This is a genomic window from Streptomyces melanosporofaciens, assembly GCF_900105695.1.
In the GTDB taxonomy this organism is placed as follows: Bacteria; Actinomycetota; Actinomycetes; order Streptomycetales; family Streptomycetaceae; genus Streptomyces; species Streptomyces antimycoticus.
This window is the reverse complement of the sequence record NZ_FNST01000002.1, coordinates 8754700-8812370: the sequence shown is the minus strand read 5'-3', so window position 1 is coordinate 8812370 and position 57671 is coordinate 8754700. Positions and strand designations below refer to the sequence as shown.

The 57671-nt window shown below is 71.9% G+C and carries 40 protein-coding genes and 5 pseudogenes (2 of these 45 only partly in view); 20 read left to right on the top strand and 25 right to left on the bottom strand.

The window, feature by feature from the left end; genetic code table 11:
- Nucleotides 1–606 carry the 3' portion of an alpha/beta fold hydrolase gene (locus BLV72_RS40300; protein WP_093468668.1) on the top strand. Its footprint begins 204 nt before the window's first position, so 606 of the gene's 810 nt are visible here — the last part of the coding sequence; its start codon lies beyond the left edge, outside the window; its stop codon occupies nucleotides 604–606.
- 90 nt (nucleotides 607–696) lie between these two features.
- On the opposite strand, the gene BLV72_RS40295 is transcribed toward BLV72_RS40300, so the two are convergent.
- Entirely contained in the window at nucleotides 697–1215 is a 519-nt protein-coding gene (locus BLV72_RS40295) for a lytic polysaccharide monooxygenase auxiliary activity family 9 protein (RefSeq protein WP_093468666.1), read from the bottom strand.
- A 327-nt stretch (nucleotides 1216–1542) separates the two neighbouring features.
- Entirely contained in the window at nucleotides 1543–4302 is a 2760-nt protein-coding gene (locus BLV72_RS40290; protein WP_093468665.1) for an FAD/NAD(P)-binding protein, read from the bottom strand.
- A gap of 210 nt (nucleotides 4303–4512) precedes the next feature.
- Between BLV72_RS40290 and BLV72_RS40285 the strand changes: the two genes are divergently transcribed.
- Nucleotides 4513–4977 (top strand): RrF2 family transcriptional regulator, encoded by a 465-nt coding sequence (locus BLV72_RS40285; protein WP_014058908.1) that lies wholly within the window; start codon nucleotides 4513–4515, stop codon nucleotides 4975–4977.
- 353 nt (nucleotides 4978–5330) lie between these two features.
- Entirely contained in the window at nucleotides 5331–5996 is a 666-nt protein-coding gene (locus BLV72_RS40280; protein ID WP_093468663.1) for a maleylpyruvate isomerase N-terminal domain-containing protein, read from the top strand.
- A gap of 214 nt (nucleotides 5997–6210) precedes the next feature.
- On the opposite strand, the gene BLV72_RS40275 is transcribed toward BLV72_RS40280, so the two are convergent.
- Nucleotides 6211–10107, bottom strand: coding sequence for a CHAT domain-containing protein (locus BLV72_RS40275; protein WP_093468662.1), 3897 nt, complete (start codon nucleotides 10105–10107; stop codon nucleotides 6211–6213).
- A 112-nt stretch (nucleotides 10108–10219) separates the two neighbouring features.
- Nucleotides 10220–10660, bottom strand: a complete 441-nt coding sequence (locus BLV72_RS40270; protein WP_014058911.1) for a PPOX class F420-dependent oxidoreductase — start codon at nucleotides 10658–10660, stop codon at nucleotides 10220–10222.
- 152 nt (nucleotides 10661–10812) lie between these two features.
- Between BLV72_RS40270 and BLV72_RS40265 the strand changes: the two are divergent.
- Both BLV72_RS40265 and BLV72_RS40260 read left to right on the top strand, forming a co-directional pair.
- A pseudogene (locus tag BLV72_RS40265) lies at nucleotides 10813–11810 on the top strand (MsnO8 family LLM class oxidoreductase).
- 273 nt (nucleotides 11811–12083) lie between these two features.
- Nucleotides 12084–13451: a sulfatase family protein gene (locus BLV72_RS40260; RefSeq protein WP_244321254.1), complete on the top strand. Its 1368-nt coding sequence runs from the start codon at nucleotides 12084–12086 to the stop codon at nucleotides 13449–13451.
- A 27-nt stretch (nucleotides 13452–13478) separates the two neighbouring features.
- On the opposite strand, the gene BLV72_RS40255 is transcribed toward BLV72_RS40260, so the two are convergent.
- Entirely contained in the window at nucleotides 13479–14051 is a 573-nt protein-coding gene (locus BLV72_RS40255) for a YceI family protein (RefSeq protein WP_093468658.1), read from the bottom strand.
- Nucleotides 14052–14208: 157 nt separating this feature from the next.
- Entirely contained in the window at nucleotides 14209–16227 is a 2019-nt protein-coding gene (locus tag BLV72_RS40250) for an aconitate hydratase (RefSeq protein ID WP_093468657.1), read from the bottom strand.
- Nucleotides 16228–16444: 217 nt separating this feature from the next.
- Here BLV72_RS40250 and BLV72_RS40245 point away from each other — a divergent pair, with 217 nt between their 5' ends.
- Complete coding sequence (locus tag BLV72_RS40245) at nucleotides 16445–17791, top strand: family 43 glycosylhydrolase (protein WP_093470830.1); 1347 nt, start codon at nucleotides 16445–16447, stop codon at nucleotides 17789–17791.
- On the opposite strand, the gene BLV72_RS40240 is transcribed toward BLV72_RS40245, so the two are convergent.
- The 4 genes from BLV72_RS40240 to BLV72_RS40225 are packed head-to-tail and all read right to left on the bottom strand — an operon-like array spanning nucleotide 17752 to nucleotide 20626.
- The gene (locus BLV72_RS40240; protein WP_093468655.1) at nucleotides 17752–18249 is read right to left on the bottom strand and encodes a UTRA domain-containing protein; all 498 of its coding nucleotides are present in this window, start codon (nucleotides 18247–18249) and stop codon (nucleotides 17752–17754) included. The genes BLV72_RS40245 and BLV72_RS40240 overlap by 40 nt on opposite strands.
- On the bottom strand, nucleotides 18246–19187 hold the full coding sequence (gene ppk2 / locus BLV72_RS40235) for a polyphosphate kinase 2 (RefSeq protein WP_208905890.1): 942 nt from the start codon (nucleotides 19185–19187) through the stop codon (nucleotides 18246–18248). The genes BLV72_RS40240 and ppk2 overlap by 4 nt, the downstream gene beginning before the upstream one ends.
- Nucleotides 19188–19207: 20 nt before the next feature.
- On the bottom strand, nucleotides 19208–19441 hold the full coding sequence (locus tag BLV72_RS40230) for a hypothetical protein (RefSeq protein ID WP_093468654.1): 234 nt from the start codon (nucleotides 19439–19441) through the stop codon (nucleotides 19208–19210).
- 30 nt (nucleotides 19442–19471) lie between these two features.
- Nucleotides 19472–20626 carry an inorganic phosphate transporter gene (locus BLV72_RS40225; RefSeq protein WP_093468652.1) on the bottom strand — a complete coding sequence of 385 codons (1155 nt, stop codon included), beginning with the start codon at nucleotides 20624–20626 and terminating at the stop codon, nucleotides 19472–19474.
- A 243-nt stretch (nucleotides 20627–20869) separates the two neighbouring features.
- Between BLV72_RS40225 and BLV72_RS40220 the strand changes: the two genes are divergently transcribed.
- Entirely contained in the window at nucleotides 20870–21880 is a 1011-nt protein-coding gene (locus BLV72_RS40220) for an alpha/beta fold hydrolase (RefSeq protein WP_093468651.1), read from the top strand.
- 5 nt (nucleotides 21881–21885) lie between these two features.
- On the opposite strand, the pseudogene BLV72_RS40215 reads toward BLV72_RS40220, so the two are convergent.
- From BLV72_RS40215 to BLV72_RS40195, 5 genes and pseudogenes are all read right to left on the bottom strand, one after another.
- Nucleotides 21886–22240, bottom strand: a pseudogene (locus BLV72_RS40215) (response regulator transcription factor).
- Nucleotides 22237–23529 (bottom strand): sensor histidine kinase, encoded by a 1293-nt coding sequence (locus BLV72_RS40210; RefSeq protein ID WP_244321253.1) that lies wholly within the window; start codon nucleotides 23527–23529, stop codon nucleotides 22237–22239. The pseudogene BLV72_RS40215 and the gene BLV72_RS40210 overlap by 4 nt, the downstream one beginning before the upstream one ends.
- Nucleotides 23530–23577: 48 nt before the next feature.
- Nucleotides 23578–24393 carry an ABC transporter permease gene (locus BLV72_RS40205; RefSeq protein ID WP_093468649.1) on the bottom strand — a complete coding sequence of 272 codons (816 nt, stop codon included), beginning with the start codon at nucleotides 24391–24393 and terminating at the stop codon, nucleotides 23578–23580.
- Entirely contained in the window at nucleotides 24390–25316 is a 927-nt protein-coding gene (locus BLV72_RS40200; RefSeq protein ID WP_093468648.1) for an ABC transporter ATP-binding protein, read from the bottom strand. The genes BLV72_RS40205 and BLV72_RS40200 overlap by 4 nt, the downstream gene beginning before the upstream one ends.
- 105 nt (nucleotides 25317–25421) lie before the next feature.
- The gene (locus tag BLV72_RS40195) at nucleotides 25422–26735 is read right to left on the bottom strand and encodes an aspartate aminotransferase family protein (RefSeq protein WP_093468646.1); all 1314 of its coding nucleotides are present in this window, start codon (nucleotides 26733–26735) and stop codon (nucleotides 25422–25424) included.
- 110 nt (nucleotides 26736–26845) lie between these two features.
- On the opposite strand from BLV72_RS40195, the gene BLV72_RS40190 reads away from it, so the two are divergent.
- Nucleotides 26846–27793 (top strand): LysR family transcriptional regulator, encoded by a 948-nt coding sequence (locus BLV72_RS40190; RefSeq protein WP_093468644.1) that lies wholly within the window; start codon nucleotides 26846–26848, stop codon nucleotides 27791–27793.
- Between the two features lie 133 nt (nucleotides 27794–27926).
- On the top strand, nucleotides 27927–28658 hold the full coding sequence (locus BLV72_RS40185; RefSeq protein WP_093468643.1) for a dienelactone hydrolase family protein: 732 nt from the start codon (nucleotides 27927–27929) through the stop codon (nucleotides 28656–28658).
- A gap of 50 nt (nucleotides 28659–28708) precedes the next feature.
- On the opposite strand, the gene BLV72_RS40180 is transcribed toward BLV72_RS40185, so the two are convergent.
- Complete coding sequence (locus tag BLV72_RS40180) at nucleotides 28709–30064, bottom strand: glutamine synthetase family protein (RefSeq protein ID WP_093468641.1); 1356 nt, start codon at nucleotides 30062–30064, stop codon at nucleotides 28709–28711.
- 195 nt (nucleotides 30065–30259) lie between these two features.
- Between BLV72_RS40180 and BLV72_RS40175 the strand changes: the two genes are divergently transcribed.
- The 6 genes from BLV72_RS40175 (at nucleotide 30260) to BLV72_RS40150 (ending at nucleotide 36509) form a co-directional block, all read left to right on the top strand.
- Entirely contained in the window at nucleotides 30260–30835 is a 576-nt protein-coding gene (locus BLV72_RS40175) for a MarR family winged helix-turn-helix transcriptional regulator (RefSeq protein ID WP_093468640.1), read from the top strand.
- A 106-nt stretch (nucleotides 30836–30941) separates the two neighbouring features.
- Complete coding sequence (locus BLV72_RS40170; RefSeq protein ID WP_093468638.1) at nucleotides 30942–32453, top strand: aldehyde dehydrogenase; 1512 nt, start codon at nucleotides 30942–30944, stop codon at nucleotides 32451–32453.
- Entirely contained in the window at nucleotides 32446–33381 is a 936-nt protein-coding gene (locus BLV72_RS40165; RefSeq protein ID WP_093468637.1) for a 3,4-dihydroxyphenylacetate 2,3-dioxygenase, read from the top strand. The genes BLV72_RS40170 and BLV72_RS40165 overlap by 8 nt, the downstream gene beginning before the upstream one ends.
- 11 nt (nucleotides 33382–33392) lie before the next feature.
- Nucleotides 33393–34241, top strand: a complete 849-nt coding sequence (locus BLV72_RS40160) for a fumarylacetoacetate hydrolase family protein (protein ID WP_093468635.1) — start codon at nucleotides 33393–33395, stop codon at nucleotides 34239–34241.
- 60 nt (nucleotides 34242–34301) lie between these two features.
- On the top strand, nucleotides 34302–35663 hold the full coding sequence (locus BLV72_RS40155) for a pyridoxal phosphate-dependent decarboxylase family protein (RefSeq protein ID WP_093468634.1): 1362 nt from the start codon (nucleotides 34302–34304) through the stop codon (nucleotides 35661–35663).
- 39 nt (nucleotides 35664–35702) lie between these two features.
- Nucleotides 35703–36509: an acetoacetate decarboxylase family protein gene (locus BLV72_RS40150; RefSeq protein ID WP_093468632.1), complete on the top strand. Its 807-nt coding sequence runs from the start codon at nucleotides 35703–35705 to the stop codon at nucleotides 36507–36509.
- Nucleotides 36510–36601: 92 nt separating this feature from the next.
- Here BLV72_RS40150 and BLV72_RS40145 read toward each other — a convergent pair whose 3' ends face one another.
- The 8 genes and pseudogenes from BLV72_RS40145 to BLV72_RS40110 form a co-directional block, all read right to left on the bottom strand.
- Nucleotides 36602–38989 carry a glycoside hydrolase family 95 protein gene (locus BLV72_RS40145; RefSeq protein WP_425288559.1) on the bottom strand — a complete coding sequence of 796 codons (2388 nt, stop codon included), beginning with the start codon at nucleotides 38987–38989 and terminating at the stop codon, nucleotides 36602–36604.
- Nucleotides 38990–39126: 137 nt separating this feature from the next.
- Nucleotides 39127–39867 (bottom strand): annotated as a pseudogene (locus BLV72_RS40140) (ThuA domain-containing protein); the annotation flags it as partial.
- Between the two features lie 236 nt (nucleotides 39868–40103).
- A complete protein-coding gene (locus tag BLV72_RS40135; protein ID WP_093468629.1) occupies nucleotides 40104–42347 on the bottom strand; it encodes an ROK family protein in 2244 nt (747 codons plus the stop codon).
- On the bottom strand, nucleotides 42344–45454 hold the full coding sequence (locus tag BLV72_RS40130; protein WP_093468627.1) for an alpha-mannosidase: 3111 nt from the start codon (nucleotides 45452–45454) through the stop codon (nucleotides 42344–42346). Before BLV72_RS40130 ends, BLV72_RS40135 begins: the two co-directional genes overlap by 4 nt.
- A gap of 325 nt (nucleotides 45455–45779) precedes the next feature.
- Nucleotides 45780–48238 (bottom strand): annotated as a pseudogene (locus BLV72_RS40125) (PQQ-dependent sugar dehydrogenase).
- A 123-nt stretch (nucleotides 48239–48361) separates the two neighbouring features.
- Entirely contained in the window at nucleotides 48362–49513 is a 1152-nt protein-coding gene (locus BLV72_RS40120; RefSeq protein ID WP_093468626.1) for a Gfo/Idh/MocA family protein, read from the bottom strand.
- A 61-nt stretch (nucleotides 49514–49574) separates the two neighbouring features.
- A complete protein-coding gene (locus BLV72_RS40115; RefSeq protein WP_093468624.1) occupies nucleotides 49575–50861 on the bottom strand; it encodes an enolase C-terminal domain-like protein in 1287 nt (428 codons plus the stop codon).
- Nucleotides 50862–50982: 121 nt separating this feature from the next.
- On the bottom strand, nucleotides 50983–51777 hold the full coding sequence (locus BLV72_RS40110; RefSeq protein ID WP_093468623.1) for an IclR family transcriptional regulator: 795 nt from the start codon (nucleotides 51775–51777) through the stop codon (nucleotides 50983–50985).
- A 152-nt stretch (nucleotides 51778–51929) separates the two neighbouring features.
- Between BLV72_RS40110 and BLV72_RS40105 the strand changes: the two genes are divergently transcribed.
- Genes BLV72_RS40105 through BLV72_RS40085 form a run of 5 tightly spaced genes read left to right on the top strand, consistent with a single transcriptional unit; the run spans nucleotide 51930 to nucleotide 57219 of the window.
- A complete protein-coding gene (locus tag BLV72_RS40105) occupies nucleotides 51930–53345 on the top strand; it encodes an ABC transporter substrate-binding protein (RefSeq protein WP_093468621.1) in 1416 nt (471 codons plus the stop codon).
- Nucleotides 53342–54325, top strand: a complete 984-nt coding sequence (locus BLV72_RS40100) for a carbohydrate ABC transporter permease (RefSeq protein WP_244321252.1) — start codon at nucleotides 53342–53344, stop codon at nucleotides 54323–54325. The genes BLV72_RS40105 and BLV72_RS40100 overlap by 4 nt, the downstream gene beginning before the upstream one ends.
- Complete coding sequence (locus BLV72_RS40095) at nucleotides 54322–55209, top strand: carbohydrate ABC transporter permease (RefSeq protein WP_093468620.1); 888 nt, start codon at nucleotides 54322–54324, stop codon at nucleotides 55207–55209. Before BLV72_RS40100 ends, BLV72_RS40095 begins: the two co-directional genes overlap by 4 nt.
- The gene (locus BLV72_RS40090) at nucleotides 55206–56096 is read left to right on the top strand and encodes an NAD-dependent epimerase/dehydratase family protein (protein ID WP_093468618.1); all 891 of its coding nucleotides are present in this window, start codon (nucleotides 55206–55208) and stop codon (nucleotides 56094–56096) included. The genes BLV72_RS40095 and BLV72_RS40090 overlap by 4 nt, the downstream gene beginning before the upstream one ends.
- A 1-nt stretch (nucleotide 56097) precedes the next feature.
- A complete protein-coding gene (locus BLV72_RS40085) occupies nucleotides 56098–57219 on the top strand; it encodes a glycoside hydrolase family 99 protein (RefSeq protein ID WP_093468617.1) in 1122 nt (373 codons plus the stop codon).
- A gap of 46 nt (nucleotides 57220–57265) precedes the next feature.
- On the opposite strand, the pseudogene BLV72_RS40080 reads toward BLV72_RS40085, so the two are convergent.
- Nucleotides 57266–57671: pseudogene (locus BLV72_RS40080) on the bottom strand (glycoside hydrolase family 99 protein); its annotated part runs 836 nt beyond the window's last position; the annotation flags it as partial.

Genomic DNA, 57671 nt, shown 5'->3' with positions numbered 1-57671 from the left:
CGCCCCGACTGGCTGACCGACGTCACCACCCTGGCCCGGGTCTACGCGCAGCTGCTCGACGCACTCGATCTACGGGACGTGGCCGTCGTCGGCAACTCCATCGGCGGCTGGATCGCCGCCGAACTGGCGGCCCTGGGCAGCGACCGGATCAGCAGCGTCACCCTCGTCAACGCGGTCGGAATCCACGTCCCCGGCCACCCGATCGCCGACACCTTCGGCCTGACGCCCATCGAGCTGTCCCGTCTCTCCTTCCACGACCCCTCGAAGTTCCGCTTCGACCCCAGCGCGCTCTCCGAGGCGCAGCGCGCGGTCATGGCCACCAACCGCGCCACCCTCCAGATGTATGCGGGCCCGCATGCCATGGCCGATCCCACTCTGGCCGAGCGCCTGGCCAAGGTTGCCCACCCGACTCTGGTGGCATGGGGCGCGAGCGACCAGATCGTGGACGCCGACTACGGACGCGCGTACGCGCAGGCGGTCCCGGACGCGGAGTTCCGCCTGCTGCCCGGCACCGGCCATCTGCCCCAGTCCGAGACGCCCGGGCAACTGCTGCCGGTGGTCTGGGACTTCGCCGATGCCCACGCCACCAGCAGGCCGCGCTCCTGAGCCGCCCGCCCCGCCTCTGCGAACACGCCGTGCGCACGGCGAAGGCCGGCCGCCTCGGCGACGACCGGCCCGACGTTCAGTGGCGTACGTTCAGCCGCCGACGTTCACATCGATGCAGGCGTAGAAGGCGTTGGAGGTGTCCGAGATGTTCCAGACCGCGAGAACCTTCTGCTTGCCCTTCAGACCGCCGAAGTCGACCTGGTGGGTGACGGTCTCGCCCGGCTGCGCCCCGCCGTCGTCGATCTCCGCAATCTTCTGACCGCCGACGAAGTACTGCCAGGTGTTGGTCGCGTGACGCGCGGTCAGTTTCCAGGTGAAGCTCGCCTTGGACGGGACCGGCGTGACGGCCCAGCCCTTGCTGTCGTCGTCGAGTTCGGCGAACCGCGAATTGCCACCGCTGCAGCTCGTCAGGCCCTTGGGACCTTCGACGCTCTGCGGCTCGTACTTGATGTCACCGCAGGCCACGGTTCCGGCGGCGCACTGTGCCTGACGGCTCGGCGGGTTCGAGATGTAGCCGTGCGCGCTTGCCTCGCCCGCCGGGAGGCTCAGCGCGATCAGGGGCGCTATACCCGCGCCGACGAGGACGGACACCCTGCGTTTCATGTTCATGCCAACTCCTTAGCGGCGAGGGCGCCACGCCGGACGGGAAGCCCTTACCGAAGGTCAGGATGTGGGGGGATGTGGGGGGTGGCTATGACGGAACGCTCCATGGACCGCAAAGGCGGCCATGAGACCGCTCCGCACTAGGTCTAGACCATACCGTCTGTCCGTTCACGGTCAAGACGTCGAACGGATGTGGTCTGGTCCACTGTCATCCCCGCCGGCGTCACCGCCCTCACCAGCGGGGTCCGCGCCGCGGCGCCCGGCGGTCAGGACACGACGACAGCAGGGCGCGAGAGCGGCCAGAACATGAAGAAGCCCGGGACGGACGGGAGTTCAGGACGAGAGGGCGGTCAGCCGTCGCCGGTCGTGGGGTGAGGAACGGCGGTCCAGCCGCTCTTCCAGGCGACCCCGGGCCGCGTCGCAACGCCCTGCGGACACCAGCGCGAACAACAGTGTCTCCTCGACGATCTCGCGCTGCGCCGCGCTGCCACCGACACCGGGGAGCCGTGGCAGCAGCCGCTCCAAACCGCGTGCCGCCTCGGTCCAGCGCTCTTCGAGGATGTCCTCGAACGCCGTGCACAGCGGGGCGATGACACTCCGCTGCACCTCATCGGCGCGCAGGGCGTGGACCCGCAGCCGCCGCAGCCCCGGCAGGTCGCCCGCGGCGGTGAGGGCGATGGCGGCGTGCAGGGCGACGAACGCGGTGGCCGGACGCTCCAGGACATCCACGGGAGCCGTGTCCAGGACGTCGCCGATCGGGAACGGCCCCCGCCACGCGCCCGCCAGCCGGGCTCGCCACAGCAGCGAACCGGAGTCGACCAGGGCGCGGACCCCGTCCACCTTCCCGGGGGACAGTTGCTCCGCCCACCGGCGGCGGACCGCCACCGTGTCCTCGAGGGCGAGTTCGTGCAGGGCGGCGTGCCAGGAGAAGTGGGCGCGGTGGGTACCGCCCCGGCCCTGGTGGGCCAGCCATCGCTGGAGTCGCTCACGGCCCGCCTCGTGGTCGCCGCGCTCATAGTGCACATGGGCCAGAGCGTGCATCGCGTGCCCGGAGGCGGGTTCGGCGGCCAGGGCCTGCTCGGCCAGGGCTCCGGCCTCGTCGTAACGCCCCTCCTCCTGGCGCATGAAGGCGAGCAGGGACGTGTGGAACCAGCTCTCCCCGTGCGCCGGGACGGTCCGCTCGACCACGCGCAGCGCGGTGGAGCCGTCGAGGTCACGCAGACCGGAGAAGGCGATGGTGGGCACCGCGACGGCGAGCGCCAGCGCATCGCCCGGGTACTCCTCCAGGTGGCGCAGGAGGGCGGCGTCGCCGTCCGCGGGCGTGCGCAGGACACGGCGGGAGACGACGTCCACGAAGGAGCGCTCGTAGTCGTCGGCCCGTTCGCGCACCGCGCGCCGGGCATCGGCCAGGGCCCGGGAGACATCCACGTCGGCCCCGCACTCATGGCCGATGAGCGCGAGCGCGGCATGGCCGAGGGCGAATCCGGGGTCGAGCGCCACGGAGCGGCGGAGCGCCTGCGGGGCCCCGGCCCGGACCTTCAGCAGCCGGTCCACCCCGAGGCGGTAGGGGGTGGCGGCGGCCGCGTGCGTACTGAGGGGGAAACCGGAGGCGTCCGTGGGCCGACGTGTCCGGCGCCGGGCGGGGCCGCCACCGGCGGGGAGGGCGGGGGCCGTCCACGGGTCGAGGACGGCCTCGGCGACGGTGGCGGCCTGTGCGCGGATCTCCGGGATGGCGGTCGTCTCCCACAACTCGCCACGACGGGGAGCGCCGAGGGTCCACAGCGGGCGGGTGGTGTTGCCGTCGGCGCCGTGCAACCGTCCGTCGTCGGTGGCGACGCCCATGCTCAGCGGGCCGGGCATCGCGGCGCCCTGGTCGAGCAGGCTCCGCCACAGCGGGTCGGCCGTGTCCGACAGCCGCAGGCCCGGCCCCGTACAGTCCACCACCCAGCCCACGGGCAGTGTTCGCGGGCCGTCGCCGGTGGTGAGGGAGACCGTCAGGGAGCCGTCGGGCCGCGCCGCCGCGGAAGCGAGCCGCCCCTGGTACATCCGCATCCGCCGGGTGCGGCGCATGCGCCCCACCGCCTCCGCGGTGGCCGGGGGCATACGGTGGCGATGGGTGTTCCACAAGGAGCCGTACTGTGCCACGAACTCGGCCCGCTCCTCGGTGGACATCGACGCCCAGATCTCCGCCGTGACCGGGCGCAGCCCGTCCACCGCGGGCCGCCAGTCGCCGTGGGTCTGCATGACGCGGCCGATGTGCTGATGTACCGCGGCGCGCAGCGCGGGCAGGGACAGCCCGTGCAATGGTGTCGTACACGCGGCGGCGGGCAGCGGGTCCACGGCATGCGCCTGCGGCAGCCGTCCGCCACGGGAGACGGTGTGCACCGTGCGGCCGGGGCGGTCGAGCGTCATGGCGATGTCCACCGAGGTCAGCCCGGTGCCGACGAGCAGGACATCCTCCTTGTCGCCCTGGCCGAGGGCGGCGTCCAGGGCGCCCGGCGCCCAGGGGTCGGCGATGAAGCGGTCGTTGCCACGCAGTGCCTCCGGTGCCCATTCGGCGTTCGCACGGGACGGCCCGGTGGCCAGCACCACGCGGTGCGCATCGACGGTACGGCCGTCGGCGAGCTCCAGCCGGGCCGTCGGGCCCCCGCCGGGGAGGGTGGTCCAGCGGCAGCCGGTGGCGCGGGTGCGCAGCCGGCGGACGGTGACGACGCCCTGCGCCGCCATGATCGCCCGCCCGAGGGTGTCGGCGAGGTAGGCGCCGTAGCGGTAGCGCTCCGCGAAGTCGCCGCCGCGCACGCCCGGTTCGCCGTGGTGGCACAGCCACCGCACGAAGTGTCCGGGGTCGTCGGGGTAGCAGCTCATCTTGCCCGCGGGCACATTGAGGCGGTGGCGCGGGTCGAGGGTGGAATAGGCGATGCCGCGCCCCGCCTCCGGGGCCGGGTCGATCAGCAGGAGTTCGAACGGGGTACGGCGGCGGGCCGCGGTCTCGCAGAGCTGGATCGCCACCAGCGCACCGGCGGCGCCCGCGCCCACGATGGCGACGGTCCTCGTACACGGCCCTGACGTCGTACACGGCTCTGGCGATGCCATGTGATACCTCCTGCTTCCCGGGAACCGGCGGCCGAGCAGAACCGGTGCCCCGCTCACGCAACCGGTACCGTAGCCAGCTAAGTGCACCAATTCAATGAACTTGGTGAACTGATGGAAGAACGGCGGTGAGCCCTTGGCCGCAGACCGGTGCCCAAGCCGGTGGTTTGGTGCCTCGGCCCATGAATCGGACGTGCGTGATAACTTGCCCGGGTGCGGATCACAGCCAAGTCGGACTATGCCGTCCGGGCGATGGCCGAACTGGCGGCCGCGGAGGGCTCACCCCTGACCGCCGAGCAGGTGGCGACCCGGCAGGACATTCCACTGCGTTTCCTCTTCGGCATCCTGCGGGAGCTGCGCCTGGCCCATCTGGTGCGCAGTGTGCGGGGCCCCGAAGGGGGATATCTGCTGGCGCGCCCGGCGAAGGAGATCACCCTCGCCGACGCGATCCGCGCCATGGACGGCCCGCTGGCCAACGTACGGGATGTGGGCCTCAGCGGTCTGGAGTACCCGGGAGCGGCTGCGGTGCTCCCCGATGTGTGGCGCGCGGTGCGGGCGAGTCTGCGGCAGGTGCTGGAGAAGACCACCTTCGCGGATCTGGCCGCCGGTGAACTGCCCCCGCTGGTCCAGGCGCGGGCCCGCGAATACCTCGACGACGTCCGCCACTACGACACATGACCGCCGGAGAGGCGGGGCACGCGGTTCGGCCCTGTACGGATTCGCTCTCGTCGGCGGTGTGAGCCGACCGCTCGGCGACACGGCCACCGACCCGCGGTACGACGACAGCACCTCGCCCGACGCGGCTCGGCGGGGTGCGGAAGGGGAGCCCGCGCCCGCGGCGACTGCGCCCGCGGACCATCTGATGGCGGATCACCAGGAGCCGGTGACGGACGGGGAGGCCGCCGCCGAGGTCCGCCCGGCGGAACCAGCCGACGCCCCGCTGATCCCCCGTTCGCGGGCCCGTACTCAGCGTTCGTGGCCGGGGGAGAAATCGCTCGCCGGGCGGGCCGCGCGGCTGCTAGCTTGCGGCCGTGGATCTCTTCTCACGCGCGTGGACGGCGTTGCGCACGGCGGTCGCCGAGCTCCCGGACGAGGACTTCGCCCGGCCGTCCGGCTGTGCCGGCTGGCGCGTACGGGACCTGGTGTGCCACCTGATCATCGACGCCCAGGACGTCCTGATCACCCTCGTGACGCCCGCCGAGACGGAACCGACGCGCAACGCGGTGACCTACTGGGAGGTCGCCGAAACGCCGCCGACCGGCGATGACCCGCTCGACGCGCTGACCGTCCGGATGGCCGCCGCGTACGAGGAGCCGTGGCTGCTGAAGTTCCACCTCGACGACGTCGGCTCCGCCGCCGGACGCGCGGCCGAGCTCGCCGACCCGGGGTTGTGGGTCAGCACCCGCGACGAGGTGTTCACCGCGGGCGACTACCTCTCCGTGTACGTGCTGGAGTGGACCCTGCACCACCTGGACCTGATCGCACACCTTCCGGGCGCGGCGGAACCGCCCGCCGAGAGCCTCGCCGGGGCACGCGAGATGCTGGAGCGGATCGCCGGGGCGGCGTTCCCCACGTCGTGGTCCGATACGGACGCCCTGCTGGTCGGCACCGGCCGGCGAGCCCCGACCGACGCCGAGCGGGCCGAACTGGGCGAACTGGGCGAACTGCCCGCGAAGTTCCCGCTCTTCCTCGGATAGTCCGCCGGCCGAACGGGCAGGCCGGTCGGTGTGTGGTGACCGATCGAGCCGCATGCCGCTCTCCCAGGTGTCCGCGGTGTCCGCGTCGCGCGACGAAGAGGCCCGGCGGAGTCTGGGGGCCCTGGGCGCCCTGACGAGGTTGCACGGTGCGAACCGGGGCGGCGCTGTCGGCACAGGACGCGGGGCTGGGCACCACGCCTTGATGCCGTGCGCGTCATCCCGCGCGCCGGGCCGCCGGGTTGCCCTGGTGGGTGAAGGCGGCCCAGAGGTGGATGCGGTCGAGGTCGGTGCGGACGGCTTCGTCGCAGAGCTCGCCGTGGAGGGTGGGCGGTGGCTCGCGCCGCGGGTTGAGCATCCAGAGCTGGGCCGCGCGCAGGGCGTCCACCGGGGCGAGGCCCTGCCTGGTGACGAAGTCGTGGAAGACGGCCATCATCAGGGCCGTCGTGGCGTCGTGGACGGCCCAGCGCGAGCCGATGACATCGGCCGCACCGCGGGCGATCAGGGCGGTGGACAGGGTCAGGGCCTCGTCGTGGTCGCGGGTGCTCAGGTCCGTCTCGCAGGCGCTGAGCACCACCAACGGGCCCGCGGCGTCCGGCTGCCCGGTGGCGGCGCCGTCCAGGATGCGGGCCACGGTCAGGCGTCCGGCGTCCTCGGGGCCGGTTGGTGGGGCGGCGAGCCACAGTGCCGAACGCGTGGGATCCGGACCGGCCAGGGCGTGGCAGGAGATGTGCAGGACGGCGACCGGGGAGCCGCCGCCGGGCAGGACGGCGAGAATGTCCTCGGGGGTGCCCGGCGCATCGCCGGCGGTGGCCGTTGGGAACTCGCCGTAGCGGAGGCCGTCGGGATAGCAGGCCGCGCGCAGCGCCTCCGCCTCGATCTCGGCCCATACGAGGCTGAGTTCGGGGTCGGCGACCAGCACCTGCCCGGCGGTGGTGGGCAGCCGGTCCCGGGTCGCGGCCCGCAGGAACTCGGCGCCGGAGGGCGCGTAGCTGAGCACCGCGTCCTCGCAGGCGTACCGGTGCTCGCGCCCGGCGGTCCCGTACGGAGTGCGGGCCGCGTGCCAGGCGACCGCGCCGAGGGGCCCGCAGGGCACCAGCACGATCCGCGGCGGCCGGTGGAGCGGGCCCACGGCTGCCAGGACGGGGCCCATGACGGCGGGCCAGGCCCAGTCGCACAGGTCGCGCAACGCCGCTTCCCACCGCTCGTCCCGCTCCATCTGCGGGCCCGCGTCGGCCGGGGCGTCGGTGGCCGACCGGGAGCGCCGGGCGGTGGCGTCGAGGTAGCGCTCCAGTGGCGGGCTGCCGGGGGTGAGCAGCGGCAGCTTCAGGACGGTGGGCTGCGCGTCGCCGGTGCCGGGGCGGAGGATCAGAGCGAGGCCGGGCATGCCGGGGCGCTGCCCGGGGACGAGGTAGACGAGCGCATCGGCCCCCGCAGCGGTCAGACCGGCCCTCAGTGACGGCAGGTCCGGGGGGCCGAGCAGTTTCCAGGCGTCCGCGCCGCTGCCCGCGCCCAGCGCTTCCAGTGCCCTGCGCCGCAGCGTGCCCGGGATCTGCGGCCCGGCGGACTGACCACTCGGCGTGGCCGGGGTGCCGGGCTGAAGCGGATCCGCGGTATCGGGCTGCAGCGCGTCCTCGGTATCGGGCTGCAGCGCGTCCGCGGCGACCTCGGCGCGCCACTGCCGGGCCAGCTCCGGGTGGCCCCGGGCTTCGAGGAGTTCGGGAATGCCACGGGACGCGGCCGCGGCCCGCAACACCAGGGCCCGGCCCAGTTCCAGCGCGTCCACCGCATCGGCCGGGCGGTCACACACGGTGGTCCAGTAGGCCAGCCATAGCGCCTGTGCCGACCCGAAGCGGGCCACGGACAGGCCGTGCTCGGAACCGAGTTGGAGGAGAACATCGGCGGACAGCCTGACCAGCGCCTCGCTTCTGGTGGCCAGGGCGGCCTCCCGGTCCTCCTTGGTCCTCGGACCGCCGCGCTCACGGCGCAGCCAGTGGGCTTCGGAGAGTTGGGTCAGGGCGTCGGCGAAGTGCGGCAAGCCGTTTCCCCGGGCGAACAGCTCGCGGACCTGGGACAGCTCGGTGATGCACACGTCGAGCAGGTCCGGGTCGTCGAGGTGGCGGGTCGCGTGCAGCAGGGCCCGGCCGAGCTGATACCGCAGCCGGAGTTCCTCGCGGGGGGTGGGCTGCGGTCCATCGAGGATCCGGTGGACCTCCGCGATGGCCTCATCGGCGGCGTCCCGGCTGGGCTCGATCATGATCAGCCGGATCAGCGCGGAGGCGCGCAGGGCGGGGAAGTACGGTCTGAGCATGGGAGCGATCCGCCGGGAGTCGGTCCCCACGACCTCCCGCAGGTACCAGGCCGCGGCGCGGAATTCCTCCGGATCCTGACTGCGGGCGGCCTGTTCCTGATGCACCTCGGCCAGGGTGCTGGCGAGGGTGAAGCGGTTCTCCTGGTCGGGCGGCAGGGTGGCGTACAGGCCGGTCAGCTCCTCGACCAGGCGCGGCAGCACGGTGGGATCCGCGCTGCGGCGGGCCAGCGCCAGGTCGTTCTGGGCGGCGAACACCACCAAGGTGAGCTTGTTCGTCAGTGTCAGTGAGTCATCGCCCTCGCTGGCGGCGCGCAATTCCCTGCCCATTGTCCGGGCGGCGTCGGCGGTCCGAAGACTGCCCCCGAGTGTCGCCGCCTCATGGACGAGCCCGGCCAGGCCGGTGGCCAGAGTACGACGGGCGGCCGCGGCCCTCTCACCGTCCCCCGGCGAGGTGGCCATCATCTCCCGAAGCCGGGCGGCGCTGGTCTCCAGGTGTGCCAGATCACCGGTCTGGGACACCCGTACGCCATCGACCAGAGCGGTCACCTGCTGCTCCAGGCCGAAGTACCCCGGGCCGCCGGGACGGTCGTCGGGGTCCGGCCCCGGCTCCGACATGGCCTCGTCCACCTCGTCGAAGTCCATCGTGCCGGGCACCAGGAGGTTGGCGTGCACCAACAGGACGGCGTGCAGCTTGGCGATGCGGGCCCGTTCGGGCGTGCGCTCCGGCAGCTCCCGCAGGGCCCGCCGGGCGACGTCCGCGCCGTGGCGGACGCGCGGGGCCAGCGCCCGGGGGTTGCCCTCGCCCGATCTGAGCCCGGTCAGCAGCTCGCGCAGCGGCGTGAAGGCCGGTCGGTCCAGGCCGAGGGCCGCCAGTTCCCCGTCGGCCTCCTCGGGGGAGACCGTGGCGCGGTCCGCGGTCCTGTGCAGCCACACCAGGAGCTCCGTGAACCGCGCCAGGTCGTCGGAGGCCCAGCCCAGCACGGCTTGGACGGCGTCGGCCAGCGGGTCGTCGGCGCGTTCCCCGGCTTCCCCGCTCCCCTCGGCTTCCCCGCTCCCCTCGGCCTCCCCGCTGTCCGCGAGAGGGGCTGTGCCCGTCGGCTCCGGCGTGCCCTCCTCCCGCGGCGGCGCCACATCGGATTCCTCCACGACGGCCGGGGAACGCTCCCCGGACAGGGCCGAGAAGCCGGAGGCGGACGACAGCGTCAGCTCGATCTCCGAGGTGAGAAGCCCGAGGAGCCGACGCAGTTTCGGATTGTCCGGGCCGCCGGCGAGGCGGTCGATGACCTCCCTGGCCTCCGCCAGGTCGTCCCTCAGGGACGCGGTCGGCGGCTGCGGGCCTAAGGCCCCGGGCGGCGGCTCCTGGCGGTAGCCTCGGCGTTCCGCGCGCACGGCGCGCGCGTAGTGCGCCGGGACGAGCAGTTGGAGCAGCACTCTCCGGGCGTTCGCCGCGAGCGGATCGGTCAGCGGTCTGGTGCGGTCGGCCCAGCGCAGATGGCGCAGCCCGTATTCGCGTTCGCGACGGGCGGCGTCGGACTGGCCGCCCGCTTCACGGCTGAGGATCCGGACGCCCATCAGCACGCCCAGCAAGGGGACGAAACCGTTCCGGAGCGGATCGTCCGCGGGCAACAGCCGCTCGACGGCGGCAACATGCTCGATCGCATGGGCCAGTGCGACGGTCCGCCCCGAGTCGCCCTCCGCTCCGGTCACCACGTCGCGGGCCTGGCGGGCGGCGATGGCGGCCCACGCTCGCAGCGCCCGCGCACCCTCCCGGCCGCCGTCGTGGCGCCGTTGCTCGTCGTTCATGCCGCACTCCCCCCGGTGCCCGGACATGTACCCGTTGACGACCAGCCTCCCACGCGGCGCGAAAGGGCTGTATCAGCTGTATCACCCGAGCGGCCGCGGGAAGGGTGTGTTCTCAGGCGTCCGGCAGCACTCCGGGCCGGAACTTCTCGACGCCGACGACGCGGTGGACATGGTGCGGCTCGATGTACACCGCCACGCGCACCTCGCCGGGGGCCAGCCAGGGGAACGTCTCCGTGCCCAGGTACTTCTGCGCGAGACGGTCCATGACGTGTACGCCCGGCTCCCCCTCGACGAAGCGGACGGCACGGCCCCGGATCTCCACCCGGTGATACGGATCCTCGGTGTCCATGCAGCACAGTGACACCCGGGGATCGCGCCGAAGGTTCTCCTCCTTGATGCGGCCCGCCGAGGTGTTGATCACCACCAGGCCGTCCTCGAGGTCGGCCCACATCGGGGTCAACTGCGGTGACCCGTCCGGGTTCAGGGTGGCCACTTGCCAGAACCTGGGTTCCTGAAGCCAAGCACGTGTGATCTCGTCCAGGGTGGCAGCCATGCGGTTCCGCTCCTTACGCATCGTTCAAGCGGTCCAACGCCTACCCGGCCACCAGGGTTCCGAACTCGGCGCGCCCCCGGCGTGGGCGACCCGGTCACCGGCCGTTGGGCGAACGGCTGCCTGAGGCTACCGGCACTCCGTATGCTCACTGCATGATCGATGTGCCGCTCTCCGCGCTGGAAGTCGCCATGGTCCAGACTGGTACGCGAGCCGTGGACACGCTCCGTGACACCACCGCCTTCGCCCAGCGTCTCGACGCCCTCGGCTACCACCGACTCTGGTATGCCGAGCACCACCACTCCCCCGCCATCGGCGCCTTCCCACCCGTGGTCCTGACCGCCCACGCGGCCGCGTCGACATCGGCCATCCGCCTGGGCTCCGGAGGCGTACTCGCCCCCAACCACGCCCCCATCATGCTGGCGGAGCAGTTCGGCACCCTCGCCGCGCTGCACCCCGACCGGATCGACCTGGGCATCGGCCGCGGCCCCGGCACCTTCGACGAGTCCACGGCCCGGGCGCTGCGGCGCGGCGCCGGACCGACGACGGACGACGAGTACCGGGACGACGTGGCGGCGACGCTGCGCTTCCTGGTCGAGGAGGTCGCGCTCGGCCCGCTGCCGGAGCCGTGGCTGCTGGCCTCCAGCACCGCCGGTGCCGCGCTCGCCGCGGAGCTCGGCCTGCCCCTCGCCTTCGCCCATCACATCCGCCCCGACAACACCTCCGCCGCGCTCGGCCACTATCGTGCGCACTTCACACCGTCCCGTGGTGTGCGAGCCCCCGGGTGCTGGTGTGCGTGGAAACGATCTGCGCCGAGACCGAGGAGGAGGCGGCTCGGCTGTCCGGCCCGATGGATGTCGTCAAGGCCGGGCTCCTCAAGGGGCAGAGCGAGGTTCCGTTCCCCTCGACCGAAGAGGCGTCCGTGCACCCGTTCACGGCGGAGGATCGGCAGGCGCTCGCGGCCTTCCGGTCCCAGCAGGCCTACGGCACGCCCGCGACCGTGGTGCGGCGACTGGCGGAGCTGGCGGACGCGACCGGGGCGGATGAGCTGATGCTGGTCACGCCGGTCTACGCGCCGGCGGCCCGCCTGCGCTCGTACGAACTCGTCAAGGAACACGCCGCCGCGCCGTCGGCCACGACGCCGCAGCACTGACCGCATATCCATAGCAGGCACGCCGGGCCGGCGCCGGGCCCGGCGGATGCCTCACAAGAATCACACAAAGCCCTCTCCTACGGTCCGAGCGACGAAGACGCCCAACTCGTAGGAGGTTGCGCCATGTTCGGCAGTCGCCGTCCACGTGTCCTCGCCGCCTTGTGTGCGGCTCTGGCCGTCGCGTTGTCGGCCTCGTGCAACAGAATGGTGAACTCGGCCGAAGGTGCCACCTCTGACACCGACGCCTCACCTTCCGGCAGGAAGCCCAACATCGTGTACGTCCTCACCGACGACCTGGCCTGGAATCTCGTGAAGTACATGCCACACGTACAGGAGATGCAGAAGAAGGGGACGACGTTCACCGACTTCTTCGCCACCGACTCGCTGTGCTGCCCCTCGCGTACGTCCCTCCTCACCGGGCAGTACCCGCACAACACCGGGGTCTTCACCAACAGCGGCGATGACGGTGGCTACCGCGCTTTCATGAAGAACCGCAATGAGGAGAAGACCTTCGGGCCCGCGATGCAACGCGCGGGCTACCGCACCGGGTTCATGGGCAAGTACCTCAACGGATACCAGCCGGGCGACAAGAACGGCACCGACAAGCCCTATGTGCCCTCCGGCTGGAACGAGTGGGACGTCGCCGGGGACGGCTACAAGGAGTACGACTACGACCTGAACGAGAACGGCAAGGTCGTGCCCTATGGGAAGGCCCCCCAGGACTATCTGACGGACGTGCTGGCGAAGAAGGCCACCTCGTTCATCGGCTCCTCGGCGGAGGCGAAGAAGCCGTTCATGCTGGAGGTGGCCACGTTCGCACCGCACGGCCCGTCCACACCCGCGCCGCGCGACGAGGACACGTTCCCCGGACTCAAGGCTCCGCAGACCGATGCCTATGACAAGGCGACCCGTAACGCGCCGACGTGGCAGAAAATCTTGTCGCCGCTGGAGCCGAAGGAGAAGAAGGAGATCGACCGGAGGTTCGCCAAGCGGGTGCGCTCGGTCCAGGCGGTCGACGACATGATCGGTCAGCTGGAGAAGACGCTCGAGGACAAGGGCCTGGCGGACGACACCTATATCGTGTTCGGGTCGGACAACGGTTTCCACATGGGCGAACACCGGCTCCGTCCCGGAAAGCAGACCGCCTACGACACCGACGTCAATGTGCCGCTGATGGTCACCGGGCCCGATGTTCCGGCCGGTGAGAAGGTGTCGCAGCTCGCCGAGAACGTCGACATGAACCCGACCTTCCTGGACCTGGCGGGCGTGGATCCGCCGTCGACCGTGGACGGGCGCAGCCTGGGCGGCCTGATGCACGGCCGGACGGAGAAGGAGTGGCGCGACGCCGTCCTGGTCGAGCACCATCACGCGGATTCCACGAAGGACGATCCCGACGCGGCGCCCGAAATCACCGGCAACCCGCCGACCTACGCCGCGATGCGCACCGATGACTCCCTCTACGTCGAATACGCCGATGGGGAGCGGGAGTTCTACGCGCTGGACTCCGATCCCGAGCAGTTGAACAACCGGGCGGCGTCGCTCTCGGCCGCGCAACGGGCCGCTCTGCACCACACCCTCACCGCGCTCCAGCGGTGCAAGGGTGCGGAAAGCTGCCGAGCCGCGTCCCGGACGCGGACCTAGCGGCGCCCTGCGGCCCGGCCCCGGCCACTAGCCGGGGCCGGGGGCCGCTTCCAGCCCGGTCGCTTCGAACTCGACGCGAACCTCGTCGGACAGCTTCAACGCACCCAGGAACGCGCTGTACGGCTTGATGCCCCAGGTGGATTGTGTGACGGACGCCCAGCCGCGCAGCGTCCCCTGCGGATCGCCGCTCCCGTGCACCGTCACCGGGTGGGTCCGGCCTTTGATGGTGAGGTCGCCCGTGATCTCGAAGGACTCGGGCGTTCCGGTGATCCGCGTGGAGCGGAAGGTGATGGTGGGGTGCTCCGCGGTGTGCAGCAGCCCCTTGCCCTCCAGCGTCCGCTCGATCTCGGCCCGGTCGCCCTCGGAGAGCGGCTTCAGCCCGCCGGTCCCCTCCCGGACGCTCAACGAGTCCGTCTGGACGGTCACGGTCACCGACGACTCCTCGGGGGCGCCGCCGACCACCGTCGCCTCCCCGGACCATCGGGTGGCCTCGATCGTCAGATCGTGCCCCGCCCTCCGGCCGAGCCCGGTGCGGCTGGTCTTGATCAGCAGTCGTCCGCCCGGCGGCCCGAGGCGATGGCTTCCCTCACTCAGTGTCACAGCACTCACCGTACGCGACGGCTCCGGGCTTTCGCGGTATACATCACGGTACGTCCCGTGGCCACGTCGTGGCGCTCGCCGCCCAGGGCGTGGATCTGGTTGACGATGACGCGCGTCTGGGAGGCTGCCCTGCCTGGCCGCCGACACCGACGACCGCTCAGGCACCGGGCCGGTGTGACGCCGACGGCCCATCTCCAGGCGGCGGTGCCATGGCGGGGATGACGCCACCGGCGAGAACCGCTTCCCGCTGCCGGGGGGAGAGACGGTGGCGGACGGGGTACTCCTCGTCCCGGGTCGCGTTGCGGACGCGGAGTGTCGGGGCACCATCCGGCGAGAGGGCCTCGCGCAGCCCGGACAGGTGCAGCCGGTCGTCGGTCTCGATGCGCTCGTAGTCGGCGGGATCCTCGAATTCCAGGGGCAGAACACCGAAGTTGACGAGGTTCTGCCAGTGAATGCGGGCGTAGGACTTGGCGATGACGGCTCGCAGTCCGAGGTAGCGCGGCGTGATGGCGGCGTGTTCGCGGGAGGAGCCCTGGCCGTAGTTCGCGCCGGCGACGATGAGATGCCCGGTGTCCTCCCGGACCGCCTCGGCGCGCCGCGGGTAGTCGGGGTCCAGCCGGGTGAGGGTGAATCCCGCGAGCTTCGGAATGTTGGAGCGGTAGGGCAGGGCGGCCGCTCCGGCCGGGGAGATCTCGTCGGTCGAGACATCGTCGCCGGCCTTGAGGAGGACGGGGCCGTGCAGGCTGTCCGGCAGTGGATCCAGCTCCGGCAGTGCGGAGATGTTGGGGCCGCGTTCCAGCGCTACGCGCGCGGCCTCGTCCGGCGGCAACGGCGGCTCCAGCATGGCGTCGTTGTTCGAGGGCGGGTCGGGCAGGTCCGGCGCGGGAGGGGCCGCCGAGAGGCGGTCGGCCCAGTCGCGCGGATCCGTGATGACGCCGGTCAGCGCGGAGGCCGTGGCGGTCTCCGGTGAGCACAGCCATACGGCATCGTCCTCGGTGCCGGAGCGGCCGGGGAAGTTGCGCGGGAAGGTGCGCAGGGAATTGCGTCCCGAGGCCGGTGCCTGTCCCATGCCGATGCAGCCCAGACAGCCCGACTGGTGGATCCGGGCACCGGCGGCGATCAGGTCGAACGTCGCGCCGCGGCGTGTCAGGTCCTGGAGGATCTCACGGGATGTCGGGTTGATGTCGAAGCTCACCCCGGCCGGGACCTGCCGCCTGGCCACCATGGCGGCCGGGACGGCGAAGTCGCGGAATCCGGGGTTGGCGGAGGAGCCGACGACGACCTGGGCGATGGGCTCTCCGGCCACCTCCCTGACCGGCACGACGTTTCCCGGGGACGTGGGCCGTGCGATGAGCGGCTCCAAGGACGACAGGTCGATCTCCTCGTCGAGGTCGTAGGACGCGTCCGCTTCCGCGGTGATCTCGACGAAGTCATCGCCACGCCCCACCCCGTCGAGGAAGTCGCGCACCGCCTCGTCCGAGGGGAAGACGGTGGTGGTGGCGCCGAGTTCCGCCCCCATGTTCGCGATGACGTGCCGGTCCATCGCGGTGAGGGAGGCCAGACCGGGTCCGTGGTACTCCAGGACACGTTGGACGCCTCCTTGCACCCCGTGACGGCGCAGCAGCTCCAGGATCACGTCCTTGGCGCTCACCCAGGGAGGCAGTTCCCCGGTCAGCCGAATGCCCCAGACCTTGGGCATGGTGAGGTGGAGGGGCCGTCCCGCCATGGCGAGCGCCACCTCCAGGCCGCCGGTGCCGATCGCCAGCATGCCCAGGCAGCCGCCGGCGCAGGTATGGGAGTCCGAACCGGCGAGGGTTTTCCCGGGAGCGCCGAAGTGGTGCATATGTGTGGGGTGGGAGACGCCGTTGCCGGGCTTGGAGAACCACAGGCCGAAGCGGCGGGCGGCCGAGCGCAGGAAGAGATGGTCCTCGGCGTTGCGCTCATCGGCCTGCAGGATGTTGTGGTCCACGTACTGCACGCTGGCCTCGGTCCGGACCCGGTCCAGGTCCAGCGCCTCCAGCTCCTGCATCACCAGGGTGCCGGTGGCATCCTGCGTCAGCGTCTGGTCCACGCGCAGCGCGATCTCCTCCCCCGGCTCCATACGGCCGGACAACAGGTGATCGCCGATCAGTCGCTGCGTCACGGTGCCGTGCGCGCGAGCACGGGGCAGATCCATAGCGCCACCGCCTCTCCGGGCGGAGCGTCCGGGCCCTCCGGGCGCCCCACAGCAGGTTCCCGTCAGCTACCCCCATACTGCACCCGCCGGGGGCCACGGTCATGGTCCGGCGGTGCGGATGCGCGATCGGCAGCCGCCTCTTATCATCCGGCCCCCTCCGGAGCATTTTTGTCCTGAGTCTTGACGTAAATCAGCGGACGTTCGCATGCTGTGCTCCATGCCGACCAACTCCGAGCACAGGTTGCACATCGACAGACGGACGTTGTTGACCGGAGTCGCCGGATCCCTGGGCGTTGCGGCGGGACTGCCCGCGACCGCGGCCCAGGCGTCCCCCACGGAGGGCGCGCCGATGCGGCGGCACCCGTCGAACTGGCCCCAACCCGAGCCCTACGGCCTCGCGGACACCCGCCTCGACCTGTGGCCGCGTCCGGACAACTCCTTCATCCTCCCGCTCGAACGGCGCCCCCGCGACCGGGCGCGCGGCGTGGTCTGGATGCGGGACACCTACGTCAACTGCTTCGTCGTGGACGGCCGTCCGATGTACGTGGCCACCGGCACCACCCGGGTGCCCGGGCTCAGCGCGGCCGGCCCGTGGAACGACGGCATCTTCGTGTGGATCTCCCCCTCCCTTCGGGGGCCGTGGCGGCTGGTGGACACGACCGGCATCCGGCCCGGCGCCGAGCGGGGCAAGGTGTGGTCGCCCGAGTTCGTCGGCGAGAACCGGCCCGGGCGCACGGTCGTCGCTCCGTGGCAGGAGTACTGGTACGACGACCAGTTCGGCAAGCGCGGCCAGGTCTGGGCCCCGGAGCTGCACTACTTCAACGGCACCTGGTACCTCGTCGCGTGCATGGGCGACCACTCCCGGAAGGTGGGTTCGTTCCTGCTGGTGAGCGAGGGCGGGGTCGAGGGCCCGTACCGGCTCGTCGAGGGCAACCTCGACAAGCCCTTCGGCGAATCGTTCATCGGGGGGCCGGACTTCATCGAGCCCGGCGCCTACCACCACATCGACGGCAGCCTCTACACCGAGGGCGACGACGCGTGGCTGGTGCTCCACAACGACCTGTACGCGCCGTTCCGGAACGACATGGAGGACATCAACCCGACGACCGAGCTCCCCACGTTCCGGCAGATGCCGTACTCCCCCGAGCCGTATCTCGAGGGCGCCTACGTGTTCAAGTACCGGGGCAAGTACTACCTCGTCCAGGCCGCGTGGGACCGTACGTCGCTCCATCCCGACGGCAGCACGCGCTACGCCTACGACCCACCGGGCCCCGGCCGCGTGCAGTACCAGTACGACGCCGTCGTGGCCGTCTCGGACACCTTCGAGGGGCCGTACTCCCAGCGGTGGACCGCGGGTGTCGGGGCCGGTCACAACAACTTCTTCGTGGATCACGGCGGCCGTCTGTGGGCGACGTTCTTCCGCAACCCGAACTTCGGCTACTGGTCGCATCCGTCGCGCATCGCCGACGCCGCCGTCCCCGGTGTCGTGCGGCTGGAATGGACCGGCCCGGAGGGCAACCGCCTCTATGTCCAGCGCCGGAAGCGGGATGGTCTCAGGGGGTGACCGGGCCGTCGAGCTCGACGATGATCCGGACGCTGTCCGGGCGGGACCAGGTGGAGCATCACCGCGCGTCCGGAGGCCGCGTCCCGGCTCAGGCTCTCCACCAGCCACACCGGCCGGTTGTGCGCCGTCTCCAGCCCCTCCGCCACCCGCCGGTCGGGCAACACGCTACTCACCCGGCACCAGGCGCGGACCGGGGTCACCCCGCACATCTGCCGCAGGATCGTGTCCAGCGACTCCACGGCGTGCACCGCCGCGTCCAGCTCCGGCAGCATGCCGACCGGGATCCGCTCCTGGGACCAGCCACTGAGCAGGCCGTCGATGTACGACTGCCGGGTCAGCCGGTGGACCGCGCTGCCTTCGGCACGTTCCAGCCGCTCGGCGATGGCGCCGGGGACAGGTGTCGTGTCCTCGGGATGCCACCGGGAGGGATGACGAAGGTTTCGCCTGGTACGCGTCAGCGCCGGTCGACGTCGCCGCTGCCGTCGGTGGCGCCGTTCGTGTCGTCGGTGTCGTCCTCGCCCGCCTCCAGCAGGCCCGCCGCCGCGCCCACGATGCGCGGGTCGGCGACGCCGACGACCGCCTCGTCCTTGTCGGTGTAGTCGAAGCGGGCGAGCACACTGCGCATGGCCTCGACGCGGGCCCGCTTCTTGTCGTTGCTCTTGACCACCGTCCAGGGCGCGTACTCCGTGTCCGTCTCACGGAACATGGCCACCTTCGCGGCGGTGTAGTCGTCCCAGCGGTCCAGCGAGGCCAGGTCCATCGGGCTGAGCTTCCACTGCCGTACGGGATCCACCTGGCGGATGGTGAAGCGGGTGCGCTGCTCGCCCTGGGACACCGAGAACCAGAACTTCACCAGGTCGACGCCGTCGTCCACGAGCATCCGCTCGAACAGCGGCGCCTGCCGGGTGAAGCGCTGGTACTCGTCCTGCGAACAGAAGCCCATGACCCGCTCGACGCCGGCGCGGTTGTACCAGGACCGGTCGAAGAGCACGATCTCACCCGCGGTCGGCAGATGCTCCACGTACCGCTGGAAGTACCACTGGCCACGTTCGCGCTCGGTGGGCTTCTCCAGCGCGACGATTCGTGCGCCGCGCGGGTTGAGGTGCTCGGTGAAGCGCTTGATCGTGCCGCCCTTGCCGGCCGCGTCCCGACCCTCGAAGACGATGACGAGCCGGCGTCCGGTCTCCTTGATCCAGCTCTGCAACTTCAGCAGTTCGATCTGCTGCAGCCGCTTGTGCCACTCGTACTCCTTGCGCTCCATGCGGTGCGGGTACGGGTAGTTCTCCCGCCAGGTGTCGACCGGGCTTCCGTCCGGCCGGATGAGCACGGGGTCGTCGTGGTCGCTGTAGTCGACCCGCAGGTCGGACAGCTCGGACAGCAGGGGCGGCGTTGTCATCCAGTCCTTCCTTTCGGCTCTCAGTGGAACTGCGGCACAATCAGATAGATTCCGTACGCCACCACCGCGGCGCACGCCACAAAGCACAGGCCGGCCTGGGTGAGGCCGACGGTGGAGCCGGTGCCGTTCTCCTCACGGGCTGCCTCCACACGGGCGAGGCCCAGGACGCCGAGGGCGAAGACGACGACCACGGCGACGGTGACGCCGATGCTCACCGCGGTGACCTGGCCGAGTGCACTCCAGTCGAGATGCATCGCTTTCAACTCTCCGTGATTCGGCGGGACTTACGCGGCCGTGCCGACGGTGGCCGGCGGCTCGGTGCGGATGGTGACCTCATGGGCGTCGTTGACGTTCTTCGCGTCCACCGGGTTCCGGCGGGAGAGGAGCACGATGCCCCCGGCGAGGGCCACGCCGACCAGGGCGACGACCGCCGCGCCGATGTTGCCGCCGCCCTTGACCACGCTCGCGGAGACGCCGCCGACCAGCGCGGCAGCGGGCAGCGTGACCATCCAGGCGATCACCATGCGGCCCGCGACACCCCAGCGCACCTCCGCCAGCCGTCGGCCGAGCCCGGCACCCAGGATGCTGCCGGAGGCGACCTGCGTGGTGGACAGGGCGAAGCCAAGGTGCGCGGAGGTGAGGATGACGGTGGTGGAGGCGGTTTCGGCGGCGAAGCCCTGCGGCGACTGGATCTCGGTCAGACCCTTGCCCATGGTGCGGATGATCCGCCAGCCGCCCAGGTAGGTGCCGAGGCCGATGGCGAGCCCGGCGGAGGCGATCACCCACAGCGGCGGACCGGCGTCATGGCCGAGGGAGCCCGCAGAGATCAGGGTCAGCGTGATGACGCCCATGGTCTTCTGCGCGTCGTTCGTGCCGTGCGCGAGGGAGACGAGCGAGGCCGAGGCGATCTGGCCGAGCCGGAAGCCCTTGGTCACCGACTTCTTGCGGGCGCGGTCGGTGAGCCGGTACGCGAGGTAGGTGGCCAGCAGCGCGGCGACACCGGCCACGATCGGCGAGGCCACCGCGGGTATCAGCACCTTCTCGACCACCTTGTCGAAGTGCACGCCGTGCGAGCCCGCACCGACCCACACGGCCCCGATGAGCCCGCCGAACAGGGCGTGCGACGAACTCGACGGCAGCCCGACCAGCCAGGTCAGCAGGTTCCAGAGGATCGCCCCGACCAGCCCCGCGAAGATCATGCCCGGGGTGACCAGGGTGTCGTCGACGATGCCACCGGAGATGGTCTTGGCGACCTCGGTGGAGAGGAAGGCGCCGACGATATTGAGGATCCCGCTCACCAGCACCGCGGTTCTGGGGGTGAGCGCGCCCGTGGCGATGGATGTGGCCATCGCGTTGGCCGTGTCGTGGAAGCCGTTGGTGAAGTCGAAGGCGAGGGCCGTGACGATGACGACCGCCACCAAGAAGGTGATGTGGTCCATTCCTGCATGCAAACAAGCTCAGGCCAATGCTCGGCGAACTCGAGGCAAAGGCAGTACAAGGACGGCGCGCGCAGGTCGTGGGCATCGTTGTCAGAGCGGTGTCACCCCGGTGGATGACCCGTCTCACCCGGTCGGACCCTGCCGCGCGGCCCGGTGCCACGGGTCCCGCGAACGTTGAGGAGGCATGGCTCCCAAGGGGGACCCAAAAGGCTGAAGGAACACCCAAAGGGAAGCGAGAACACCATGGTGGCGTCTCCGGCTCTCGGCTCCGGACGCGGACGGACCCGCGCACGTGTCGCGGCGGCCGGATGCGCCGTGGCGGTGTGCGCGACCGTGGCGGCTCCGGCCGCCGCGCGGGACGACATGTCCCGCGGGAAGCCCACGGTGGTGCTGATCCATGGCGCGTTCGCGGACGGCTCCAGCTGGAACGGTGTCATCCAGCGCCTGGAGCGCCGCGGTTACCGCGTCATCGCCCCGGCCAACCCGCTGCGCGGTCTGTACACCGACTCCACCTACATCGCCTCCGTCCTGGACAGCGTCAAGGGCCCGATCGTGCTGGTGGGCCACTCCTACGGCGGCGCGGTCATCAGCTCGGCCGCGGCGGGCCACCCCCGGGTGAAGTCGCTGGTGTACGTGTCCTCCCTGATGCCCGACAAGGGCGAGAGCGGCCAGTCGCTGGCCGCCCGGTTCCCCAGCGAACTCGCCACCGCCACCAGGGCGGTGCCCTACCGGGCCGGTGACGGTGTGCGGGGCAAGGACCTGTACCTCGAGCGGGACAAGCTCCACCGGGTCTTCGCCGCGGACCTCCCGGCCAGTACGGCGAGGCTGCTGGCGGCGACCCAACGGCCCGCCACCACGGCCACGTTCTCGGAGAAGGCCAAGGTGGCCGCGTGGCGGCAGATCCCGTCCTGGGTCCTCGTGGCCAAGCAGGACAAGACCATCAACCCCCGGCAGGAGCGGTTCCAGGCCAAGCGCGCCCACTCTCACACCGTGGAGATCAACTCCTCCCACGTGGCCATGATCGCGCATCCCCAGGAGGTCACCGACCTCATCATCAAGGCCGCCACGGCCACCGGCAAGGCCCGGCCGACGCCCGCCGCCAAGCCTTCCGGCTCCCGCGCCGGGGCGGAGTCCCGGCCCGCCGACACGGCCGCCGCGTGGGTGACCGGCGGCGCGGCGGCCCTTCTGCTGGGCGGCGGAGCCCTCGTCCTCGGCCACCGCCGACGCCGGCGGTCGCGTTCTTCGCTCAGGTAAGGCGGCTACAGCCAGCCGCGCACGCGCGCGACGCGAGCCGCCACGTGGCGGTTTTCCGCGCCGAGTTTGGCCGCCGCGGCCGACAGGTAGTTGCGCACCGTCCCGGGCGTGGCTGGTGACGATCATCGAGGTGCGCTCCGGCACCGTGTCCCGCAGCCTCACCGCCACCGACACCCCGTCGCATCCGGGCATCCGCAGATCCAGGACGGCCGCGTCGGGGCGATGTGCCCGGGCCATGGCCAGCGCCTCGTCGCCGGTTCCGGCCTCCGCCACGACGGTGATGTCGTCCTCCAGCGCGAGGAAGGAGGCGAGGGCGCCGCGGATGAGGTGTTCGTCGTCCGCGAGCAGAACCCTGATCATTCGGCGGTCTCCCAGGGAATCCGCGCGGTCAGGCGGAAGATCCCGCCCGGGCGCCGTTCGGTGGTCAGCGTGCCGTCCACCTCGGCCAGGCGCTCGCGCAGCCCCGGCAGGCCGCTGCCGGTGCCGGGCCGGGGGGCCGTACCCGCCCCGTCGTTCTCCATGACGAGCGCCACCCAGCCCGAGACCATGGCGCGCACCGACACCTCGCAGCGCGAAGCGCCCTGCGCATGGCGGAGCATGTTCGTCGTGCCCTCGCGGACCACCCAGCCGAGCGCCGCCTGCGTCTGTACGGGCAGCCGCGCCGCCGGGCCGTTCTCGATCCGGCAGTCGATCCCGGCCGCCTCCAGTACGGACCGGGCCCCGGCCAGCTCGGCGAGCAGGTCGGCGGTGCGGTAGCCGCGGACCACCGCGCGGATCTCCCGCTGCGACTCCTGCGCGATGTGCTGCACCTCCTCCATCTGGGCCACCGCCTCTTCCCGGCCCCGCCGCGCCAGCCGCACCGCGAGCTCGCTCTTCAGCGCCACCACCGCGAGGTTGCGGCCGAGCACATCGTGCAGATCGCGGCCGAAGCGCAGCCGCTCCTCCGCGACGGCCAGCCGCGCCTGTGTCGCCCGCGCCTTGGCGAGCTCCTCGATCAGCCGCACGCTCCAGCCGGTGACCCGCATCCCCGTGGCCATGAACGGCACCATGAACAGGATCCCGCCGAGCGCGAAGGCCAGCAGCTCCCCCGACAGCCCGCTCGCCATCGCCGCGCCGAGCGCCGCCGCCGGCACCGCCCCGACCAGCACCACCCCGGTGCGGGGCGGCAGTGCCAGCATCGGCGGGCCCGCGTAGAACATCATCAGCCAGATCAGATAGGTCACCAGGTCCCGGTCCCCGATGCGGCCGGCGGCCAGCAGCGCGCAGCCCACCGCGGCCATGGCCACGGTGACGGCGACGTACAGCGCGACCAGCCCGACCGGGCGGGGTCCGGCACCGAGGTAGCGGCGCAGGGCCGCGCGGGAGAGCAGCAGATGGACGCCGACGTGTGCCGCGCCCACCGCCGCCACCAGGGACGACCCGAGCGTGCCGGCGTCCGACGTCTTGACCCAGAACGCCCACAGCGCGGCCTCGGCGGCGCCGAAGGCGGCGAGGGTGCCCAGAGTCCAGCGGCGGTAGCGCTCGGGGCCGTCCGGGCCCCCGAGCCGCTCCACCCAGGTCTCCACGCTCATGCTCCCCGACACCGTCACCGCGGGCCGCGCCACCTCGGGCTCCGGCACCTGGGGCGCCACCACCTCGGGCCCTGTCATCACGGGCTCCATCACCTCGGGCTCCGCCACCTCAGGCTCCCGCCGCTCTCAACTCCGCGGTCCCCAGCGGAACCGCCGACGCACAGCAAACACTGCCAGGCCCGTCCATGCCAGCGCGAGGGTCACCGCCCGGAGCTGGTCCATAGCGGCCAGGTCATCCGTCCAGCCGCCCCGCAGCAGATCCATCACCGGCGAGAACGGCAGCCAAGCGGCGATGTCGGCCATCGTGTCCGGCATCACCTCACGCGGCGCGAAGACCCCGGAACCGGCCATGGTCACCAGCAAGAACGGCAGAAACGTCATCTGGGCACTCTCCGATGTCCGGGTGAAGGCCGCCGTCAGCGCCGCCCCCGCGACCAGCATGGCCACGCCGCCGAGCAGACCGAGCACCGCCAGGTGCGGCGCGGCCGGTGCGTCCGCGTCGAGGAACGCGGTCATCCCGACCGCCAGCAGCAGGGACTGCACGACCGCCAGCAGGAACGCCGGGAGCGCGCTGCCGACGAGGATCTCCCAGTCGCGTACCTCGCCACTGCGCAGCCGCTTGAGCACCAGGCCCTCGCGGCGCACCACGTACACGCCGACCAGGTAGGTGTAGACGGAGAAGAGCAGCGCCGTGGCCAGCGCGGCGGGCAGCATGACGGTGGCCACCGACAGGCCGGTGCCACCCAGGTCCAGCTCCTCGACCGTGCCGCGCATCGCGAAGGCCATCACGCTGGGCAGGACCACCGCGGTGACCAGGGACGCCTTGCTGCGCAGCAGCAGCGTCAGCTCGGCGCGGCCGAGGGCGGTCATGCGGTCGGCGGCGGTGCGCCGGGTGGCCGTGGCCACGGACGTTGGCGCCGTACGGGCTGCTGACGTCGTCATCGTGCCTCCTCGCTGTCCAGGCCCTTCGCGATCTCCATGAACGCCTCCTCCAAGGTGGCGGACCGGGCGTCGAGGCCGCGCAACTCCACGCCCCTGTCCCGGGCCCACACCAGCAGCGCCGTGGCCGTGCGCTGCAGATCGGCGGTCTCCAGCCGGACCGTCCCCCCGGTCTCCTCGTAGCTCGACACCCCCAGCGGTGCGAGCGGCGGCACATCGCCCAGGAAGTGGTCCCGGGGCAGCTCGAAGCTCATCCGCGAGGGCCGCTCGGCGACCACGTCGGCGACCCGCCCCGAGGTGGCGATCCGCCCCGCGTGCATGATGGCCAGCCGGTCGGCCAGCTGCTCGGCCTCTTCCAGATAGTGGGTGGTGAGCAGCACCGTCGTGCCCTGCTGCTTCAGCTCCCGGATCAGCTCCCAGGTCTCGCGGCGGGACTGCGCGTCCAGGCCGGTCGTCGGCTCGTCCAGGAACAGCACCTCGGGCCGTCCCAGCAGGGCCAGCGCGAGATCGAGGCGCCGGCGCTCGCCACCGGAGAGCTGCTTGACCCGCACCGCGCTCCGCTTGGAGAGCCGGGTCAGCTCCAGGGCCTCGGCCACGGGGCGGGCGCCGCTGGTGCAGCCCGCCCACATGCGCGCGGTCTCGGTGACCGTCAGCTCCGTCGGGAAGCCGCCCTCCTGGAGCATCACCCCGATACGGGGGCGGACGGCGGCGCGTTCGCGGTACGGGTCGCGGCCGAGCACCCGGACGGTTCCGGCGGTGGGGGTGGCCTGCCCCTCCAAGACCTCGAGGGTGGAGGTCTTACCGGCCCCGTTGGTCCCCAGCAGCGCGAAGAGCTCACCGCGGGCGACCGTGAGGTCGATGCCGCGTACGGCCTCGAAGCCCCGATAGTGCCGCCGTAGGTCGGCGGTTTCGATCACAGTGTCCATGCGTTCCAGACTCCCGGCGCGGCGGGCCCGGTGGCAGTGCGGTCTGTCATGCGTCCATCTGACATCTGTCATGCGAACCCTGGAGATACGTCACCGGAGATGTCGTCAGAGGTCCTTGACGGCGTCGGTGAGTGCCTGGTCGAGGATGGCGGCACCGCGGGCGATCTCGTTGTCGCTCGCGGTCAGCGGAGGCGCGATCCGGAAGGTGCCTCCCATGCCGGGCAATTGGACGATGTTCATGTGCAGCCCGAGTTCGAAGCAGCGCCGGGTGACGGCCGCGCCCAGCCGGTCGGCGCCACCGGCGCCCAGGAGCTGGTCGCCGGCCAGTTCCATACCCAGCAGCAGCCCGCGTCCGCGGACATCGCCGACGGCGTCGTGGCGGGTGGCGAGCGCGTCGAGATGACCGCGCAGTGCCGAGCCGAGCTCGCGCGCACGCACATCGAGGCGGTCGCGGACCAGCACCTCGAGGACGGTGTTGCCGACGGCGGCCGGCAGCGGGTCGCTGACATGGGTGGTGAAGAACAAGAACCCCCGCTCATGCGCCCGCTGCTCGATCTCCGGGCTGGTCACCACGGCGGCCAGGGGCAGCCCCGCGCCGAGCGTCTTGGACAACGTGAGGATGTCCGGGACGACCCCCTCGTGCTCGAAGGCGTACCAGTCGCCGGTGCGGCACAGCCCGGTCTGCGCCTCGTCGAGGATCAACAGCATGTCCCGCTCCCGGCACTTGTGCGCCAGGGCCGCGAGATAGCCCGGCGGGAGTTCGATGACACCGCCGGAGCTGAGGATCGGTTCGACCAGGCAGGCGGCGAGGCTGCCGACCGACTGGGCGTCGATCAGGTCGAAGCCCAGGTCGAGCTGGCGGCGCCAGTCGAGCGCGCCCTCGGCGTCCACGAAGTCCGGGTGGAAGCGGTCCGGGACCGGCAGCGCGAAGTTGCCCGGCGCGGCGGGTCCGTAGCCCTTGCGGCCTGCGCTGTAGGTGGCGTTCGCGGCGGCCTGGGTCATCCCGTGCCAGGAGCGGGCGAACGAGACGATCTCGTGGCGGCCGGTGACGAGTTTCGCCATCCGCACCGCGGCCTCGTTCGCCTCCGCCCCGGTGGTCAGGAGCAGCACCTTCTCCAGCGGATCCGGCAGGGTCTCGGCGAGCCGGCGAGTGAGATCGACGACCGGGCGGCTGAGCATCCCGCTGTGCAGATGATCGAGGAGGGCGACCTGCTCGCGAACCGTCGCGACGATCGCCGGGTGGGAGTGGCCGAGGATCGCGCTCATCTGGCCGGAGGTGAAGTCGAGCAGCTCGCGACCGCTCTCGGTGAACACCGATGTGCCCGCGGCGCGGGCGATGATCTCGGAGGTGAAGGGGGCGTGGCCGCTGTAGCGGATGAGGTGGCGCTCCGGGGCGGCACCGGCAGTCTCGGAAGGCATGGGAACGACGGTAGGGATGCGCCGCTGCGCGCGTCCATCGCACAGATCCGACCGTTCTGTCAGGCGGAACCGTACAGCGAAACAGCCCGGCCGAACCTACAATCGGGCGCATGCTCAACTCAGGGCGGCTGCGGCTGCTCAGCCTGCTGGAAACCCTGGGTACCGTCCGCGCGGTCGCCGAGACGCTGCATCTGAGCGCCTCGACGGTCTCCCAGCAACTGGCGGTCCTGGAGACCGAGACCCGCTGCCGGTTGCTGGAGCGGACCGGGCGGAAGGTGCGGCTGACCCCGGCCGGTCTGCTGCTGGCCCGTCGGGGCCGGGAGATCCTGGACCAGATGGCCGAGGCCGAGGCCGAGTTGCACGCCCTGAACGACGAGCCCATCGGCACCGTACGGCTCGGGGCGTTCCAGAGCGCCGTCTACCCCCTCGCCGTCCCGGCGGCGACCCGTCTGGCCACCACCCACCCGCGGCTGCACCTGGAGCTGATCGAGCTGGAGCCGCATGAGAGCGGACCGGCCCTGCGCTCGGGGGAGGCGGACGTCATCGTCACCACCACCGACTACGCCGGCCTCTCCTGGGGCGCGGACCTCGAGATCATTCCCCTGGGAACCGACCCGATCGTGTTGGTGCTGCCACCCGACCACCCCCTCACCGGCCGCACGACGGTGAACCTCGCGGCCTGCGCGGAGGAGACGTGGGCGTGTGACCGGCCGCGGTCGTATATGGCGGATCTGACCGTACGGCTGTGCCGCGAGTCGGGCTTCGAACCCCGGGTGGCCTGCCGGTTCAGCAACTACCTGATGCTGCTGCGACACGTCGAGTCGGGCCGGTCGATCACCCTGCTGCCCGCCCTCGCCATCACCCCGGACCACGCCGTCGTCACCCGGGAGCTGAGCACACCGGTGCACCGCAACGTCGCCATCGCGGTGCGCCGCGGCACAACGCAGCGCGCGGCGGTGCACGCGGTCGTCGCCGCACTGCGCGACCACCCCGAACTCCCGGCGCTGTCCGCACCGCACCAGCGCCCCGGCCGGGAACAAGGTGGCTTCGGCGCGTGATATTTTCGGTGCCGCCGTGCGCTGCTGCGAACCGAGGAGGTGAGACCGATCAACGCTGTGACAGGTCGGGCCTCCTTCTCCCGCATGGTCCAGGGAGTGCCCGCGGAAGGCATCCCGAAAGGCATGAAACGCCATGCGCTTCACCTCTGAGGCATCGTCCGACGGTTTCCGCGAACAGCTCTTCACCCTTGGTGAGATTCCCGGTGTGCTGTGGACACCGGAAGGTGCCACCGGTACGCGTCCCCTGATCCTGATGGGGCACGGTGGCGGTCAGCACAAGAAGGCCCCCGACATCCTGATTCACGCGCGCCGCTACGTGGCGGAGTGCGGTTTCGCGGTGGTGGCGGTCGATGTGCCCGGGCATGGCGACCGTCCGGTGGTCGAGGAGTACGACCGGATCGCGACCGAGAACCAGGCTCGGGTGGCGACCGGAGAAGAACTGGCCCCGCTCATCGCCGACTTCCAGGCGCTGGTGGCCCGCCGGACCGTCCCGGAATGGCGGGCGGTCCTGGACGCGGTTCAGCGACTCGAACACGTCGGCCCCGGGCCGGTGGGCTACTGGGGCGTCTCGCTGGGGTGCGGACTCGGCGTTCCGTTCGTCGCCGCCGAACCCCGGGTCCGTGCGGCGGTGCTGGGGCTGGGTGGGGCTCTGGCCTCGGCCGGGGACGCCGCGCGGATCGCCGTCCCGGTGGAGTTCCTGGTGCAGTGGGACGATGAACGAGTGCCGCGGGCCGAGGGCTTGGCGCTGTTCGACGCCTTGGCCTCGGCCGAGAAGACGCTGCACGCCAACCCGGGGAGGCACGGGGACGTCCCGGCCTTCGAGCGGGACAGCGCGCTGCGATTCTTCGCCCGCCACCTCGGCTGAGAGCGCCCCCGGCCCGGCCGCGCCGATCGCGGCGCGGCCGGGCCGGGGGCTCAGATGATCCGGGCGTACTCGCGGAACTCCCAGTCGGTGACGTATCGCCGGAACCTGGCCAGCTCATCCCGTTTGAAGGTGAGGAAGGCGTCCACGAAGGGCTTGCCGAGCACATCGGTGAGCCGGTCGTCGGCTTCGAGGGCGTCGAGTGCCTGGCCCAGGCCGGTCGGCAGCGCGGCGGCGGTGCCCCTGTCGTGGCCTGGGCCGGTCATCGGCGCCGGGGGCTCCTCGGCGGCGGCGATGCCCAGATGGGCCGCGGCGAGCAGACCGGCGATGGCGAGGTAGGGGTTGGCGGTGGCATCCCCGAGGCGCGCTTCCAGACGGGTGGCGCCGCCGCGCTCGGGCGGGATGCGGACCAGGGCGTTGCGGTTGTCCAGGCCCCAGTTGATCAGCCAGGGGGCCGTCGTGTCCGGGCCGAAGCGCTTGTACGAGTTGACGGTGGGATTGAGGAGCGCGGAGAGCGCGGGGGCGTGGGCGAGCACTCCGGCCAGGGCGTGGCGAGCCGTGGCGGACAGGCCGTAGGCGCCCCGGGGCGCGTCGAACACGTTGCGGCCGTCCGCGTCGACGAGGGAGAGGTGGAGATGGAAACCCGAGCCGCCTCCGTCGTTGAACGGCTTGGCCATGAACGTGGCCAACCGGCCCTCCGTATGGGCGAGTTCCTTGATAGCGGCCTTGAAGCGAAAGGCCCGGTCGGCGGCGTCCAGCGCTTCGCAGTGGGTGAGGTTGATCTCGAACTGGCCGCTGTCGAACTCGCGGTTGCCGCCGCTGACGTCGAGCCCGAGGGCGTGCAGCGCGCGGACGGTCCGCAGGAGGTGGCCGTCCGGGTCGCCCTTGCGGCCGGTCGTATAGACGTGGCCCGGGGCGGGGGCGTAGCGCCGCCAGCCGACGGGCGCGGCCGAGTCCGGTTCGAGCAGGACATACTCCAGCTCCGGGCCCACGACCGCGGTCAGGTCCCCGTCGATCAGCAGGCCGATGACCTGACGCAGCAGATCCCGCGGCGATTCGGGCACGGGCAGTCCGGTGGCCGGGTCCCGGACGTCGCCGATGCACTCGGCCACTCCCGGTTCCCACGGCAGTGGGGCGAGCGTGGTGAGGTCGGGGCGTACGAGGATGTCCGGCATACCGGCTTCGAGGCCGCCCGCGATGTGCGAGTGATCGCCCAGTGCGCCCGTGTGATAGACGGCGCGGCTGAAGGCGAGTCCATGGCCGACCGCATGGGGCAGGTGGTGCAGCAGGATGTCCCGGCTGCGGCCGGAGCCCATCATGTCGGGATAGGTGACCCGTACGACGTCGATGCCCTCGGCGGCGAGTGCCTCGGTCCTCTGGCGGACGCGGTCGGCTGTCTCGGCGCTCAATGGTCGCTCCGCAAAAGTTATTTGATGCCAAACGGGAGGGCCCACACGATACGAGGCGGCCGGGCCGTCCACAAGGGATCGCCGCGATGCGGCCAGGGCGCGAACGCCCCGGCGCCCGGCGCACCCGGGGCTACATTTGATCGCGAACGAATGACACGGCGGTCCTTGCCGCCCGCAGCGGAGGAGGATGCCATCGTGCCCGGGCGCCGCCGATCCATCACCGAGACCGAACAGGCCGTCCAGGAACGGCTCGGCGGCTTCGAGTTGCAGCGCGAACAGATGGCCGCCGTCGCCAATATCCACCGCGCCGCCGCGGCCGTCCGCCAGCACCTGGAGAACTCCGTGCTGCGCCCGCACGATCTGACCTGGACCGGGTTCGTGGTGCTGTGGGTGCTGTGGATCTGGGGCGAGGCAGAGACCTGGTCGGTCGCGGAGGAGGCGGGCATCTCCAAGGGGACCCTGACCGGGATCGCGCGCACTCTCGAGTCACGCCACCTGGTGGCCCGCGCGCCCCACCCCGACGACGGCCGGCGCGTCCTGCTCTCGCTGACCCCCGAGGGCGAGGAGCTCATGGAGCGCCTCTTCCCCGCGTTCAACGCCGAGGAGGCGTTCGTCGCCACCCCGCTCAGCGCCGAGGACTGCCTGCGGCTCGCCAACGGGCTGCGCGCCATCGTGGCCCAGCTCGAGGAGCACGGCGAAGAGCGCCGACGGGAGCTGCTCGACGGAAGGGATCTGGCCCCGCGCCGTTCGGGCCGCCGCTCCCGCCAGTGACGCGCCCGCGCCCCGGCACGGCGCCGGCGGCCGAAGGCGGCAACCTTGACCCCGCCTCGTGGCGAAGTTAGCTTGTTTGGGGCCAAACAAGCTGGAGGATCGGGACATGCCCCAACAGCCGGACACCGCTGTGCACGAGGCGCGGATCGCCGGCGTCGCCGTCGACACCCGACACTGGATCGGCGGCCGGCGCGTGGCCTCCGCCGGCACCTTCCCCGACGTCTCGCCGATCGACGGCAGCACCCTGGCCCGCATCGCCCGCGGCGGCCCCGCCGAGGCCGAAGCCGCCGTGGCCGCCGCGAAGGCCGCCTTCCCCGGCTGGGCCGCCACTCCCCGGGCCGAGCGCGCCCGCATCCTCCACGCCATCGCCGACGGGGTGGAAAAGCGCCTCGAAGAGCTGGCGATCGTCGAGACCACCGACAACGGCGCGCTTCTGCGTTCGCACCGCCGGGGTGTGATGCCGCGCGTCGCCCGCAACTTCCGCTTCTTCGCGGAGTGGCTGCTGACACTGGGCCACGAGGACTTCACCACTCACACCGGCGGCCCCGCCGCGCCCGGCCACACCAACCACGTCAGCTGGGACCCGGCGGGCCCCTGTGTGCTGATCACCCCGTGGAACGCCCCGCTGATGCTGGCCACCTGGAAGGTCGCCCCGGCCCTGGCCGCCGGGAACACGGTGATCCTCAAGCCCGCGGAGTGGTCACCGCTGACCGCCTCGCTGCTCGCGGACATCGCGGCCGAGGCGGGACTGCCGCCCGGTGTGCTCAATGTCGTCCAGGGCCACGGGGCCGAGATCGGCGACGACCTCACCTGCCACCCGGACGTCCGCCGGATCAGTTTCACCGGCTCGGTGGCGACCGCCCGGCGCATCGCCGCCTCGGCCGCCCCGAACCTGACCCCGCTGAGCCTGGAACTCGGCGGCAAATCACCGCTGTTGGTCTTCGCGGACGCGGATCTGGAGCTGGCCGTCGACCTGGCCGTGGAGCAGTTCGACAACGCCGGGCAGGTGTGTCTGGCCGCCACCCGCCTCCTCGTCGAGGAGTCGATCGCCGACGAGTTCACCGAGCGCTTCGTGGCGAAGGCCTCCCGGTTGCGGCAGGGCGATCCGCGCGAGGAGGCCACCGACATCGGGCCCACCATCCACCCCCGCCAGATCGAGCGGATCGACGGCTTTGTGCGGCGGGCGGTCGCGGCCGGCGCCCACGTGGTCTTCGGCGGCGGCTCCCACTCCCGGCTCGGCGGTCTGTACTACCGGCCCACCCTCCTGACCGATGTCGCCCAGGACGCGGAGGTCGTCCAGGAGGAGATCTTCGGCCCGGTGCTGACCCTGCAGACCTTCGTGGACGAGTCGGAGGCGATCCACCTCGCCAATGACACCCGCTTCGGGCTGGCCGCCACCGTCGCCACCGGCGACCACCTGCGGGCCGAGCGCGTCACCGCCCAACTGGTGGCGGGCACGGTCTGGGTCAACTGCTTCTTCGTACGCGATCTGCGGGCGCCCTTCGGCGGCTCCCGCCTCTCCGGCGTCGGCCGCGAGGGCGGCACCTGGAGCTTCGACTTCTACTGCGACCTGAAGAACCGCGTGCTGGCCCCGAAGGGATTCCACGACCATGGGTGAGATCGTCGGGGCGGGTCTGCTCGCCCATGTCCCCACCATCGTGCTCCCGGAGGAGACCCGGCGCGCGCTCAACGACGGCAAGGAGATCACCCTCGTCACCGGTCTCCGGCAGCTCCGCGAGGACGTCTTCGCACGCGACGACTACGACACCGTCGTCGTCCTGGACTCCCACTGGGCCACCACGGTCGAGTTCGTCGTGACGGCCCAGCCGCGGCGTGCCGGGCTGTACACCTCCGAGGAACTGCCGCGAGGCATGTGCCGGATGCCGTACGACTTCCCCGGCGACCCCGAACTCGCCCACGCCATCGCACACTTCGCCGACGCACACGCCACCTTCATCACCGCGATCGACGACGCCTGTCTGCCGATCCAGTACGCCACCGTCAACCTGTGGAAGTTCCTGGGCGAGGGCCTGCCCGGCAAGCGGTGGATGTCGATCGGGGTCTGTCAGACCGGCGACATGGAGGACCACCTCCGGCTGGGCCGGGCGCTCGCCGACGGCATCGCCGCCACCCCCGGCCGCCGCGTCCTCCTGATCGCCTCCGGCGCCCTCTCGCACACCTTCTGGCCGCTGCGCGAGATCCGGGACCACGAGTCCAGCGACCCGCGCCATGTCTTCACCCCCGAGGCGCGGGCGGCCGACGAGGAACGCATCGCCTGGTTCAAGGAGGGCCGCCACGACAAGGTCCTCGACACCATGGACACGTTCCGGACCTACCGGCCCGAGGCGAAGTTCTTCCACTATCTGATGATGGCCGGTGCGCTCGGCGACCGGGCGTGTGTCGCCCGGGCCCGCCAGTACGGCGCGTACGAGAACGCCGTCGGCACCGGCCAGGCCCACCTCTGGTTCGACCGCCCGGCCGACGGCTGGACCGGCCCCGGCTCGCCCGCCTCCGCCACCGTGCCCGCCCCGCACCGCCCCGTCTGAGGAGAGCCGACATGCCCGAGTACCGCCGCATCCTCCTCGACGGCGCCGTGGTGGAGACCGTCCGCGAGGGCGACGCACTCGTCACCGGCGACGGTCGCCGCGTCGCGGCCCAGGAGGCCCGGCATCTGCCGCCCGTGGTCCCCTCCAAGGTGATCGCCGTCCATCTCAACCACCTCAGCCGCGTCGCCGAGTTCCAGAGCCGGCTCCCCGCGGCCCCCACGTACTTCCACAAGCCGACCTCGGCGCTCAACTCCCACCAGGGGGCCGTCGTGCGCCCCGAGGGCTGCAAGTGGCTCAACTACGAGGGCGAGATCGCCATCGTCATCGGGAAGACCACCCGGAACGTCGCGCCTGAGCAGGCGGCGGAGCACATCGCCGGTTACACGATCGCCAATGACTACGGTCTGCACGACTTCCGGGACACCGACGCCGGTTCGATGCTCCGCGTCAAGGGGTCCGACACCCTGTGCCCGCTGGGGCCGGGGCTGGTCACCGACTGGGACTTCCGCGGCAAATACCTGCGCACCTATGTCAACGGCAGGCTGGCGCAGGACGGCTCCACCGACGAGATGAAGTGGGACATGCACTACCTCGTCGCCGACATCGCCCGCACCATCACGCTCCATCCCGGCGACGTCCTGCTCTCCGGGACACCCGCCAACTCCCGCCCCGTACAGCCCGGCGACGTCGTGGAGGTGGAGGTGGAGGGCCTGGGCCGGCTCACCAACCACATCGTCACCGGCCCGGCCCCCATCCGCACCGACGTCGGTGCTCAGCCCACCGAGTCGGAGGAGGTCCGGTCCACCGCCCTCGGCGGCGACTGGGAGTTCCGCGGCATCCGCCCGCCCGAGCGGCCCTGAACCACGGCTCGTCGTGACCGACTCGTCCGGACCAACTCGTCGTACCAAGGAGTGGACCCCATGGATCTGAACGGCTGGCTCGCCGCGGCGCTGGCGTCGAACGCCGATTGGGCGAAGACCTTCGGCCCCTACCAGGCCCATCCGGCGCTGGCGGTCGACGACGACCGGTTCGCCGCGGCGTTCGAGGTCTTCACCGAGCGGCTCAAGGACAACTACCCCTTCTTCCACCCCCGTTACGCGGGCCAGATGCTCAAGCCACCGCATCCGGCGGCGGTCGTGGGCTACCTCACGGCGATGCTGATCAACCCCAACAACCACGCCCTGGACGGCGGCCCGGCCACCGCCGAGATGGAGCGGGAGGCCGTCCAGCAGCTCGCCACGATGTTCGGCTATGACACCCACCTCGGGCACCTGACCACCAGCGGCACCATCGCCAACCTCGAGGCGCTCTTCGTGGCGCGCGAACTGCACCCCGGCAAGGGCGTCGCCTACAGCACCGAGGCGCATTACACCCACGGCCGGATGTGCGGTGTCCTGGGCGTGGAGGGCCATCCGGTCCCGGTCGACGACCTCGGCCGCATCGACCTCGACGCGCTGGAGAGCCTTCTGCGGACCGGCACCGTCGGCACCGTCGTGCTCACCGCCGGGACCACCGGGCTCGGCGCCGTCGAACCGATCCACGAGGCGCCGGCCCTGCGCGAGCGTTACGGTGTGCGGATCCACGTCGACGCCGCCTACGGCGGTTTCTTCACCCTGCTGGCCGGGGCGGAGGGCCCCGAGGGCCTGCCCGAGGAGCCGTGGCGGGCCATCGCCGAGGCCGATTCCATCGTCGTGGACCCGCATAAACACGGCCTCCAGCCATACGGCTGCGGCGCCGTTCTGTTCCGTGACCCCTCGGTCGGCCGGTTCTATCTGCACGACTCGCCGTACACCTACTTCACCTCCGAGGAGCTGCACCTCGGCGAGATCAGCCTGGAGTGTTCGCGCGCGGGCGCGGCGGCCGCCGCCCTGTGGCTCACCTTCCAGCTGATACCGCCCACGCGCGAGGGGCTGGGGCAGTCGCTCGCGGCGGGCCGGCGCGCGGCACTGCGCTGGGCCGAACTCATCGAGGCTTCCGAGCACGTGGAGCTGTACCAGGCCCCGGAACTGGACATCGTCAGCTATTTCCCGGTGACCGAGGCCGGCACGCTGTCGCAGATCGACGCGTCCAGCGCCCGGATTCTGCGGGAGGGGATGTCGGACGACGACCCCGTCTTCGTGAGCACGCTCCGCCTCGGCGCCGATCGGCTGACGGCCCTCCATCCGAAGCTCGTCCGGGACGCGGACGGTGCGCGCATCCTGCGCAGTGTGCTGATGAAGCCGGAGTCCGAGAGCTACGTCGACCAGCTCCACGCCCGCCTGGAGCGGCTCGCACGTGGATGACGGTCACCCCCAGCTCATCCGCGTCAGGAGCGTGACGGCATGACCGGCGTCCATGGCTACTTCCCGCCCAAGAGCGCCACCGGCGCCTCGTCCCTCATCCCCTCCCCACCGTGGCACTACTCCGGCGACCTGCTCACCATCGAGTACCGCACCGACCCGGCGCGGGTGCGCGAGCTGCTGCCCGAGCCGTTGGAGCCGGCCGCCGAGGATCCGGGAGCGGTCGCGCTGATCTGGGCCGACTGGCAGTCCTGCGCGACCGGTGGGCGGGAGCTGCTGGACCCGGTGCTCTCCCAGTACAAGGAGACCTTCGCGGTCGTCCGCTGTGCGTACCGGGGCCGGACGTACTCCCGCTGTGTCTATATCTGGGTCGACAAGGACTTCGCGATCGCCCGCGGACTGCACCAGGGCTATCCGAAGAAGCTCGGCTCGATCCATCAGACCCGCCCCCATCCGTACGGGCCAGCCCCGCGCATCGAGGCGGGCGCCCGGTTCGGCGCGACCCTCGCCGCGGCCGACCGGCGCCTCGCCCAGGCCGTGGTGACCCTGCGCGAGCCGTCCGAGACCGGCGGCTTCGTCAACGGCCACCCCATGGCCCACCACCGCTGGCTGCCCTCGATCGAGAACGGCAGGGGGCTCGCCCTCGACGAGCTGGTCGAGTCCGGCGCCGCCTCCTTCGAGGGCGGGCGGCCGTGGGTCGGCGACGCCGAGCTGGAGCTGTTCGAGGCGCCCACCGAGGAGCTGGCCCGGCTGGAGATCCGCGAGCCGATCGCCGCGTACTACCGCCAGGTCGGCGTGGTCTGGGACGGCGGCCGGCTGCTGGAGTCCGGCACCTCCAGCGCCCGGTAGAAACCCCGTCTGCGACGATCTCCGCGTGGACTACCCGAACGACCAGGCCCCCGGTGCCCCCGTCCGCTCCGGCATCCCGGAGCGGCCCGTGGTCAGGCGGGGTGTACCAGATACGTGGCGCCCGCGTTCGCGGTGAAGGCCGTGACCCCCGGCTCCGGGCGGGTCGTGGGCACGGCCGCGCCCCCGGAGGTCACCCGCACCTCCTTCGCCGTGCGCAGCCGCGCCGGGCCTCCGGCCCGGGCCCGCAGCGCGGCCTCGCCCAGCGCTCCGCCCCGCCAGCTGATGTCCACCTCGAAACCGCCTCGCGCCAGCAGGCCCCGCACACTTCCGTCCGGCAGCTGCGACGGGAGGGCGGGCAGCAGATGCAGCTCGTCGTGCTGGCTCTGCAGCAGCCATTCGGTCACTCCGGCGCAGGCGCCGAAGTTGCCGTCGATCTGGAACGGCGGATGCAGGTCGAAGAGGTTGGGGGCGGTGCGCTCGGGGGTGAGCAGATCGGCGAGCAGCTTGTACGAACGGTCGCCCTCCTGAAGCCGCGCCCAGAAGTTGACCTTCCAGGCGAGCGACCATCCGGTGCCCGCGTCACCGCGTTGCACCAAGGTGGTGCGCGCCGCGGTGAAGAGCTCCGGGGTGCGGGTCCGGCTGATCTGGTTGCTCGGATGCAGCCCGTACAGATGGGAGACATGGCGGTGCTGCTGCTCGGGGGCGCCCGCGTCCCAGTCCTGCTGCCACTCCTGGAGCTGGCCCCGCGCGCCGACCTTCATGGGGGCGAGCCGTCCGCGCGCGGCGAGCACCTGGTCCCGGAAGGCGGCGTCGGTGCCGAGGACGTCGGCGGCCGAGGCCACGGCGCCGAACAGGTCGCGCAGCAACTGCATGTCCATCGTCGGCCCGGCGCACAGCGAGCCGCCGCCTCCGCTGTGGTGGGCGTTCTCCGGGGAGACCGACGGGCAGGTGACCAGCGCGCCCGTGGCCGGGTCGGTCACCAGCGCGTCGAGGAAGAACTGGGCGGCGCCCCTGAGCACCGGGTAGCGCGCCCGCAGTTTCGCCGTGTCGCGGGTGTACCGGTAGTGCTCCCAGATGGCCATGGACAGCCAGGCGCCGCCCATCGGCCACATGCCCCAGAAGGCGCCGTCCACGGGCGCCGTGCCGCGCCAGGCGTCGGTGTTGTGGTGGGTGACCCAGCCGTTCGCGCCGTACTGGGTGCGCGCCGTCGACCGCCCGGCCACGGCCAGCTCGTCGAGCAGGGCGAAGACCGGTTCCCAGCACTCCAGGAGGTTGGCGGGGGCGGCCGGCCAGTAGTTCATCTCCGTATTGATGTTGATGGTGTACTTCGAGCCCCAGGGCGGGCTCGTGAGGTCGTTCCAGATGCCCTGCAGATTGGCGGGCTGGGTGCCGGGGCGGGATGCGGCGATGAGCAGGTAGCGGCCGTACTGGAAGTGCAGCTCGACCAGTTGCGGATCGCCGCCGGAGCCGAAGCGGGAGACGCGTTCGTCGGTGGGCAGGGCCGCCGCGTCGCTGCTGCCCACGTCCAGCGAGGTACGGCGGAACAGCGCGCGGTGGTCCTCGACGTGGCGGCTGCGCAGCTGTCCGTACGGGCGGCTCGCCGCCGGGTTGAGGTGTCCGGCCGCCTGGCCCGCCGCGTCACCGCTCGCGTTCTCCCAGTTCACATAGGTGGTGCCGATGGCGACCAGGACGGTCGCCGCGTCGGCTCCCCGGACGGTGACGGTTCCGCCCGCGCTGGTGGTGGTGCCGCCCTCGGCGAGCACCCGCACCAGCGCGCGGAACCCCACCGCGCCGGTCACCCCGCCCGTGGCGTCCCCCGTTCCGTCGAGCGCGGCGGTGAGGGGATCGGGCGAGGACAGGGAGGTGTGCAACGGGCTCTCGAACGTGGCACCGAAGGACAGGGCGCCCTTCTTCGACGCGGACAGCCGGACGACGATGACGCGGTCGGGAGCGCTGGCGAACGCCTCGCGGGTGAACGTCACTCCGTCGCGGGTGTACGTGGTGGTGGCCACCGCCGAATCCAGGTCCAGCTCCCGGCGGTAGCCGGTCACCCTGCCGGCCGTCGGCAGGCTCAGCAGGAGGCTGCCGACGGTCTGGTACTGCGCCTGGCCGCCGGGCACCCCCAGGAAGTCGGAGTTGATCAGCGTCTCGGCCTCGGGCCACTTTCCGTCGAAGACGAGCTGCCGGATGCGGGGCAGGGCGGCCAGGCCCTTGTGGTTGTCGTAGCTGTGCGGCCCGCCCGCCCAGAGGGTGTCCGCGTTGAGCTGCAGCCGCTCGGTCTCCGTGGCCCCGAACACCATCGCGCCGAGCCGCCCGTTGCCCAGTGGCAGGGCGCTCAGCCAGTCGGCGGCGGGCTCGCGGTACCACAGCGCCAGCGGCCGGTCCGCCTTCTCGCGCCCGGCGGGCTCCGCCGCGTGGGCCGTCCCGGCGGGCAGGCCGGCGGCCGCGAGGCCCGTGGTGGTCGTGGCGGCGAGGGCCATGAACTGTCGGCGCGGGACATCAGGGGTCACTGCGACTCCAGGAAAGGGTGAGTGGGGTCTGCCTCGATCCCGGATACCTCGTTCCGGGATCTGCCTCGTTCCGGGTCCGGTCAGCGGCCGTGACCGGTCGTAGGCAGGCCCATGGCGTAGGTGATGCCACCGAGGAGGTGCCGCCGGAAGGCGGGCTCGGCGTAGGACTCCTTGGTGTGGCCGAGGCCGGTGTAGAAGGCCCGGCCGCCCTTGTACGTCTGGTACCAGCTGATGGGGTGGTCCCCGTTCATGGTGCCGCCGGTGTACGAGGACTCGTCCAGCGCGGCGAGCACGTGCACGGTGGCCGTATCGCGGGGGTTGGTGCGGTAGTTGTACCACTCGTCGGTGCGCACCCAGGTGTCCCCGAGGTGGCCCGTCGCCGGGTGGGCGTGGTCCTCGACCTTTATCGTGGCCTGCTGGATCGCCGGGTGGGACTGGAACCACGCACCGCACAGCCCGCCGTAGAACGGCCAGTCGTACTCGGTGTCGGCGGCGGCGTGCACCCCCGCGTAGCCGCCGCCCGCCGCGACATAGCCCTCGAAGGCCGTCTGCCCGCCCGTGTCGAGGACGTCGCCGGTGGTGGACAGGAAGACCACCGCGGCGTAGCGGGCGAGGTTGCCGGGGGTGAAGGCGGCGGCGTCCTCGGTGGCGTCGACGGCGAAGCCGCTCTGCGCGCCCAGGTTCGTGATGGTGGCGATGCCGTCGGGGATGGAGTCGTGGCGGAAGCCCGCCGTCCTGGAGAACACCAGCACCCGGCCCGCCCTCGGCCGGCTGCGGGCGGACGTGGCCCAGGCGGGCGCGGACGCCGCGCCGGTGAGCAGCAGGGCACCGGCCGCGGCCTTGACCATGGTGCGGCGCTGGGTGGGGGCGGGCAGATCGGGACGATTCCTGTGCACGGGGAACCTCCGGGGAGAAGTCTGATTCTCAAAGGGGGTTGGGCACAGGCGCGCGCCGTCGCGCCTAGGGCGCCGCACGGACACGAGCCTCGGTGAGGGGAGGGGCTGCCTCCGTGGGCGTAAGGGGACCGTACCGAGTCGGCCCCACTTTGCAAAGCCCGTTGACAAAAAGCTCTGGCCGCCATCCGTCACCGCCTCGTGGGCGCGGGACGGCCCGCCAGCCGGGGTGTGAACGTGGCGTGGAAGATGGTCGACGCGGCGCCGACGGCGGCGGCCTCGCGGCTGAGCACGGACCGCTCCACATCGACCCGGCGCAGCCGTCTGGCGGTCGGGAAGTCGTTGACAATACGGGATATCTCGGCCGTGTAGAGGTCGGCGACCCCGTCGGTGAAGAACGGCCCGCCGAGCACGACCAGGTCGATGTCCAGCAGGTCCACCAGGGACAGGGCGCCCCTGCCGATCGCCCCGGCCACCAGGCGCACGGCCTTCTCGGCGACCGGGTCGCCGGCCCCGGCCGCCGCGCTCACCACCCGGTGGGCCTCGCGCGGGTCGTGCGCGGCGCGCGGGCCGAGGACCATGCCGAGCCGGGCGGCCGTCTCGGGGATGGACACCGGCGGATTGCACTCGGGCAGGATCTCCGGCCGTCCGTCCGCGTCGACCCGTTCCAGGGCCACCGCGCACAGCTGGCCGAACTCCCCCGCGTTGGCGCTGACTCCGCGGTGGATGTCGCCGCCCAGGAACAGCCCGGCGCCGACCCCGGTGCCCAGGTACAGATACACGAAGTCGCGGGCGCGCCGGTTGCGCCCGATCCACCGCTCCCCGATGGCCGCGGCCGAGGAGTCCTTCTCCATGACGATGGGGCAGCGGAAGCGGTCCTTGAGCATGTAGAGCAGTGGCACATCCCGCCACACCGACAGCAGCGGCGGGTCGAGGACGGTGCCGGAGGCCACGTCGACGGGGCCTGGGGTGGCCACGCCGATGCCGAGGAATCCCCCGGGCCGCACCGCGCCACCGGCGGCGGACAGGACCCCGCGGCCCAGCCGGGCGATGTGGTCGACGAGCTGGTCCGGGCTCGCGGTCTGCGCGACGGGTTCCGTACGGCTGCGCACGATGGCGCCGTCGAGGTCGACCACGACCGCCGTCAGCACCTCGGGGTCGACATGGATGCCCAGGGCGTGCCCGGCGTCACCGCGCAGCCGCACCGGGGTGCGCGGCTTGCCGGAGGTGGCCTGCCGCCGGTCGTCCTCGACCAGGATGCCGCGGTGCAGCAGCGAGCGGGAGATCCGGGAGACCGACTGCTGGGTGAGGCCGGTGCGGTGCGAGATCTCGCCGCGGGTGATGGTCCCGGCCAGCCGTACCGCCTCGATGACCACGCACTCGTTGAACGAGCCGAGGTCGATCTGGTTCGCGCCGCCCCAGGACTCGCGGCGCTGCTCGCCACCGGCCCGGGAGGCGCCGGCGAAGTGGGTGGCGATGGGTTCCCGGAGCCAGCGCACGGGCTGCCGCTCGCGGACGGTGCCGGGCCGGTCCGCGTAGTGCGTGAGGGCGGCGGCCAGGTCGAGGTAGACGCGGTGCGAGGACTCCGGGTGCCGGGTGCAGTCCAGGCCGACCATGGCCCGCAGGAAGGTGCGCCAGGTGGTGCGCACCGGAAGCGCGTGGTGGACCACCCCGCTTCGGGCACACCGCTGGGACGACGGCCCGCCCTCCCCCGTGTCCCACAGGGTGATGGCGTGCAGCGAGGCGCCGGGGTGGCGGCGCCGGGCCTCGGCCAGGTATCCGGCCAGCCGGTCCTGGCCACGCCGCTCCCCCGGCGCCGGGGACGGCGGGACCTTCAGCGCGGCCTCCACCGCCGCGTCGACGGCGGCGATGACATCGGCACCGGGGCAGGCGCCCGGCGAGGCGCCGGGGTGGCGCTCGGGGGCGGCCGGGCGGGTGCCGACGAGCAGCAGCGCCCGGTGGGTGTCCAGATACAGGCCGAGCACCCACACCTCGGCCTGCGGGAGCGGGGGGCGGGTGGGCACGGCGGGGACGGTGGCGTTGCCGGGCGTGACCCGCCAGCGCTGGCGGATCGCGGCGACGGCCGCGTGGCTGTAGCCGAGTTCGCGGGCGACCGCGCGGGAGGCGCCGCCGCCGTCGGGTGCCAGCACCGTACGGGTGATGACCTCGGCCTCGTCGATGATGCTGGGCCGCCCGGGCCGTGGGCGCTCCCGCAGGCCCGCCACGCCGGAGGCGTCGAAGCGCTGCCGCCAGTTGCCCACCGTCTGCCGGGAGACCTCGAGCCGCCGGGCGATCTCGGCGTTGCGCAGCCCCTGGGCGGCGAGCAGGACGACGGCGGCGCGGACGGCGCGCGAACCGCCCTCCGCCACCCAGTGCTGCAGCAGCCTGCGGTCCTCCGCGGGCAGTCCCGAGGCGTCCTGGTACGGCGGGTTCACGACGCCCCGCGCGCCAGCCGGAGGGTCAGGATCTGGAACGGGCGCAAGGCCAGGTCCAACACGCCCTGGGCGTGGGCCAGTTCGCCCGTGGGCTTCTCCATCAGGTCGGTCACCTGAACGCGTTCGACGGCGAATCCGGCGGCCAGGGTGGTGCGCACCCGGCCGCCTCGCGACTCGTAGAGCCGGACCACGACGTCGCCGGAGCGGTCGTCGGCCAGCTTGACCGCCTCCACCACGACGCCCGGATCGCCCACCGCGACCAGCGGCGGCCCGGTGAGCCGGGGTGCGGCGGGGCGCAGCGGGAGGCTGAACGCGTATCCCCCGGCCACGGCGTCGCCGATGTCGGCGCCGGGGCACAGCGCGTAGCGGAAGCGGTGCCGGCCCCGGTCGGCATGGGGGTCGGGGCTGTGCGGGCCGCGCAGCAGGGTGAGCCGGAGGGTCGTGGTCGTTCCGCCGTCCTCGCGGGTGAGGCGGCTGACGTCGTGCCCGTAGGTGGAGTCGGTGAGCAGGGCCGCGCCCCAGCCGTGTTCGCCGATGTGGATCCAGCGGTGCGCCCACGCCTCGAAGCGGGCGGCGTCCCAGCTGGTGTTCTCGTGGGTGGGCCGCTCGACATGGCCGAACTGGATCTCGGACGCGACGCGTTCGGCGTGCACGTCCAGGGGCCAGGCGGCCTTGAGGACGGTGTCCTCCTCCCGCCAGTCGATGTCCGTGTCGACCTCCAGGGTCCGGCTGCCCGCGGCCAGGCTGAGGCGCTGCACGACGACGGACCGGCCGGTGGTGCGCTCCAGGCGCACACAGGCCAGCAGCGGGCCCTCGTCGTCGAGCCGGACGGCGGTCGCGGTGTCCAGGTCGCGGTGGACGTTGCGGTACTGGGCGTCCAGGTTCCAGGCGCTCCAGCGCACCGGATCGTCGGGGTGGAGCTGCAGCAGGTTTCCGGCGCCACCGGGCGCGATGGCCTCCCTGCCGCGGTCGTGGTCGTACACGGAGCGGACCAGCCCGTCGCGGTCGATATGGACCGTCAGCGCACCGTTGTCCAGGACGTATCCGCCCCCGTCGGCGGGACGGGCGGTGACCGGCGCCCGGTCGGTGATGCCGGTGCCGAGGACGGCGGCGCCGAGCGCGGGGGCCTGGGCGAGCACGGCGTACCGGCCGTCGGACAGCTTCTGCACCGGGCCGCCTGCGGCGGGCGGCGTATCCAGGCGGACCACCTCGCACCGCGCGTGCGGGGCGGCGTTGAGGACGGCGAGTGGTTCCGTGGTGTCCGGGGTGCCCGCGGCGCGGGCCACGATCCGCTCCAGGCCGCGGTGGATGGCACGGTACGTCTGCTCGGCCTGCTGGTGGACCCAGGAGATGGAGGTGCCGGGGAGGATGTCGTGGAACTGGTGGAGCAGCACCTGCTTCCACAGCGCGTCGAGCGTCTCGTACGGATAGGGCTCGCCGGTGCGGACGGCGGCGGTCGCCGCCCACAGCTCGGCCTCGCGCAGCAGCGCCTCGCTGCGCCGGTTCCCGCGCTTGGTGCGGGCCTGGCTGGTGTAGGTGCCGCGGTGGGTCTCCAGATACAGCTCGCCGCGCCACACGGGCGCGTCGGGGTACTCCTCGCGGGCCTCGCGGAAGAAGTCCGACGGCGACTGGACGCCGACCCGTGGCGAGCCTTCGAGGTCGGCCAGGCGCCGGGCCTTCTCCAGCATCTCGCGGGTGGGCCCGCCCCCGCCGTCGCCGAAGCCGAAGGGGGCCAGGGAGCGGGTGCCCGCGCCCTTCTCGGCGTACGTGGCGACGGCGTGGGCCAGCTCGGCGCCGGACAGGGTGGCGTTGTAGGTGTCCACGGGCGGGAAGTGGGTGAAGATCCGGGTGCCGTCGATGCCCTCCCACCAGAAGGTGTGGTGGGGCAGCTTGTTGGTCTCGTTCCAGGACAGCTTCTGGGTGAGGAACCAGCGGGCGCCCGCGAGCGCGGCGAGCTGCGGGTAGGCGGCGGTGTAGCCGAAGGAGTCGGGCAGCCAGACGCCGTCGGTCTCCACGCCGAGCTCCTGGGAGAAGAAGCGGCGGCCGTGGACGAGCTGACGCGCCAGGGCCTCGCCGCCGGGCAGATTGCCGTCGGCCTCGACCCACATGCCACCGACCGGCGCCCAGTTGCCGTCGGCCACCGCCTTCTTGATCCGCTCGAAGACATACGGCTGGTGGTCGCGCATCCAGGCGTAACTCTGGGCGGAGGAGCAGGCGAAGACCAGTTCCGGGTACTCCTCGGCCAGCGAGGCCATGGTGGAGAACGTCCGGGCGCATTTGCGCACGGTCTCGCGCAGCGGCCACAGCCAGGCGGAGTCGATATGGGCGTGTCCCACGGCGGCGATGGTGTGCGCGGAGTCGTGGGCGCGCCGGTCCAGGGCCGGGCGCAGGATCGCGCGGGCCGCCGCGGCGCCCGCGGCGACGCGGCGCGGGGGCACGCTGTCCACGGCCCGCTGGAGCGCGCGCAGGATCTCGTGGCGGCGCGGCAGTCCGAGGGGCAGTTCGCGCATCAGCTCGTCCAGCACCTCCATGTCGTGGAGGAGCTGCCAGACGTCCTCCTCGCGGACCACGAGGTCGGCACGGCGCAGGCGGTACAGGTCCTCCTCGCCCGCCGTGAGCCGGTGGCCGTAGCGGGTGCCGATGCCCGCGCTGCCGACGATGGGCGGATTGGCGGCGGCCTCGACGAGCAGGCACACGCGCTCGCCGCCGACGGCGCGGAGGGTCAGCGGCACCGAGCGGTTGTGGGGGTGCAGGCCCTGCAGCGGGGTGCCGTCGGCGTCGTGGACCAGTCCCTCGGCCTGGCCTCCGGGGCCACGGGAGAGATCGAAGCCGAGGTCGAACAGGGCCTCCACCCGGCGGCCCGCCCAGCGTTCGGGGACCGTGGCGGTGGCGCGGAACCAGGTGGTCGACCACGGGCCGCCCCAGCTGTCACCGGTGACGAACGGCCGGTACTCGGCACGCAGCGCGTCGGCCACCGGCACCGGCTCCCCCGGGATGTGCCAGGCGGCGACCTCCAGCGGGACGCGGTCGCCGTACAGCGCCGGGCGCAGGCGCTCGGCGATGAACTTCGCGATGCGCTCTTCCACGGCGTGGCGGTCGTCGTGCATGGTCGGCCCTTCCTCCTGCCTGCCTCCGGGAAAGTGCGCGTGCCGTTTATGTAAAACCATGTGTGTTATCACGTCAACGCTTCGGCCCAATTACCGTTCCGTTGCCGTGAACAGCGGCTGCGACCTGCAGATTTACTCGGTAAAGGAAGCGGTCCGACGCCCTGTCAGGAGGAAAATAAGCGGCCTTCCATCGACTGTGTCAGATAAGAGAATTGACACCGGAGACAGAAATGCGGCGGGGAGGAGTCGGCGTTCTCCTCCCCGCCGCGTGGGCCGTCCGGCGATTCCCCTCGGGACCTCCGGCGCGGCCCTGCTCGGTCCCGGCTCAGCCGGTGGTGAAGGTGAAGTCGTCCAGGTCGAAGAGGTTGCCCTGGCCGGTGACGCCCTTGAAGACGAAGTAGAGCGTCGTCGTCCCCGAGGGGGCGCCGCCGAGCGTGGCGCTCACGTCCTGGAAGTTCTCCCAGCCACCGGTGGCCGGCACGGTCGCGGTCCCCAGCAGCGTCCCGGTGGGGCTGCCCGCGCGGACCTCGATGGTGCCGCCGGGTCCGCCGGAGGAGATGCGGGCCGTCAGCTTGGTGGCGTTGTTCAGGAGGTACGGCTTGAAGGAGATCCAGTCCCCGTTGTCGGTGAAACCGACCGTCTTGCCACCGTGCGCCGTGGAGTGGCTCGCCTGCTCGATGCCCTGGAAGGCGGTGTAGTGCTCGGCCTGGCGGTGCTTCGGCTGAGCGACATGCTGGGTGTGGGTGGTCAGCGCGGGCTGGCCGCTCGCTCCCTTGTCGGTGTATTCGGCGTCGAAGACCCCGAAGATATTGGCGTTCTCGTCGTGTTCTCCGTCCGCCAGTGTCTGCAGGGCGCCCTCACAGCCGGTGGCCGAGGTGATGGGGTGGGCGTGGCTGTCGTGCCCGAGCAGATGGGTGATCTTCACCTTGGCGCAGTCGATGGTGCCGTCCTCCGGGTCGCTGACCTTGATCCGGAAGGGCACCTTGTCGCCGAAGGTGAACAGCTGGCCGTCGCCGGGCAGTTCCAGGGTGACCGTCGGCGCGGTGTTGCCGACGGTGATGTGGACGCTCGCCGTGCCGGTCAGGCCGCCGGGGTCCCGGGCGGTCAGGGTGGCGGTGTAGGTGCCGTTGGCGGTGTAGGTGTGGGCCGGGTCGGCCTCGGTGGACTTTCCGCCGTCGCCGAAGTCCCAGCTGTAGCTGATGGCGTCGCCGTCGGGGTCGCTGCTGCCGGACGAGGAGAACCTCACCTGGAGCGGGGCCTTGCCCGAGGTCTTGTCGGCCGCCGCCTGGGCGACCGGCGCGCGGCCTCCGACGACGTTCTCGATGCGGTACAGCGCCGAGTTGGCGTCACCCGCGCCCCATCCGGTGCCGTAGTCCAGGACGTACAGCGCGCCGTCCGGGCCGAAGGCCATGTCCATCACCTGGGTGCCGGTCCAGGGGAAGGCGTTGATGGAGCTGACCGTGCCGTCCGCGCCCTGGTCGATCCGCTTGATCCACTTGCGGCCGAACTCCCCGCGAAGAAGTCGCCGTCGTACTCCTGCGGAAACTTCACCGGCGAGTTGAGATTGGCGTCGTAGCGGTAGACCGGTCCGGCCATCGGGGATTCCGAGCCGTTGCCGAACTCGGGCACCGACCCGCCGTCGTAGGGAATCCAGGCGGCCTGGGCCGGGGGCAGGTCGGTGAGGCCGGTGTTGTTCGGCGAGGTGTTCTTCGGCGCGGCGCAGTTGAAGGTGGAGCCGGAGGTGCCGGTGGCGAAGTCGTAGTCGATGTACGGCTGGTTCTTGCCGACGCAGTAGGGCCAGCCGAAGTTGCCCGCCTTGGTGACCCGGGCGAACTCCACCATGCCCTGCGGACCGCGGGTGGAGCTGGCGTTGCCCGCGTCGGGGCCGTAGTCGCCTACGTAGACCACGCCGGTGGCCGCATCGACGCTCATCCGGAACGGGTTGCGGAATCCCATCGCGTAGATCTCGGGGCGGGTCTTGGCGGTACCGGGGGCGAAGAGGTTGCCCGCGGGGATGTCGTACGAGCCGTCCGCCTTGACCTTGATGCGCAGGATCTTGCCGCGCAGGTCGTTGGTGTTGCCCGCGCTGCGCTGGGCGTCGAAGGCCGGATTGCGGCTCGCCCGCTCGTCGATGGGGGTGTAGCCGTCGGAGGCGAAGGGGTTGGAGTCGTCGCCGGTCGACAGGTACAGATTGCCCTGTGCGTCGAAGTCGATGTCGCCGCCGACGTGGCAGCACATGCCGCGGGAGGTCTTGACCTCCAGCACGGTCTTCTCGCTGGCCCGGTCCAGGGTGCCGTCGGTCTTGAGCACGAACCGGGAGAGCCGGTTGACACCGTCGAACTTGGTGAAGTCCGCGGCCGTGCCGTTCTCCGGGGCGTCACCGCCCGGGGTGTTCAGCGGTGGCGCGTAGTAGAGGTAGATGAAGCGGTTGGTACTGAAGCCCGGGTCGACCCCGACGCCCTGCAGCCCCTCCTCGTCGTGGCTGTACACCGGCAGGGTGCCGGCGACCTTGGTGGTGCCTGCGGCGTCGGTGAGCCGCAGGGTGCCGTCGCGCGAGGTGTGCAGCACCGACCGGTCGGGCAACACGGCCAGCGACATCGGCTCACCCGTCTCGGCCACCCCCTTGGCGAGGGTGACCTGCTGGAACACGGGGGCGGCGGCCGTCCGGTCGGGGTCGGGCCCGGCGTCCGCCGCCGGGGCCGTGAGCGTCAGGGTGGCGCCGGTGAGCAGTGTTCCGGTGAACAGCGCGAGGGATCTGCGCAGTCCGAGGCGTTTCCTGTGCACGAAGGTCCTCCGTATGCAGTGGGGATACTCGCGGAAGTGCTGAGCACAGGCGCGCGCCGTCGCGCCGCGGTACGGGCCTTCGGCAGGGTGGAGGGGACCCTTGTGCCCGTACTCGACACCGTCCTAGCCGTGGCCCGCCGGTGCGGACAGCTCACCCACGAAGGGCACGGGCTCAGGACGGGAACATGTGGTGCCGACCGGGAGCGAGGTCCGCTCCCGGGCGGCGTCGAGCAGGGTGAGCATGACGTCCAGGACATGCCGGGCGAGCTCGGCGGAGGCCCGGTGCGGGCGGCCCGCCTTCAACGCCAGTGCCAGATCGGCCAGGCCGTAGCCCCGGGCGGAGCCCGCGTATCCGGCCGACGGCGGCAGCGGCTCCCAGGCGCCACCGCGCCAGAGCTCCACCGGACCGTCGAAGGTGTTGGGATCCGGCACCGACAACGACCCCTCGCTGCCGTGCACTTCGATGCGCGGCAGCCGGGCCGCGTGCACATCGAAGCTCATCAGCAGCGTGGTGAGCGCGCCGCCCCGATGCTCCAGGACACCGGTGACATGGGTGTCCACCTCGACGGCGAAGCGCTCGCCCGCGCGCGGCCCGCTGCCGATGCCGCGTTGGGCGCGCGGCCGGGACGCCGCTCCGGTGACCCGGACCACCGGGCCCAGCAGATGCACCAGCGCGGACAGGTAGTACGGGCCCATGTCCAGCAGTGGCCCGCCGCCGGGCCGGTAGTAGAACTCCGGGTCCGGGTGCCAGGCCTCGTGCCCGGCGGTGGTCATGAAGGCGGTGGCCGCGACCGGTGTGCCGATGAGCCCGTCGTCCACGGCCTTGCGCGCGGTCTGGGTGCCCGGGCCGAGCACCGTGTCCGGCGCGCAGCCGACCCGCAGCCCGGCCCGCTGTGCCGCGCCCATGATGGCGTCGGCCTCCTCGCGGGTGCCGGTCAGCGGCTTCTCGCCGTACACATGCCTGCCCGCGGCGAGCGCGGCCAGCGCCACCTCGGCGTGCGCCACCGGGATGGTCAGGTTGAGTACGGCATCGACGTCCTCCCGCGCCACCAGCTCCTCGGCCGACGCGGCGACGGCGACGCCCTGCGCGCCGCGGGCGGCGGCCTCGGCGCCGCGGGCGGCGGCCTCGGCGCTCTTCGCGGCGGCCTCGGCGCGCGCCCGATTCAGGTCGGTCACGGCGGTCAGCCGCAGTCCCGGCAGGCGTGGCAGCGTGTCCAGATAGGCCCGGCTGATCTTGCCCGCCCCGACCAGCCCTATCCTCAGCGGCTCGCCCACAGCGGTCCCCTCCCGGTCAGCGCCCACGCCTCGGACGGGGTGGCGCTCGTCGCGTTCGGTCTCACGGCCTCTGCACGCTCCCATCGGTGGTCCGCAGCAGGGCCCAGCGGTCATGGGCCAGAGGTTGGGGGGCGGGATACCGGCGCGCGGCGCTCTCGTCGAAGTCGACGCCCAGCCCCGGGGCCTCCCGGGGTTCCATCGCCCCCAGACGCGGCACGATCGTTCCGGGGAAGACCTCCAGAACCGCCTCGCGGAAGGTCGCCGCCTCCTGGACGCCAAAGGCGGGGCTGGAGATGTCGAGGGCGACGGTGGCCGCCTGCGCGAGCGGGCTGACGTCGCCCGGCCCGTGCGGGGCGAGCCGGACGCCGTGCAGTTCGCAGGCGGCGGCGAGCTTACGGGCCGGGGTGAGACCGCCCAGCGTGGGGATCCGGATCCGCGCGAAGTCGATCACCGGCCCGGCCAGCAACGGCAGGAACTGAGTGAGGTCGCCGAACAGCTCGCCCATCGCGAGGGGCACCGGGGACGCGGCGCGCAGCCGCGAGAAGTGGGCGGCGTCCTCCGGGGCGAGCACATCCTCCACGAAGTACAGCCCGGCGTCGGCCACCCGGCGCAGGAACTCCACGGCCTGGCGCGGGTCGAGACGCTCATGCGCGTCGTGCAGCAACTCGACGTCGTCGCCGATCAGTTCGCGGGTGCGGCGCAGCACGGGGGGCACCGCGCGCAGATAGGCGGCGCTGTCCCAGCGGCCGGAGCGGTCGTGGCGGGCCCGCGCCTCCTCGGCTCCGGCGGGCGCGGCGCCGTAGGTGTCCGAACCGGAGACGGCGGTCTGGACGCGGACGTGTCCGAAGCCCCGTTCGCGCGCGGCGGCGACCTTGTCGGCGAGCTCTTCGGCGTCCCGGCCGTCCACGTGGGTGTAGGCGGCGGCGCGGTGCCGGAAGCGGCCGCCGAGGAGGGCGTACAGCGGGGCGCCGAGCCGCTTGGCCTTCAGGTCCCACAGCGCGACGTCGACACCGCCGAGGGCGTTGCCGGTGATCGAACCGCCGCGCCAGTAGGCGCTGTTGAGGGCCAGGCGGTGCAGGTCCTCGATGTCGCCGGGGTCGCGGCCGCGCAGCAGCGGCGCGAGGTAGTCGTCGATCACGCTGCGGACGGCCAGGGTGCGCTGAGGGTCGCTGGCACATCCGAGGCCGTACAGCCCGGGGTCGTTGGTCTCGATCCGCACGATGAGGTACGGGCAGCCCTGCGGGGCCGTCAGGAACGTGCGTACGGCGGTGATGCGGAGCTTGTCGCCGCGCTCCGCCACCCAGGGGGCCTGGGCGAGCGGAAGGTGCGGCTCATGGGGTGCGGACATGCGCTCCCATTCCGGTAGCCGAATGGCAATCGTCCATTCGAACGTAAAGAGGGTTCAGGAGCGGTGTCAATGACCGTACCGGGATACGGTCAGGACCGGCGTGCGCGGCGGTGTGCTGGGCTCAGTGCTCGCCGAGGCGCCTCAGCAGGGTCCGCAACGAGTGGGCCGCCTCGGTGACATGGGCTGCGATCTCGCTCAGCCGGGCGTCGTCCATCCGGCTGCGCGGCGCCGAGCAGCTGATCGCGTCGCCGCCGCCGTGGCCGGTACCGAGCGGGACCGCCACACAGCGGATGTCCACCGAGCTCTCGCCCTCGTCCTCCGCCCAGCCGCGCTTGCGGGCGTCGGCGAGCTGGGCGAGCAGCTCGTCCGGGTCGGTGACGGTGCTCGGTGTCAGCGCCGTCAGCGGCCAGTTGAGCCGGCGCTGGATCTCGGCCGAGTCGTACTGGGACAGGATCGCCTTGCCGAGCGCGGTGGCATGTGCGGGCAGCCGGCGGCCGACCGCGGAGTACATCCGCAGGGCGTGGCGGGATTCGCGTTTGGCCAGGTAGACGACGTCCGTATCGTCCAGCCTGGCGAGGTGGACGGCCTCGCCGGTCTCCTCGGCCAGCAGGTCGAGCACGGGCCCGGCGAGCCCGGCGAGGTCGTCGCTCTCCAGATAGGCGGTGCCGGTCAGCAGCGCCTTGAGGCCGAGGCTGTACAGCGTTCCCGACGGGTCGGTCTCCACCCAGCGGCGGGACTCCATGGTGCGCAACACGGCGTGCAGGCTGCTCTTGGGCACGGCCAGGGTGCTCGCCATGTCGGCGAGTGAGAGCCGGGCGCCCTCGGCACCCAGGAGTTCGAGCACTTCCAGGACGCGCGCCGCGGACTTGACGTCCTCGTGACGCCGGACCCGCGCTGCTCCCGACACCGATTCCACGCCAGCCTCCGCTCCCCGGCCCGGCGCCCCGCTGGCCCCGGTTGCCGACACCTTACGCAGCTTGTCTTGACGCTATATCACGGCAAGCCTATGTTCCGTTACTCCAACGCCATTCGGTCTTCTGAACGCATCGGCATGAGGCAGGGGCTCGTATGCAGGTCAGATATCCGCTTTCTCCTCCTCCGGGGCGTTTCTCCCCGCCGCCACGGCGCGCCCGCCTCGCGGTGCTGGGCCTCGCCGCCGCGCTGTCGGCCTCGGCCTTGAGCGGCTGCGGCAGCGCGTCGGGGGCGGGCCCCGCGGACGTGACGATGTGGACGTTCAAGCAGTCGCATGTGGCGGGGTTACGGGCGGCCGCCGCGGAGTTCGGGGAGAAGACCGGCATCGAGGTCAGGATCGAGGCGTACACCCCCGATGACGCCTACAGCATCAAGGTCCAGAGCTCGGCCATGACGGGCGATCTGCCGGATGTCTTCGAAGTCCACAGCGACGGGGAGGACTTCGTCTACGGTGCCGCGGGCATCGTCGAGGACCTGCGCGGACAGATCCCGGCGAGCTGGAACAACCGCTTCAACCCCGCCGTGCGCCGGTCCGGCACGGTCACCCAGGACAAGTACGAGCAGTCGCTGCCCGCGACCGCCACCAGCCACGGGGTGAAGAAGGGCGCGCGCTACAGCCTGCCGTTCACCATCGGCACCTTCGGGATCGTCTACGCCAACAAGGCCAAGCTCGCCGCCGCCGGCATCACCCGGCCGCCCGCCACCTGGGAGGAGTTCATCGCCGATCTGAAGAAGACCAAGGCGAAGGAGGCACGGACCGGCGGGCTGAGTCTGGGCCTGAAGGTGCCGTCCACCGGTCTGAACTGGATCGGCCAGCCACTGGCCTTCGCCCAGCTCGGCAAGGACGGGTACGAGGCCCTGTACGGGCGGGAGAAGTCCGCCGACTGGGGCTCACCGAACGGCGTCAAGGTCCTCGGGGCGTACGACAAGCTGACGCCGTACTGGATGCCCGGCACCCAGACGCTCACCATCGACGACGCCGACCAGGCGTTCGCCCAGGGCAAGTCGGCCTTCGACGTCGGCGGCACCTTCACCCTGGCGTTCCTCCAGGAGGCGGGGATGAAGGCCGACGACATCCTCGCCTTCGGCCTGCCCGCGCCCCGGGAAGGCGCCGTCAAGGACCTCGCACTCGGCCCGATCGCGCTGACCGGCCTCGCCCTCAACGACGCGAGCCCCCGCAAGGCCGAGGCCAGAAGGTGGATGCGGTACCTCTCCGAACCGGATGTGGCCGCGCGATTCTCCAAGGCCGCCTCCGATCTGTCCGCGACCGAACTGGGCGCCGAGTCCGCCGACGTCCTCGGCCCGAACCTCGCCAGGCTCATGGCCACGTTCAAGGGCACCCCGGAGAACACCTACAACCCGTACGACACCAGCTTCCGGCCGCCGACCCTCGACATGGACGAGGCGGGCGCGCCCCTGATCGACATGTCGCCACTGCGCCAGACCAGCCCCGCCCGGACCGGCCTCCGGCTGCGCAAACTCATCGACTCCTACTGGCAGGAGGCGCGGTGACGGCCCTCGGCACACCTTCCGCCTCCCCACCCCGGACAGTCGGCGCGGCGGCACGACCTTCCCACCGAAGGGCGACACCCGGCGGCCGCGGGCGCGAGGCCCTCACCGGCTATCTGTTCATCGCCCCCGCGGTGATCCTCTTCGCCGTGATGGGCCTGTACACCGTGGGCTACGGCTTTCTGCTCGGCTTCGCCCGCTGGAACGGCTTCGCCCCGCACTGGGACTGGGTCGGCCTGGACAACTACGCCGATCTGCTGTGGCGCGATCCGGTCTACGCGCCGCGGGTGCACGAGGCCGCTCGCCACACCCTGTACGTCATGATCGCCGTGCCCGTGCTCACGGTCGCGGTGTCCTTCCCGCTGGCCGTCGCCCTGGCCAGGGTCAAGCGGGCCCGGGCGGTGCTGCGTTCGGTCTACTTCCTGCCTTACGTCACCTCCGGCATCGCCGTGTTCTACGCCTGGCAGTACATCCTCCAGCCGGACGGCGCCGTCAACTACCTGCTGGGCGTCCTCGGGCTCGGCTCGCTGCAGGAGCCGCAGGGCTTCCTCGGCAACCCCGCCACCGCCCTGCCCACGATGATCGTGGTGACGGTGTGGACCGAGGTCCCGGTGGCGATGCTGCTGTATCTGACCGGGCTGCAGACCATCGACCGCGGCCTCATCGAGGCGGCCGAGCTGGACGGCGCGGGCTGGTGGCGCACCCAGGTCTCGGTGGTCTGGCCACTGCTGCGCCCGATCACCGCGATCGTCGTGCTGCTCACCCTCAGATCGGCGCTGCACGGCTTCCAGACCTTCCTGATCATGACGAACGGCGGACCCGGCACCCACACCGACGTCCTCGGCCTGGAGGCGTACCGGCTGGCCTTCCTCTCCAAGTTCGCCCCCACCCTCGGCCTGGCCAGCGCCCTGGGCTGGATGCTGTTCGCCGTCGCCATCGTCCCGGCACTGATCAATCTGAGAGCACTGCGGAGCCGCGTATGACGACACATCCCGTCCCGGCCCCTTCGGGCGCGCCGGGCGCACCGGCCACCAAGCCCGCCGCCACGCGCCGGATCGGCGCACGTGTCCTGATCGGCGTGCTGCTGGCCGGGTACGCGCTGGTAAGTCTGTATCCGTTCCTGTGGATGGTCTCGGGCGCCTTCAAGGACCAGTTCGAGGTGGTGCGCGGCGGCCATCTCATCCCCGAGCACCCCACACTGCACACCCTCACCGACACCTGGAATCGGCTCCACTTCCTCGACTACTTCCTCAACAGCCTCAAGGTCACCGCCCTGACCGTGGTGCTGACACTGCTGATCTACGCCGCCGCCGGATACGCCTTCGCGGTGCTGCGCTTCCCGGGCCGCGCCTGGCTGTACCGCCTGTTCGTGGCGCTGTTGTTCGTCCCGGGGGTGACGGTGCTGCTGCCGATCATCCTGCTGGAGCACAACCTCGGCATCCTCGGCACGCACTACGGCCTCGTCCTGCCGTTCGTCAACGGCACCGCGCCGCTGTCGGTGATGTTGCTGACCGGCACCTTCACGGCCGTACCGAAGGAGCTGCGGGACTCCGCCCGGGTCGACGGGGCCGGGGAGCCGCACATCTTCGCCCGCGTCTATCTTCCGCTCGCCCGGCCGGCACTGATCACCGTGGCGCTGCTGACGGCGATCCCGACCTGGAACGAGTATCTGCTGACCAAGGTCTCGCTCAACGACGAGTCCGCGTACACCCTCTCCCTCGGGCTGCAACAGCTCTCCGCGCAGAACGTGCCGCAGTACAACAGCCTGATGGCCGGCGCGCTGATCGTGGTGATCCCGGTGATCCTGCTCTTCCTCGCGCTGCAGCGGTACTTCGTGAACGGACTCGTCGGGGCGGTGAAGGGATGACCCACGTCCTGGTGACCGGCGCCGCGGGCCACATCGGCCGCCATGTGGTCGAGGATCTGCTGAACCACGGCTACCGCGTGACCGCGACCGACCGGAAACCCGTCCACGACCGGCGCCTGGAGCGCAGCCTCGCCGGGGACCTGCGCGACCGCGAGCTGGTGCGGGAGGCGCTGCGCGGGGTGGCGGCGCTCGTCCACCTCGCGGCGATCCCGCACCCCGACACCCGGGATCCGGCGGGCCAGTTCACCGCCAACTGCCACACCGCCTACCTGGCGCTGGACGAGGCCGGGCGCGCCGGGGTGCGCCGTGTGGTGGCCGCCTCCAGCATCGGCGCGCTCGGGCTGGCGTGGTCGACCCACCCGCGCTCACCCGGCTACGTACCGGTCGACGAGTCGCACGCCACGCTCGCCGAGGACCCGTACGGACTCTCCAAGCTGGTCCTCGAGCAGGTGGCCGAGGGCACCCACCGGCGCTGGGGCACGGACACCGTGTGTCTGCGCTTCCCCTTCACCGGCACCGGCCCACGGCTGACCCGCCAACTGGCCGACGTGCGCGCGGATCCCGGACACCACGCGAGCGACCTGTGGGGGTGGCTGGACACCCGCGACGCCGCCGCGGCGGTGCGAGCCGCGCTCGGTGCCGAGACGCGCGGCAGCCATGTGCTGTATGTGGCGGCCCCCGACACCTCCTCGGACATTCCCACGGCCGAACTGCTCGCCCGCTACCACCCCACCGCCAGGATCGTGGCGCCGCTGTCCCGCTTCGCGGGGCTGTACGACACCTCGCGCTGCACCCGGCTGCTGGGCTTCACCCCCGCCCACGGCCGGCGTACCGCCGACGCCGTCGCCGAGGATCCCCACCGCTCCTCCCCCACGGAAGGACCATGAGATGGCACAGAGCCCCGGCACCAGTCGCCGGACCTTTCTGACGGCCGCGGCCGCGGGCGCCCTGGGCGCCGGCGCGCTCGCCGCGGCGGAAGGCCGGGCGGCCGCCGCCGCACCCTTTGACGCCCCCGGGACACCCGCCGCCGCGACCCGCTTCGCCCCCTCGCGATACGTGCACATCTTCTACTACCCCTGGTACGGCAGCCCTGCGGTCAATGGCTCCTGGCGCCACTGGCCGCAGGGCGGCCTCACCCCGCCCGACCGGATCGGCTCCGACTTCTACCCGGCGGCCGGCGCCTACGACTCCGGCGACCGCGCCGTGGTCGACCGCCATATGGGGTGGCTGGCCCAGGCCGGAACCGGTGTGCTCGTCACCAGCTGGTGGGGGCGGGGCGGTTACGAGGACCAGCGGGTCCCGCTGCTCCTGGACGCGGCGGCCGCGCGCGGGCTGAAGGTGGCCTGGCATATCGAGCCCTACGCCGGCCGCACGGCGCAGTCCGTGGTGGACGACATCACCTACCTCATCCAGCGGTACGGCGGCCACCCGGCCTTCTACCGGGACGCGGCACACGGCGACCGCGGCGCGTACTACGTCTTCGAGTCCCTGCGGATCGTCGACTGGACCCCGCTGGACCAGGTGGCCGACCGCGCCATCGTGCTGGCCCAGACCACGGACGTATCGAAGGTCTCGCACTTCGGCGGCATGTACACCTATGACGCCATCGCCGCGGGCAACAACCCGCAGTGGGCCGGTCCGGCCGCGTACTGCCGCGACCACGGCATGGTCTGGGCACCGTCCATCGGCCCCGGCTATATCGACGACCGCGCCGTGCCCGGGAACACCACGCCCACCCTGGAGCGCGACGACGGCGCCACCTACGACCTGGAGTGGAACAACGCCCTCTCCCCCGCCAACGGGGGCCCGCCCACCTGGGTCTCGATCACCTCGTTCAACGAGTGGCACGAGGGCAGCCAGATCGAGCCCGCGGCCTCCGCCCCGCCCACCGCGCAGAGCTACCGGACCTACAGCGGGGCCTACGGGAGGACGGGCGCCGCGGCCGAGACGGCGTATCTCGACCGCACCGCGTACTGGGTGGCCCGGTTCGAGGCGGCTCGCCGCCGCTGAGGCGTGGTGTGCCGGGGCCCTGGCCGGGCCCCGGCGAACCGCGCTAGACGACCGGTTTCGTGGGCCGGTCGGGAGTCAGCGCGATCTGCTTCTTGAGCATCCGGCCCCCGTCTCCGGTGAGGCGGAGGTAGTAGTCCGAGGAACAGACGGTGCCGTCCTCGTCGAGCGCCCAGATCCCCGAACCGGCCGGGACCATCGACGCGTTCTCCGCCGTCTTGGCTATCTGGTTGCCCTCGTTGTACTCGTCGAACATGGAGATGTAGATGCCCTGCGCGCCCACCCGCACCATGTTGTAGAACTGCCGCCACATGAAGTCGCCGTGTGCGCGCTGCCGCGACTGGGTGTCCCCGGGGAGCACACAGGGCTGGTAGTCGATCCCGTTGGCGTTGCAGTCGGCCTGGTCCGGGGTGTTGACGCCGGAGAAGAAGCGGTCGGTGTCGCCGATGTTGCCG

Coding starts and splice junctions, on each gene's coding strand:
- BLV72_RS40250 (WP_093468657.1), bottom strand. CDS start 16,227: ATGGATCTGCCCCGTGCTCGCGCGCACGGCACCGTGACGCAGCGACTG.
- BLV72_RS40085 (WP_093468617.1), top strand. CDS start 56,098: ATGGCACAGAGCCCCGGCACCAGTCGCCGGACCTTTCTGACGGCCGCG.
- BLV72_RS40225 (WP_093468652.1), bottom strand. CDS start 20,626: ATGGACCACATCACCTTCTTGGTGGCGGTCGTCATCGTCACGGCCCTC.
- BLV72_RS40170 (WP_093468638.1), top strand. CDS start 30,942: ATGCCCCAACAGCCGGACACCGCTGTGCACGAGGCGCGGATCGCCGGC.
- BLV72_RS40290 (WP_093468665.1), bottom strand. CDS start 4,302: ATGGCATCGCCAGAGCCGTGTACGACGTCAGGGCCGTGTACGAGGACC.
- BLV72_RS40165 (WP_093468637.1), top strand. CDS start 32,446: ATGGGTGAGATCGTCGGGGCGGGTCTGCTCGCCCATGTCCCCACCATC.
- BLV72_RS40185 (WP_093468643.1), top strand. CDS start 27,927: ATGCGCTTCACCTCTGAGGCATCGTCCGACGGTTTCCGCGAACAGCTC.
- BLV72_RS40270 (WP_014058911.1), bottom strand. CDS start 10,660: ATGGCTGCCACCCTGGACGAGATCACACGTGCTTGGCTTCAGGAACCC.
- BLV72_RS40200 (WP_093468648.1), bottom strand. CDS start 25,316: ATGGACACTGTGATCGAAACCGCCGACCTACGGCGGCACTATCGGGGC.
- BLV72_RS40150 (WP_093468632.1), top strand. CDS start 35,703: ATGACCGGCGTCCATGGCTACTTCCCGCCCAAGAGCGCCACCGGCGCC.
- BLV72_RS40295 (WP_093468666.1), bottom strand. CDS start 1,215: ATGAACATGAAACGCAGGGTGTCCGTCCTCGTCGGCGCGGGTATAGCG.
- BLV72_RS40205 (WP_093468649.1), bottom strand. CDS start 24,393: ATGACGACGTCAGCAGCCCGTACGGCGCCAACGTCCGTGGCCACGGCC.
- BLV72_RS40115 (WP_093468624.1), bottom strand. CDS start 50,861: ATGTCCGCACCCCATGAGCCGCACCTTCCGCTCGCCCAGGCCCCCTGG.
- BLV72_RS40160 (WP_093468635.1), top strand. CDS start 33,393: ATGCCCGAGTACCGCCGCATCCTCCTCGACGGCGCCGTGGTGGAGACC.
- BLV72_RS40155 (WP_093468634.1), top strand. CDS start 34,302: ATGGATCTGAACGGCTGGCTCGCCGCGGCGCTGGCGTCGAACGCCGAT.
- ppk2 (WP_208905890.1), bottom strand. CDS start 19,187: ATGACAACGCCGCCCCTGCTGTCCGAGCTGTCCGACCTGCGGGTCGAC.
- BLV72_RS40210 (WP_244321253.1), bottom strand. CDS start 23,529: ATGACAGGGCCCGAGGTGGTGGCGCCCCAGGTGCCGGAGCCCGAGGTG.
- BLV72_RS40090 (WP_093468618.1), top strand. CDS start 55,206: ATGACCCACGTCCTGGTGACCGGCGCCGCGGGCCACATCGGCCGCCAT.
- BLV72_RS40105 (WP_093468621.1), top strand. CDS start 51,930: ATGCAGGTCAGATATCCGCTTTCTCCTCCTCCGGGGCGTTTCTCCCCG.
- BLV72_RS40095 (WP_093468620.1), top strand. CDS start 54,322: ATGACGACACATCCCGTCCCGGCCCCTTCGGGCGCGCCGGGCGCACCG.
- BLV72_RS40145 (WP_425288559.1), bottom strand. CDS start 38,989: ATGGCCCTCGCCGCCACGACCACCACGGGCCTCGCGGCCGCCGGCCTG.
- BLV72_RS40195 (WP_093468646.1), bottom strand. CDS start 26,735: ATGCCTTCCGAGACTGCCGGTGCCGCCCCGGAGCGCCACCTCATCCGC.
- BLV72_RS40130 (WP_093468627.1), bottom strand. CDS start 45,454: ATGCACGACGACCGCCACGCCGTGGAAGAGCGCATCGCGAAGTTCATC.
- BLV72_RS40245 (WP_093470830.1), top strand. CDS start 16,445: ATGCCGACCAACTCCGAGCACAGGTTGCACATCGACAGACGGACGTTG.
- BLV72_RS40190 (WP_093468644.1), top strand. CDS start 26,846: ATGCTCAACTCAGGGCGGCTGCGGCTGCTCAGCCTGCTGGAAACCCTG.
- BLV72_RS40220 (WP_093468651.1), top strand. CDS start 20,870: ATGGTGGCGTCTCCGGCTCTCGGCTCCGGACGCGGACGGACCCGCGCA.
- BLV72_RS40230 (WP_093468654.1), bottom strand. CDS start 19,441: ATGCATCTCGACTGGAGTGCACTCGGCCAGGTCACCGCGGTGAGCATC.
- BLV72_RS40275 (WP_093468662.1), bottom strand. CDS start 10,107: ATGAACGACGAGCAACGGCGCCACGACGGCGGCCGGGAGGGTGCGCGG.